The sequence below is a fragment of the Sneathiella sp. genome (genome assembly GCF_036844445.1).
Lineage (GTDB): Bacteria > Pseudomonadota > Alphaproteobacteria > Sneathiellales > Sneathiellaceae > Sneathiella.
The window spans coordinates 169,527-226,985 of the sequence record NZ_DAIUFV010000004.1 but is presented as its reverse complement, the minus strand read 5'-3'; the positions used below and the strand labels follow the sequence as shown (position 1 = coordinate 226,985).

Genomic DNA, 57,459 nt, shown 5'->3' with positions numbered 1-57,459 from the left:
TCTCATAGCGCAGATCCTCGCTCCGGTATTTGTCGCGAAGGCCGCAGCCGAGCGCCTGAACGAGATCCTGCAATTCCTGATTGGCGCGGATTTTATCGTGCGTGGCGGAGGCGACGTTCAGGATCTTGCCGCGAAGCGGCAGGATCGCCTGCGTCTGCCGGTCGCGTCCCTGCTTGGCGGAGCCGCCGGCGCTGTCGCCCTCGACAATAAAGAGCTCCGTCCCCTCGCGTCCGCTTTTGCTGCAATCGGCAAGCTTGCCGGGAAGGCGCAGGCGGCTTGTCGCCGTCTTGCGGCTGGTTTCCTTGTCCTGCCGGCGACGGAGACGCTCCTCGGCCTTGTCAATCACCCAGGCGAGCAGGTTGTTGGCCTGATCGGGCGCGCCGGCGAGCCAGTTGTCGAAATGATCCTTGATAGCGAGGTCGACAAGGCGCGTCGCCTCGCTGGTGGTCAGGCGCTCTTTCGTCTGGCCCTGGAACTGCGGATCGGGAATAAAGATCGAGAGGACCGCCGCGGCGCCCGAGAAAATATCTTCCCCCGTGATCTGCGCGGCTTTCTTGTTGTTGATCAGATCGCCGTAAGCTTTGAGACCGCGCAGAAGCGCGCCCCGCATCCCAAGCTCATGCGTGCCGCCTTCCGGCGTCGGCACGGTGTTGCAGTAGGAGTTGAGGAAGCTGGTGTTGTCCATCGGCCAGGCGACGGCCCATTCGACCCGTCCGCGCTGCCCCTCGACCTCGACGCGGCCCGAAAACGGTTCCTGCGTCACGCATTTGATGCCGTCGAGCGAGGCATCCAGAAAATCGCGAAGGCCGCCCGGGAAATGCAGCACCGCTTCGGCCGGCGTCTCGTCCTTGATCAGTTCCTCGGCACATTTCCAGCGGATTTCGACGCCACGGTAAAGATAGGCTTTCGAGCGCACCATCTTGTAAAGCCGCCCGGGTCGGAGAGCGGTGCCGGCGTCAAAAATCTGAGGATCAGGGTGGAACTGGATGGAGGTGCCGCGCCGGTTCGGCGCCGCGCCGATTTTCTCAAGCGCCGTGACGGGGACGCCGCGCGAATATTCCTGCCGCCACAGTTCGCGGTCGCGCGCGATCTCGACGATCATCCGGTCGGAGAGCGCATTGACCACCGACACCCCGACGCCGTGCAGGCCGCCCGATGTCTCATAGACCTTGTTCGAGAATTTGCCGCCCGAATGGAGCGTCGTCAGAATGACCTCAAGCGCCGATTTGTCGGTATATTTGGGGTGGCGGTCGATGGGGATGCCGCGCCCGTTATCGCGGATGAGCAGCGAGCCGTCGGCGAAGAGCTCCACTTCGATACGCGTTGCATGACCGGCGACGGCCTCGTCCATGGAGTTGTCAAGCACCTCTGCCGCGAGATGATGGCGCGCGCGTTCATCCGTGCCGCCGATATACATGCCGGGGCGCAGGCGGACAGGCTCCAGCCCCTCAAGGACTTCGATATCCTTGGCGGAATAATCAGAGCTGTCGGTTTTGGGCTGCTGGAAAAGATCGGACATAAAATCAGTTCACTAGAGATAAAAAGCTGCTGTTGAAATGGCAATTTCAGGTCGCCCGGCGGGCATAAACCGTATAGGTTATAGCCGAATAACACAGCGAGAAGGAAGTCCAAAGATCATGAAAACCCAATTCCGTGACGCCGTCATCCGGACGGCCCCGATGCCAAGCGACTGCAACAACAGCGGGGACATCTTCGGCGGTTGGGTGCTGGCCCAGATGGATATCGCCGGCGGGATCCTCGCGGCGCGGCGAACGAAGGGACGGGTGGTGACGGTGGCCGTGGAGGCGATGACATTTCACCAGCCGATCAAGGTTGGCGATATCGTCAGCATCTATGGCGAGATCGAGCGGGTCGGACGCACTTCGGTTGCCGTCAAGCTGACCACCATCGTCTCGCGCAAGCTGGATTCGGAAGAAATCAAGGTGACGGAAGGCACCTATATTTTCGTCGCCGTCGACAATGACGGCCGGCCGCGGCCGGTCGACGGCTGATTGCGGACTGGCGGTTGCGCCATAAAAAAGCCGCCCGGAAACGGGCGGCTTTCTCTTTGTCCGAGCAGCCTGATCAGACGCTGTAGTACATGTCGAACTCGATCGGGTGCGGCGCATGCTCGAAGCGGAAGACTTCTTCCCATTTCATGGCGATGTAGCCGTCGATCATATTGTCGGTAAAGACGCCGCCCTTCTTCAGGAAGTCGCGATCCGCATCGAGCGCTTCGAGTGCTTCACGCAGCGAGCCGCAGACGGTCGGGATGTCTTTCAGCTCTTCCGGCGGCAGATCGTAGAGATCCTTGTCCATCGCATCGCCCGGGTGGATCTTGTTCTGGATGCCGTCGAGACCGGCCATCATCATCGCCGAGAAGGCGAGGTAGGGGTTGGCGGTGCAGTCCGGGAAGCGGACTTCAACGCGCTTGCCCTTCGGGCTCGGCGTGTAGGGGATACGGCACGAAGCGGAGCGGTTACGCGCGGAGTAGGCGAGCAGGACCGGCGCTTCAAATCCCGGGATCAGGCGCTTGTAGGAGTTGGTGCTGGCGTTGGTGAAGGCATTGATCGCCTTGGCATGCTTGATGATGCCGCCGATGTAGTAAAGGGCGGTATCCGACAGATCCGCATAGCCCGAGCCCGCGAAGGTCGGCTTGCCGTCCTTCCAGATCGACATATGTGTATGCATACCCGATCCGTTGTCGCCGGATACGGGCTTGGGCATAAAGGTGACGGTCTTGCCATAGGCGTGGGCCACGTTATGCACGACATATTTCTGGATCTGCATCTCGTCGGCCGCGCTGACCAGCGTGTTGTACTTCATGCCGAGTTCGTGCTGGCTCGGGGCGACTTCGTGGTGATGCTTCTCAACCGAAAGGCCCATCTGCTTGCAGATATCGAGCATTTCGCTACGGATATCGGCGCCGCTGTCAACTGGCTGAACGGGGAAGTAGCCGCCCTTGACGCGTGGACGATGGGCGCTGTTGCCTCCTTCGATTTCCTCGCCGCTCATGAACGGGGATTCATGGTCGCTCAGCTTGTAGGAGGTCTCATACCCGCTGACCTTGAAGCGCACGTCGTCGAACATGAAAAACTCGGCTTCCGGTCCGAAGAAGGCGGTATCGCCGATGCCGGTGCTGGCAAGATAGGCTTCCGCCTTCTTGGCGACGGAGCGCGGGTCGCGTTCGTAGCTTTCGCCCGAGAGCGGATCGAGAATGTCACAGAAGACAATCAGGGTCGGGCGGGCGGCAAACGGATCCATGACGGCGGTCGAGGTGTCGGGCATCAACGTCATGTCCGACTCGTTGATTGCCTTCCAGCCGGTGATGGAGGAGCCATCGAACATCACGCCATCTTCGAACATGTCTTCATCAACGACATCGACATGCATGGCGAGATGCTGCCACTTGCCTTTCGGATCGGTAAAACGAAGGTCCACATACTCGACTTCGTTTTCCTTCATCAGTTTAAAAATATCAGCAGCCATTAGTGCGTCTCTCTGTTTACAATTCAGGGGTAGTATTCTGCCGGTCGCTGCCGGCCGACATGGTTTCAGATTGCGTCGGGACCGGTTTCGCCTGTCCGGATACGGATCACTTCTTCAACGGTGGAGACGAAAATCTTCCCGTCACCGATACGTCCGGTGCGGGCGGCCTGTTGGATGGCCTCAAGGGCACGCTCGACGAGCGAGTCCTCAAGGACGATTTCGATTTTTACCTTCGGCAGGAAATCCACAACATATTCCGCGCCGCGGTAAAGCTCGGTATGACCTTTCTGGCGGCCAAAACCTTTGGCTTCGGTTACGGTGATCCCCTGCAACCCGATTTCGTGAAGGGCTTCCTTTACTTCGTCGAGTTTGAACGGTTTGATAATTGCTTCGATTTTTTTCATAACACAGTTCTCAATCCAGATTTTATATCGCCAGAGGTACTGTCCTGACTGACCCGCTCATAGTATAGCACGAGACGTGCCAGAATCCGGTGACGCATTTGCACGGCCCGCAATCGGCGGAAAAGTGCGGTTTCAGGAGCGCGATGTCGAATGAAACGCTGTGTGTCTAAAAATGAGGCGCTTAAAAATTAGGCAACTGCTTAAAAATTAATCGGATTGGGCCTTGCGCAATTTATAGAGCCCCTTGAAGTCGTTCGGATCGGCGATCTCGCCCTTGCGAATAATGTGCAGCCGGCCGGCGCGGGCGAGGTGGATGGCCTGCTGGCGAACGGCGGTCATATATTTGCGCCACATATCCGTGGGCGAGCCGGGCTTGGCGCGATCGGCGGCAATCGCCTCGGCAACCTCGCGCGGCGCGACATCGCGGCCCGTGCTGACCGCCCGCAGAATATAGCCAACGACGGGATCGTCCGGGACTTTGGGTTTTTCGCTTTTGTCACTGCTGGTCATGGCTTGCCCCGGTCTGAATGGAGATGCGGCGGTTGTACGGCTGAAAACACGCAAATGCAAGCGCCAACCGCGCGCCGCGGGGTGCGCTTCTAATAATGGGGCGGCTTTTCCGGCCCGGCCGCGGCCGGCAGGCTTTCCTCGAGGCTGATGATGCGATCCTGTGCGCGGAGAAGGCGGCCTTTCAACCCTTCGATTTCCTGCCATTGCCGGTTGACCATGTCGCTCAGCTCGCTGAGCGCCTGTTCCTGCTCCATGAATTTGAGTTCAAGCTCCGTCAGCCGTCTGTCATCCATGTCCGCTCTCCTTAAACTGCCCGACCGCGCGCCGCGACAGGCGGCGGCAAACCAGAATTTGCGGCGGAATATCTCCGTCCGGGACTTCCCCTTTCGGATTGCTCCCCCATATTCTTCGCGTAGAGTTTCCTCCATAATGCAACAGATTGGAAAAGTCATGAAGTTCCTTGCACTCTCCACCGCTCTGGTCCTCTCCGGCCTCGCCTTGAGCGCGCCGGCCTTCGCCGACCGTGCGCCGAACGCCGACGAACTCGCCACGCTGACGGAGCGGCTCAACGAGCTTGGCTATCAAAGCTGGAAAGAGATCGAGCTTGATGAGGATGGCGACGACGGGCCGCACTGGGAAGTTGATGATGCCCGCAAAGAAGACGGAACAGTTTGGGATCTCAAGCTGAGCGTCGACAAGATGGAAGTTATCGAGCTTGACCGCGAAGACTGATCGTCTCGCCAACGCCAATAAAAAAAGCCCGGAAACGCGAGTTTCCGGGCTTTCGAATGTGGGGCGAACGAGGGGGCTCGAACCCCCGACCTCCTGAGTCACAGTCAGGCGCTCTAACCAGCTGAGCTACGTTCGCCACAGGAGCGGCTCTGTTTACCGAGACTGCCAGCGCCGGTCAAGTGAACTTTACCCTTATTTGGCAAAAAAATCCCGCAATTTCATAATCGCCGCTTCAAGCACTTCGGGGCGCTTGCAGAAACAGAAGCGCGCGAAGTTGCGCCGCGCGCCCTCGGACGGGTAAAAGGCGCTGACCGGTACGGCGGCAACGCCGGCCTCCGTCGTGATCAGGCGGCAGAATTCCTCATCCGTTCCATTAAAGCCGATCGAGCTGATATCGGCATTGATGAAATAGGTGCCGTCGCAGTCGGCCGTCGCAAAGCCGATGGAGCGGAGCCCGTCGCGGAGGAGATCGCGTTTCGACTGCATCGACTGCGCGAGATCGCTGTAAAAATCATCCCCCTTGGCGAGGCCGTAGGCGACGGCCTTCTGCAGGTCCGGCGGCGTCGTGAAGGTGAGAAACTGATGCGCCTTGGCGATCCGCGCCGTCATGGCGGCGGGCGCGGTGACATAGCCGACCTTCCAGCCGGTCAGCGAGAAGGTTTTCCCGGCCGAGGCGATACGCGCTGTCCGCTCTCCCATCCCCGGCAGGGTCATCAGCGGAATATGCCGGCTTCCCTGAAAGACGATATGCTCATAGACCTCATCACATACCGCGAAAGTATCGAACTCCCGCACCAGATCGGCGATGAGATTAAGCTCCTCCGCCGTGAACACCTTGCCCGTCGGGTTCATCGGGCTGTTCATCAGGATCATCTTGGTGCGCGGCGAGAAAGCGGCGCGAAGCGCGGCCGGGTCAATCTCCCAGCGCGGCGGATCGAGGCGGACGAATTTCGGGATGCCGCCCGCAAGCTGGATGATCGGGAGATAACAGTCATAAAGCGGCTCGAACAGCACCACCTCATCGCCCGGATTGACGAGACCGAGGATGCAGGCGGCAAGGGCCTCCGTCGCGCCGGAGGTGACCAGCACGTCGCTCTGCCAGTTAGCATCGATGCCGTAGAAGCGCTTGTCATGCGCCGCGACCGCCTGGCGAAGCTCCGGAATGCCCATCATCGAGGGATACTGGTTCGGCCCATCCAAAAGCGCCTTTGCGGCAACTTCGCGGATATCTCTCGGCCCGTCCTCATCGGGAAAACCCTGTCCGAGATTGATCGCCTGATGCTGCAGGGCAAGCTGCGACATCACTTCGAAGATGGTCGTGCCGTAGGCGCCGAGGATGCTACTGGTATTCTTCACGATGACCCCTGTCATAATCGGTAAGCGACCAACAGGGTATGCCCGGATTTTACCGGATTTCAAGTGAAACCATTCGCCGGGCTTATTCGATCTCGGGCGCGGGCGGCGGGGGCAGCTTGCCGAGCTGCCGGCGGGCGCGCCGCGCGCGCCGCTCCTTGCGCCGCTGCCACTGGCCGATCCAGATCTGCAGCCTGCGTCGCCAGCGGCGGGCGAAGGCATAGTCGACGGAGAGAATAAACAGGCCGAACGGCAGCATCCAGAAACCGAGTATGGGCAGGAAGCCGAAGATGCCGCCGATGACCAGCGCCCAGCCGAGAAAAAACCTGCCGAGGCGGGTCTTCGGATTAAGTATGCGAATGCGGGACATGGCCTGATTATGCCCCATGGACGCAGGGTTTCCTAGCGTTTAAAAAAATAACCGCGCCCGCCCGATTGGTGGCTTGTCTCGCATTTCATAAGCCCCTAATCTTTCTCATCTTTCATGGGGAGCGAAAGAAGGGAGGGTTGGATGCGCGAGGGTCCGGCGACGCGGAAGAAGGCAGGGCGCGGCGAGGGAGGGGGCAAATGAACGCATCAAAGGGAGAGGCGGGCATGAGCTATCCGTCCGAATTGCTGAGCGTCGCCGAGATGTATCAGGCCGACCGCCTCGCCATGGAGGGCGGCGTCTCCGGCCTCACCCTGATGGAAGCGGCGGGGGCGGGCATTGCGGAGATTATCATCGATCGCTGGCCGCGCGGGCGCTGCCTCATTCTGTGCGGACCTGGCAACAATGGCGGTGACGGCTATGTGATCGCCCGTCATCTCGATGCGGCGGGATGGGAGGTCGATCTGCTCTCGCTTGGCGATCCGGCGCATCTTCAGGGCGATGCCGCCGCCATGCGTGATCGCTGGGACGGGCCGATCCGGCGGCTCGAGGACGCCAATCTCGCCGATCTCGATCTGATCGTCGATGCGGTGTTTGGCGCGGGCTTCTCCCGCCCGCTCGAAGACGAGGTGGCCTCTCTGTTTGAGCGGGTCAGAAAGACGGGTCTCCCCGTCGTTGCCGTGGATATGCCGAGTGGCGTAAACGGGGATACCGGGGCCGCGGACGCGGCAGCTCTTCCCGCCAGCCTCACCGTCACCTTCTTTCGCGCCAAGCCCGGACATTTTCTCTATCCCGGGCGCGCGCTCGCGGGTGAGCTGCAGATCATCGACATCGGCATCGAGGCTGACTATCTGGAAGATCTCGATCCCGATACGCATCTGAACGGCCCCGACCTCTGGCGCGATGATCTGCCGGTTCTCTCGCCGCTTGGCCATAAATTCAGCCGCGGCCATGCGGCGGTAACGGGCGGCGGCGTCTCCTCAAGCGGCGCGGCGCGGCTGTCGGCGCGGGCGATGCTGAGAGGCGGCGCGGGCGCAGCGACACTCGTTGCGCCCCCATCCGCCCTCATGGTTTATGCGGTTGCGCTGGAGGCTGTGATGGTGAAAGCGCTGGAGGCGGCAGAGGAATTTGCAAGCTGGCTTGCCGAGCGGCGGATCAGTGCGGTTCTTATCGGCCCCGGAAACGGCGTCAGCGAGCGCACCCGCGCCTTCACCATCGCCGCCCTTGAAAGCGCGGCCGACGTGGTACTGGATGCGGATGCGCTGACGGTTTTCAAGGATGATCCCGATACCCTCTTTTCCCTCATTGGCGCGAAGCGGGCAGGGGAGGTGATCCTCACTCCGCATGAAGCCGAGTTTGAGCGGATCTTCTCTCTCAGCGGATCGAAGCTGCACCGGGCGCGGGAGGCGGCAGCCCTTTCGGGCGCGGTCATTCTCCTCAAAGGGGCGGATACGGTCATTGCAACGCCAGATGGCAAGGCGGTTATCAATTATAACGCGCCGCCCGATCTTGCAACGGCGGGATCGGGCGATGTGCTGGCGGGCCTGATCACCGGCTTTCTCGCAAGCGGGATGTCGGCCTTTTCCGCGGCGTCCGCGGCCGCGTGGATCCACGGCGAGGCGGGCGCGCGGCTCGGGGCGGGGCTTATTTCGGAGGATATCGAGACCGCTTTGCCGGCGATCCTGCGCGAACTCAGAGGAAAATCTTAGATGGGTAAAAATAGACGGATAATTCAACCGTTTATTTACACTTTACCGGTAATTCTTGCCTAATCTACGGGGACACCGACTTTATTGGATGAGAGAACATGTTGTTTTTCAGAAAACGCAATCTACGCGATCATATCGCTTCAGGGGATATTTTCTACCGGCGTATGAGCCTTAGCATGCAGGAGCAGGCGAAAGTCCTCCGGATTACGGAAGACGGCCAGGGCATTCCGCATGTGCATTATGAAAACACCCTGCTTTGTACCGGTCACCGCGAGCATGGCGGCAACAAGGTGCTGGCGCTCGATATGTTTGAGCGTCAGTTTCGCGCCGCCCAATAACCGCCCCGCCGGCGCGGGCGTGCCTGGCTGAGAGAGGCGCCTGAACGTACCGCGCATGTCTCGCGCCCTCGCGCCTGAGCCGGAATTTCGTCGTCCCCTTCCTTGCGCGGGCGCATGTGGCCGCCCGATTTGACTTTTCTCTGCCTTTTACCGGTAATTCTCCTAGTCAACGCGAGAAATCATATGCTATAGACAGCCGCTCCCTGTGGGAAGCGCCTGATTTAAGGCGCCCGGGGATCGAGATTTTGAACGCGGGTGTGGCGGAATTGGTAGACGCGCTGGTTTTAGGTACCAGTTTCTTACGAAGTGGGGGTTCGATTCCCTCCACCCGCACCATGATTGAACAGGCTTTCGGGCTGGCGCTTTCTGTCACATAAGGGGGCAGAATGCGTTTGTTGCTAAATAAAAGATGACGGACGATCCTTCATGCAAATTACACAGACTAATTCTGACGGCTTAAAGCGGGATTTCACCATCGTGGTCGAGGCCGCGGAAATTGACACCAAAGTAACGGAGCGGCTGACGACGGTCGGCGCGGATATCAAGCTTCCCGGTTTCCGCCCGGGCAAGGTGCCGCTCGCCATTTTGCGTCAGCGCTTTGGCAAATCCGTTATGGGCGAAGTGCTGGAGAACACCGTCAATGAGCTGAGCCAGAAAGCGCTCGAGGACAATGATCTCCGCCCGGCGCAGCAGCCGAAAATCGAAATCACCAGCTTCGACGAAGGCAAGGACCTCGAGTTCACGCTGCAGGTCGAGGTGATGCCTGATTTCAAGCCGATGGATTTCTCCAAGCTGAAGCTGGAAAAGCCGGTCGCCGAAGTCGAGGAGGCCAAGGTCGACGAAGCGCTCCAGGAAATCGCCGCGCAGCAGAAGAATTTCGTCAAGGTCGCGCGCAACCGCAAGTCCAAGGAAGGCGATGCCCTCCTTATCGATTTTGTCGGCAAGCTTGACGGCGAGCCCTTTGAGGGCGGCTCGGCCGAAGGCCATCAGCTCGAGCTCGGCTCCAACACTTTCATTCCGGGCTTTGAAGAGCAGCTTATCGGCGCCAAGGGCGGCGATGACGTGGAAGTGAAAGTCACCTTCCCGGAAAATTACGGCGCCGAGCATCTCGCCGGCAAGGAGGCCATCTTCGAGGTGAAGGTGCATGAGGTTCAGGAAGCGGCCGACGTTGAAATCAACGACGATTTTGCAACAAAGCTCGGCCTTGAGAACCTCGCGGCGCTGAAGGATGCCGTGCGCGGCCAGATCGAGCAGCAGTATGCCCAGCTCTCCCGTCAGGCGCTGAAACGCAACATGCTGGACGCCATGGCGGAGGCCCATGACTTCGAGGTTCCTCCCGGAATGAAGCAGGACGAGTTTGACAATATCTGGCAGCAGTTCGAGCGCGAGCTCGAACAGAACGGCCAGAAGCTCGAAGATCAGGATCAGTCCGAAGAGGAGCTGCGCGAAGAATATATGAATATCGCAGAGCGCCGGGTCCGTCTCGGCCTTCTGCTCGCCGAGGTTGGCCGCATCAACAACATCGAAGTCTCGCAGGAAGAAGTCAATCAGGCGATGATCGCTCAGGCCCGCAATTTCCCGGGCCAGGAGCAGATGATCTTTGAAATGTTCCAGCGGCGGCCCGAGATGCAGGCGCAGCTGCGCGCCCCGATCTTCGAAGACAAGGTCATCGACTTCATTGCCGAGCTGGCCTCGATCACGGAAAAGAAGGTGTCCATCGACGATCTGATGAAGGATCCGGACGAGGCGACAGAGGCGAAACCGAAGAAAAAGGCGGCCCCGAAGAAGGCGGCAGCCAAGAAATCGGATGACGCGGACGCTGACACAAAGAAGGCGGCGCCGAAGAAAGCCGCTGCCAAAAAACCGGCCGCCAAGAAGGCGGACGACAAGAAGGCGGACGACAAGAAATAATCAGCAAGACCGATTTACAGTTGCGTTCGTCGCGCCTATATGCTGACGTGGCGCAGCTGTAAATTTTGAGGAAGATCGAGAATGGTTGATGTCATTGACACCTACATGAACACCCTGGTCCCGATGGTGGTGGAGCAGACGGCGCGCGGCGAGCGGTCTTACGACATTTTCTCGCGTCTTCTGAAAGAACGCATCATTTTCGTGACCGGACAGGTTCATGATGCAATGGCGGGTCTGATCACGGCGCAGCTTCTGTTCCTGGAAGCCGAAAATCCGAAGAAGCCGATCAGCATGTATATCAATTCTCCGGGCGGCGTGGTGACATCGGGTCTCGCAATCTATGACACCATGCAATATATAAAGCCGGAGATCTCGACCGTTTGTATCGGTCAGGCGGCGTCGATGGGATCGTTCCTTTTGACGGCGGGAACCAAGGGCAAGCGCTACAGCCTGCCCAATTCCCGGATCATGATCCATCAGCCGTCCGGCGGTGCGCAGGGACAGGCCACCGATATCGAGATCCACGCGCGTGAGATCCTGAAAGTGCGGGCCCGTCTCAACAAGCTCTATGTGGAGCATACCGGACAGCCGCTCGACGTCATCGAGTCCTCGATGGAACGCGACAAATTTATGACGGCGGAAGAGGCGCGGGACTTCGGTCTGATCGACGAAGTTGTCACCAAGCGCCCGGCCGATGGGGCGGACGACGCCAAAAAGTCCAAGTAATCCGCGCCCAACGGGTATCACATTTTATTATTTCGTAAAACGGGAACAGAAGGCGTCCTGTTAACGAAAAGTTGAGCCAAAATGTCTATTTTGTGCTGTAGGCACAAATGTGACTGCAACCGCCACAGATTTCGGCCTGAAAAATATTATGGTTGTCGCCCGCAGAGACGATGGCTAATATGCAGAGTCGAACGGACAATTGGAGTTTCTATGACCAAGTTAAGCGGTGGAGATTCGAAGAATACCCTGTACTGCTCCTTCTGCGGCAAGAGCCAGCATGAAGTCAGAAAGCTTATCGCCGGACCGACCGTGTTTATCTGCGATGAGTGCGTTGAGCTGTGCATGGATATCATTCGGGAGGAACATAAGAGCACTCTGGTCAAGACGAGTGACGGCGTTCCCACTCCCCAGGAAATCTGCAAGGTTCTGGACGATTATGTGATCGGCCAGCAGCATGCGAAAAAGGTTCTTTCCGTCGCCGTGCACAACCATTACAAGCGTTTGCATCACGCCGGAAAATCGGATGATGTGGAACTTGCGAAATCGAACATCCTGCTGATCGGCCCGACGGGCTGCGGCAAGACCCTGCTGGCGCAGACGCTGGCGCGCATCCTCGACGTGCCCTTCACGATGGCCGATGCGACGACCCTGACCGAAGCGGGCTATGTCGGCGAGGACGTCGAGAATATTATCCTCAAGCTCTTGCAGGCTGCCGACTATAATGTCGAGCGGGCGCAGCGCGGCATCGTCTATATCGACGAGGTCGACAAGATCAGCCGCAAGTCCGACAATCCCTCCATCACCCGCGACGTGTCGGGCGAGGGGGTGCAGCAGGCGCTTCTCAAGATCATGGAAGGAACGGTCGCTTCGGTGCCGCCGCAGGGCGGGCGCAAGCATCCGCAGCAGGAATTCCTGCAGGTTGACACGACCAATATCCTGTTCATCTGCGGCGGCGCCTTCGCCGGGCTCGACAAGATCATCGGCTCGCGCGGCAAGGACACCTCCATCGGCTTCGGCGCGGCTGTCGAGGCGGAGGAAGATCGCAACGTCGGCGAGACGCTGAAGGATGTCGAGCCGGAAGATCTGCTGAAATTCGGCCTGATCCCGGAATTCGTCGGCCGTCTGCCGGTTGTCGCGACGCTCGAAAACCTCGATGAAGAGGCGCTGATTGAAATTCTGACGACGCCGAAGAACGCGCTCGTCAAGCAGTACCAGCGTCTGTTCGAGATGGAAAATGTCACGCTGACATTTTCCGAGGATGCGCTGTCTGCGATCGCCCGCAAAGCCATCGTCCGCAAGACGGGCGCGCGGGGCCTGCGTTCGATCATGGAAAACATCCTTCTTGAGTCCATGTACGACCTGCCATCCCTTGAAGGCGTTGAGGAAATCGTCATCAATGCCGAGGTGGTTGACGGGGGTAGCCAGCCTCTCCATATATATGCTGACCGGCAGGACGCGACGAGCAGTGCGTAGGTCCGGTCGCGGGATGAGGTCCTCTCTTTCCGCCGTTTTGTATTAGCAGAACCAGCGTATCTCTCCGGCTGTCTAGGCATGTCAGTGCGTGGTTCCAGAAGGCACGATGATGATTGATACACCCCGTACCCAGATATTCCCGGTTCTTCCGCTGCGCGATATCGTCGTTTTCCCGCATATGATCGTTCCGCTGTTTGTCGGTCGGGACAAATCGGTGCGCGCGCTCGAAGATGTGATGAAGGACGACAAGCAGATCCTGCTGGTCGCCCAGAAGAACGCGAGCCAGGACGATCCGGGCGAAGACGATATTCACCGCGTCGGCACAATCGCCTCCGTGTTGCAGCTTCTCAAGCTGCCCGACGGTACCGTGAAGGTTCTCGTCGAAGGCGGCGAGCGGGCCCGTATCGAGCGGTTTCTTGACAATCCCGAGTTTTTCCAGGCCCATGCCGAAGTCCTGCAGGAGCAGGATGCGGATGCGCCGGAGCTGGAAGCGCTTGCCCGCTCCGTGATTGCGCAGTTCGAGCAGTATGTGAAGCTGAACCGCAAGATCCCGCCCGAAGTGCTGGTCTCGCTCAACCAGATCGATGATCCCTCGAAGCTTGCCGACACCATGGCCTCGCACATGGCGCTTAAAATCGCCGAGAAGCAGGAGCTTCTCGAGATCGAGAGCGCGACGGAGCGGCTCGAGCGCGTCTATGCGCTGATGGAAGATGAAATCGGTGTCCTGCAGGTCGAGAAGAAGATCCGCAGCCGCGTCAAGCGCCAGATGGAGAAGACGCAGCGCGAATATTATCTCAACGAGCAGATGAAGGCGATCCAAAAGGAGCTTGGCGAAAGCGAGGAAGGTCGCGACGAACTCACCGAGCTTGAGGAAAAGATCGCGAGCACCAAGCTCAGCAAGGAAGCGCGCGAGAAATGTAATCAGGAGATGAAGAAGCTGCGCAGCATGAGCCCCATGTCTGCGGAAGCCTCGGTCGTGCGCAACTATCTTGACTGGATCACCAGCCTGCCGTGGAACAAGCGGACTCGGATCAAGAAGGATCTGGTTCAGGCCGAGAAAATCCTGAATGACGACCATTATGGCCTTGAGAAGGTCAAGGAACGCATTCTTGAATATCTCGCCGTGCAGCAGCGCATGAAGAAGATGCGCGGCTCCATCCTCTGCCTCGTCGGACCTCCGGGGGTCGGTAAAACCTCGCTCGGCCAGTCGGTTGCCAAGGCGACGGGCCGGAACTTCGTGCGGGTCGCCCTCGGCGGCGTGCGCGATGAAGCGGAAATCCGCGGTCACCGGCGCACCTACATCGGCTCCATGCCGGGCAAGGTCATCCAGTCGATGAAGAAGGCGAAATCGAGCAACCCGCTGTTCCTGTTCGACGAGATCGACAAGCTCGGCAATGACTTCCGCGGCGATCCGTCATCGGCGCTGCTCGAGGTGCTGGATCCGGAGCAGAACGCGACGTTCGCCGATCATTACCTGGAAGTCGAGTTCGACCTCTCGGAAGTGATGTTCATCTGCACGGCCAACTCGCTCAATATGCCGGGGCCGCTGCGCGACCGTATGGAGATCATTCATCTCTCCGGCTACACGGAAGATGAGAAGGTCGAAATCGTCAAGCGCCACCTCGTCGCCAAGCAGATGAAGGCGCATGGCCTTCGCAAGAACGAGTGGAGCATCACCGATGAGGCCATTCGCGATCTGGTCCGCTATTATACGCGGGAAGCCGGGGTGCGCAGCCTTGAGCGGGAAATCGCCAAGCTTTGCCGCAAGTCGGTGAAGGAAATCCTGACGAGCGACACGAAGTCGGTCGCGATCACCTCGGACAATCTCGCCGATTACGCGGGCGTGCGCCGCTATCGCTATGGCGAGGCTGAGGAGAAGGACCAGGTCGGCCTCACAACGGGCCTTGCCTGGACCGAGGTCGGCGGCGAGCTGCTGACTATCGAGGCCGTCAAGCTCTACGGCAAGGGACGGATGCAGATCACCGGCAAGCTCGGCGATGTCATGCAGGAATCCGTTCAGGCCGCGAAAAGCTACGTGCAGTCGCGCTGCCTCGAGATGGGCGTCAAGCCGACCGATTTCGAAAAGCATGACATTCACGTTCACGTTCCCGAAGGCGCGACGCCGAAGGACGGGCCGTCGGCCGGCGTTGCCATGGTCACCTCCATCATTTCCGTGCTGACCAATATTCCGGTCAGCAAGGATGTGGCGATGACCGGTGAGATCACGCTGCGTGGGCGGGTGCTGCCCATCGGCGGGCTGAAGGAGAAGCTCCTTGCCGCTCTTCGGGGCGGGATCAAGAAGGTGCTGATCCCCAAAGACAACGAGAAGGATCTCGCCGACATTCCGGACAATGTGAAGGAAGGTCTTGAGATCATCCCGGTCGCCAAAGTCTCGGAAGTTCTTGAGCATGCGCTCACCAAGCCCCTGACGCCGCTCAACTGGACCGAGGAGGAACTCGCGCGTGAACTCGCGGGTGCGGCGGCACAGCGCAAGATTGAAGATGGTGTAACCACCCACTGATTGTCGTCTCAAACCGGGTCAAAACCGCAGAAAAGTTGGGGATATCTTGATTTTTCTCTTTGACCCGGCAGGGCCGACAAATTAGTATGCCAGCGTCTTAAGCGAATTTCCGGATAAGATATGTTAAAGTCTAAATCGAAGGGGGCTTATAGTGAATAAGAATGATCTCATTGCCGCAGTCGCTGATATTTCCGGCCTTGGAAAAGCAGAAGCGGGGAAAAGTGTCGATGCAGTACTCGAAGCGGTTTCCAACGCTTTAAGCAGCGGCGATGAAGTACGCCTTGTTGGCTTTGGCACGTTCAGCGTTGCTGAGCGTAAAGCCTCCGAAGGGCGCAACCCTCGCACCGGAGATACCATCAAAATTCCGGCATCCAAGCAGCCGAAATTCAAACCGGGCAAGCAGCTGAAGGACTTGGTCAACAAGTAATCCGGCGATTGCAACGCAATCCGTGAGCCAGGTTCATGATTTTGGGCCTGGCTTCACTTTTTTGCTTTTCTTTGACGACCCGTATTGATATACACGGGCACGATTTGGAACGGGTGATTAGCTCAGCTGGTTAGAGCATCTCGTTTACACCGAGAGGGTCGGGAGTTCGAATCTCTCATCACCCACCATCCAGATCAATACATCATGAAAACGGCAGGAACGCGACCCGCAAACGGGGCCGCGTTTTTTTATGTCTGCCGCGCAAGTTCCTAAATTATAACATATTTTTCTAAACTTTCGGAAATGCGCGTGGCTTTGCGACACCGCCGCTCTTGGCCCGCCGGAATTTATCAGCGGTTTTCCGCCACTTAACGGGACGCGTAAAAAATTATTGGAGAAATGCATTTATGTTGCTTGACAGGAGCCTCCCTGTCTCCTACAAAGCAGCCGTCTTGCGGGGGTGTAGCTCAGTTGGTTAGAGCGTCGGCCTGTCACGCCGAAGGTCGCGGGTTCGAGTCCCGTCACTCTCGCCATTTTCCCGAAAAATGACTGAATTTCAGGCAATCCGGAAGGTTATCTTCCGGAATTGCCCGCTGTCGTTTAGGCAATTCAAACTATGGCGGAATTTTGTTGCCAATTCGGTTTTCTTCCTTATAACCCGTGACTATAATGTTTCATATGTGGTAGAGGAGTTGCTGCATATTTCGGCGCTTATGCCCTGCACAAAGCAGCAATTTATATAATGGAAGCCTTGCTCATAGAATACCTGCCGATTCTGATTTTTCTGGGTCTGGCAATTGCCCTTTCCGCCATCATCGTGATTGCGTCGATGATCGTAGCGGCACAGCATCCCGATGCCGAGAAACTCTCTGCATATGAATGCGGTTTCGAACCTTTCGACGATGCGCGCAATCAGTTTGATGTCCGCTTCTACCTGGTTGCCATCCTGTTCATTATTTTCGATCTGGAAGTGGCCTTCCTGTTCCCCTGGTCGATTTCGCTCGGCGGGGTAGGGATGTACGGCTTCTGGTCGATGATGGCGTTCCTCGGCATTCTCACCGTCGGCTTTATCTATGAATGGAAGAAGGGAGCCCTGGAATGGGAATGACTTCTGAAAAAGCCGTGATGGACACCCGTCCCGCCGTCCGCGATCAGGATGAATTTTTCCGCCACGTCGGTCAGGAACTCGAGGACAAGGGGTTCATCGTTACGCAGGTTGACAAGCTGGTCAACTGGGCGCGCACAGGCTCGCTCTGGCCGATGACTTTCGGTCTCGCCTGCTGCGCGGTCGAGATGATGCATGCCTGGCAGCCGCGCTACGATATGGAGCGGCTCGGCATCGTGCCGCGCGGCTCGCCCCGCCAGTCGGACGTGATGATCGTTGCGGGCACGCTGACCAACAAGATGGCGCCGGCGCTGCGCAAGGTCTATGACCAGATGGCGGAGCCGCGGTACGTGATCTCCATGGGATCCTGCGCCAACGGCGGCGGATACTATCACTATTCCTACTCCGTCGTCCGTGGCTGTGACCGGATCGTTCCGGTCGATGTCTATGTGCCCGGCTGTCCGCCGACAGCAGAGGCGCTGCTTTACGGTGTATTCCAGCTGCAAAAGAAGATTCGCCGCACCGGAACATTCGTGCGCTAACGGAAAGGGGCGACAATCATATGACTGAAGCGCTTAGAGAACTTGGCGAGTTGATCGCGGCCGAACTGCCCGATGATGTGATCGGCGCCCGGGTTGCCTTGGGCGAGCTGATCGTCGACGTGCGCGGCGAGACGGTGGACAAGGTTCTTGAATTCCTGCGCAATGACGCGAACTGCCGCTTCGAGGTATTGTGCGACGTTTGCGGGGTGGACTACCCGACGCGTGCAAAGCGCTTCGATGTTGTCTATAACCTGCTCAGCCTGCGCAACAACCAGCGCATCATCGTGAAGGCGCAGACTGATGCGCGCACGCCCGTTCCGTCCGTTGTGCGGCTTTTTCCCGTCGCCAACTGGTTCGAGCGTGAGGCATGGGATATGTATGGCATCATGTTCTCCGGCCATCCGGACCTTCGTCGCATCCTCACGGACTACGGCTTTGAAGGGCATCCGTTGCGCAAGGATTTCCCGCTCACGGGCTATGTGGAGCTGCGCTACAGCGAGGATGAGAAGCGGGTCATGTATGAACCTGTCAACCTGACCCAGGAATTCCGCCGGTTTGATTTCGAGAGCCCGTGGGAAGGGGCGAAATATGTTCTGCCGGGTGATGAAAAGGCAGAGGAGAAGGGCTGATGGCTGAAGTCCAGATCAAGAATTACACGCTCAATTTCGGCCCGCAGCATCCGGCGGCGCACGGCGTGCTGCGCCTCGTGATGGAGCTGGACGGCGAGGTGGTCGAGCGGGTTGATCCGCATATCGGCCTCCTCCATCGCGGCACCGAGAAGCTGATCGAATACAAGACCTATATGCAGGCGATGCCCTATTTCGACCGTCTCGATTATGTCGCGGCGATGAGTCAGGAGCATGCCTTCGTGCTCGCAGCCGAAAAGCTGCTGCAATGCGAGGTGCCGGAGCGTGCACAGTATATCCGCGTTCTCTTCAGCGAAATTTCCCGCATCCTCAACCACCTCATGAACGTCTGCGCGCAGGCCATGGACGTCGGCGCGACGACGCCGATGCTGTGGGGCTTTGTCGAGCGTGAGACGCTGATGGAATTTTACGAGCGGGCGAGTGGCGCGCGCATGCATGCGGCCTATTTCCGCGTCGGCGGTGTCCATCAGGATGTTCCGCAGAAGCTGCTCGACGATATTCGCGTCTTTATCGAAAACTTCCCGCCCATTCTTGACGATATCGAGGCACTGCTGACGGAGAACCGGATTTTCAAGCAGCGCAACGTCGATATCGGCGTGGTGACGGCGGAAGAGGCGATGGCGTGGGGCTTCTCGGGCGTTATGCTGCGTTCGACCGGTCTTGCCTGGGACCTCCGCAAGAGCCAGCCCTACGATGTTTACGACCGGATGGACTTCGACATCCCCGTTGGGCTGAACGGCGACTGCTTCGATCGTTACCTGCAGCGCATGGAAGAGATGCGCCAGTCGCTCCGCATCATGGAGCAGTGCCTCGATCAGATGAAACCGGGGCCGGTCCTTTGCGAGGATCCCAAGGTGGCGCCGCCGCGCCGCGCCGCCATGAAAACCTCCATGGAAGCGCTGATCAATCATTTCAAGCATTACACTGAAGGCGTTCGCGTCCCCGCAGGGGAAACCTACACGGCGGTCGAGGCGCCGAAAGGCGAGTTTGGGGTCTATCTTGTGTCGGACGAGTCGAACAAGCCCTATCGCTGCAAAATCAGGGCGCCGGGATTTGCCCATCTCCAGGGCATGGACTTCTTGACCAGAGGGCATATGCTGGCCGACGCATCGGCCATTCTCGGCAGTCTGGATATCGTATTTGGTGAGGTAGACCGGTGAGTCAGGCAATCAAAACAGGCAAGGCATTCGAATTCACCCCGGAGAATGTCGAAGCGGCAAAGACGTTTATCGCCAAATATCCGGAAGGCCGCCAGCAGAGCGCGGTTCTGCCGCTGCTCGATCTTGCGCAGCGCCAGAATGAGAACTGGCTGTCGCGCGAGGCGATCGAATATGTCGCCCGGTTCCTCGACATGCCCTACATCCGCGTGTTCGAGGTCGTCACCTTCTACACGATGTTCAATCTGAAGCCGGTCGGGAAATATTATCTGCAACTCTGCCGCACGACGCCCTGCTGGCTGCGCGGCAGCGACGATCTCGAGGCGGTGTGCCGCAACAAACTCGGCATCAGCAACGGCGAGACGACGGCGGACGGCATGTTCACGCTGCTTGAGGCCGAATGCCTCGGCGCTTGCGTCAATGCGCCGGTCATCCAGATCAATGATGATTACTACGAGGATCTGAACGCCGAGAATTTCGAAGCGCTGCTCGACAAGCTGGCGAAAGGCGAGGTGCCGCCGGCGGGACCGCAGATCGACCGCATCAATTCCGCGCCGGAGGGCGGGCCGACGACATTGCTCGAAAAGACGGAGGAGGCGTAATGCTGCAGGATAAAGATAGGATTTTCACCAATCTTTATGGCATCCACGACTGGAAGCTCGCCGGCGCGAAGTCGCGCGGTATCTGGGACAATACGAAAGCGCTGCTCGATATGGGGCAGGACGCCATCATCCAGGAAATCAAGGACAGCGGCCTGCGCGGTCGCGGCGGCGCGGGCTTCCCGACCGGCCTCAAATGGTCGTTCATGCCCAAAGAGTCCGATGGCCGTCCGAGCTATCTGGTGGTCAATGCGGATGAATCCGAACCCGGCACCTGCAAGGACCGGGAGATCATGCGCTTCGATCCGCACCGCCTGCTGGAGGGGTGTCTTGTCGCCGGTTTCGCGATGCGCGCGGTTGCTGCCTATATCTACATCCGCGGTGAGTTTGTGCTGGAAGCGCGTCACCTCAACGAAGCCATTCAGGAGGCCTATGACGCCGGGCTGATCGGCAAAAACGCCTGCGGCTCGGGCTATGATTTCGACATCTACGTGCACCGCGGCGCGGGCGCCTATATCTGCGGTGAGGAAACCGCGCTCATTGAAAGCCTTGAGGGCAACAAGGGCCAGCCGCGCCTGAAGCCGCCATTCCCGGCCAACGTCGGCGTCTGGGGCTGCCCCTCGACAGTCAACAACGTCGAGAGCATTGCCGTCGGGCCGGAGATCCTCCGCCGTGGCTCGGGCTGGTTCGCGAGCCTTGGCCGTCCCAATAACACGGGCACGAAACTTTTCTGCATCTCGGGCCATGTCAACAAGCCCTGCAACGTTGAAGAGGAGATGGGTATTCCGCTGCGTGAGCTGATCGACAAGCATGCGGGCGGCGTACGCGGCGGCTGGGACAACCTGCTCGCCGTCATTCCGGGCGGCTCCTCGGTGCCGCTGTTGCCGAAAAGCATCTGCGACGATATCCTGATGGATTTCGACAGCCTGCGCGACGTCCAGAGCGGACTCGGCACCGCGGCGGTCATCGTCATGGACAAATCGACCGACGTGATCCGCGCCATCGAGCGGCTGTCGCACTTCTACAAGCATGAAAGCTGCGGCCAGTGCACGCCGTGCCGCGAGGGTACCGGCTGGATGTGGCGGGTGATGCAGCGCTTCGTCGCAGGCGATGCGGAGCTGGAGGAGATCGACATGCTGATCAACGTCTCCAAACGGATTGAAGGCCATACCATCTGCGCCCTCGGGGACGCGGCGGCGTGGCCCATTCAGGGGCTGGTGCGGCATTTCCGCCCGGTCATCGAAGAGCGTATCAAATCACGGAAGGCTGCGCGCGCGGCATAAGGCCGGCGGCGCGGGGAGCGTAAAATGCCAACACTTACAGTAGATGGTGTAGAAGTCACGGTCGAGGCCGGCGCAACGGTTTTGCAGGCATGCGAGGTTGCGGGCGTGGAAATTCCGCGTTTCTGCTATCACGAACGCCTGTCGATCGCCGGCAACTGCCGGATGTGCCTGGTCGAGATGGAAAAATCTCCCAAGCTGATCGCCTCCTGCGCCATGCCTGCGGGCGATGGTATGGTTATTCACACCAACACCCAGAAAGTACGCGAAGGCCGTGAAGGCGCGATGGAGTTCCTGCTGATCAACCATCCGCTCGACTGTCCGATCTGCGATCAGGGCGGCGAGTGCGACCTGCAGGACCAGTCGATGGCCTACGGCTCGGGCAACAGCCGCTTTCTCGAGCACAAGCGCGCCGTGACGGAAAAATACATGGGGCCGCTGATCAAGACGATCATGACCCGCTGCATCCACTGCACCCGCTGCATCCGCTTTGCGAGCGAGGTTGCGGGCGTCGAAGAGCTCGGCGCGATTTATCGCGGCGAGAATATGCAGATTGTCACCTATCTCGAACAGGCGCTCGACAGCGAGCTTTCCGGCAACATCATCGATCTCTGCCCGGTTGGGGCGCTGACCTCGAAGCCTTACGCCTTCACGGCGCGGCCGTGGGAGCTCAGCAAGACCGAGAGCATCGACGCACTCGATGCGGTGGGCGCGAATATCCGCGTCGACAGCCGTGGGCGCGAGGTGATGCGCGTGCTGCCGCGTCTCAATGAGGACATCAATGAGGAGTGGCTGTCGGACCGCTCCCGCTTTTCCTATGACGGGCTGAAGGTCCAGCGTCTCGACACACCTTATGTCCGCCGGGACGGAACGCTGCAGCCGGCCGGCTGGGGCGAGGCGTTCGATGCCATCGCGGCCCGCCTTGACGGCCTTGCCGGGGACAAGATCGGCGCTATTGCCGGCGATCTCGCCTGTGCGGAAAGCATGAAGGCGCTGAAAGACCTGATGGACGCGCTCGGCTCCCCCAATATCGACTGCCGCCAGGACGGCGCAGCGCTCGGCGGCGGCAGCCGGGCCGGCTATCTCTTCAACTCGACCATCGCCGGGATCGAGGAGGCGGATGCGCTTCTCATCATCGGCAGCAATCCACGCCATGAAGCCGCGCTGATCAATGCACGGATCCGCAAACGCTGGAAGGCCGGCAATTTCCCGATCGCGCTGATCGGGGAAAAGACGGATCTGACCTATGCCTATGATTATCTCGGCGCCGGCCCGGCAACGCTTGCCGATCTTGCCGAGGGCAAGCATTCTTTCGCCGATGTTCTGAAAAATGCCGAGCGACCGATGCTCATCATCGGGCAGGGCGCGCTCGCCCGGCCTGACGGGGCGGCGGTGCTGGCCCTCGCAAAGAAGGTCGCCGACAGCTTCGGCCTTGTCCGCGACGGATGGAACGGCTTCAACGTCCTGCATACGGCCGCGGCGCGCGTTGCCGGTCTCGATCTCGGCCTGCTGCCGGGTGAGGGGGGCAAATCCGCCCTTGAGATGCTGGATGGATCGCTCGACATTCTCTTCCTGCTGGGGGCCGATGAGATTGACACGAGCCGGCTCAAGGACACCTTCGTAATCTATCAGGGCAGTCATGGCGATGTCGGGGCGAGCGCGGCGGATGTTATTCTTCCCGCCGCCGCCTATACGGAAAAGGATGCAATCTGGGTCAACACGGAAGGCCGCGTCCAGCTTGGCCGGCGCGCCGTATTCCCGCCGGGCGATGCGCGCGAGGACTGGACGATACTTCGCGCACTTTCGGAAAGACTTGGTAAAACATTGCCTTATAACACTCTTTTAGAGCTTCGTGAGAAGATGGTCGAGGCCGCACCGCATTTTGCGGAGGTCGATCAGGTCGTTGCGGCGGAATGGGGCGAGTTCGGCGCGGAAGGGCCGCTCACGGAGGCCGCTTTCGTCAATCCGATCACGGATTTCTACCTGACCAATCCGATTTCCCGTTCCAGCCGGATCATGGCAGAGTGCAGCGCAACCTTTTCGAAAGTAAAAACTGAGGGGACTGGTACAAATGGTTGATCTTTGGGATTTATACCTGCTGCCAGGCCTTACCATCGTCGGGCAGGTCCTCTTGATCGTTGTGCCGCTGCTGGTCGCGGTGGCGTATCTCACGCTCTATGAGCGCAAGATCATGGCCGTGATGCAGCTCCGCCGCGGGCCGAACGTGGTCGGTCCCTTCGGGCTGTTACAGCCCTTTGCCGACGGCGCGAAGCTCTTCTTCAAGGAAACGGTTGTCCCGACAGGCGCAAACAAGGTTCTGTTCCTTATCGCGCCGATGATCACCTTTATCCTCAGCCTGATCGCCTGGGCGGTGATCCCGTTTGACGCCGGTTGGGTGCTCGCGGACATCAACGTCGGCATCCTCTATCTCTTCGCGATCTCCTCGCTCGGCGTTTACGGCATCATTATTTCGGGCTGGGCGTCCAACTCGCGCTATCCCTTCCTCGGCGCGCTGCGCTCGGCGGCGCAGATGGTGTCTTACGAAGTCTCTATCGGCTTCGTGATGATCACCGTGCTGCTGTGCGCAGGCACGCTGAACCTTTCGGGCATCGTCGAATCCCAGCGTGGCTCGCTTGGGCTGCTGAACTGGTGGTTCGTGCCGCTGTTCCCGATGTTCATCATCTTCTTTATCTCGATCCTCGCGGAGACCAACCGGCATCCGTTCGACCTGCCGGAGGCGGAAGCGGAGCTGGTTGCGGGCTATCAGACGGAATATTCGTCGATGGCGTTCGCGCTCTTCTTCCTTGGCGAATATGCCAACATGATCCTGATGAGCAGCATCTGCACGGTGCTGTTCTTGGGCGGCTGGCTGCCGCCGGCGGATTGGGCGATCTTCACCTGGATCCCGGGCATCGTCTGGTTCGGCATCAAGGTGGCGATCCTGCTGTTCGTCTTCGTCTGGGTCCGGGCGACGCTGCCGCGCTATCGCTATGACCAGCTGATGCGTCTCGGCTGGAAGGTGTTTCTGCCCTTCTCGCTGTTCTGGGTGGTGCTGACGGCCGGGGTGCTGGTGTATTTTGATATCGCGCCGTAAGGCTTTGCGATCGTCGCTCGGGGCGCAACTCCCGGGCGGACTGAAATTTGAGAGTGAAAAGGCTGATTGAAAATGAGCTTTATCGACAAACAGGCACGCAGTCTGCTGCTGACGGAAATCGTCGTAGGTCTGGCGACGACCTTCCGTTACATGTTCAAGACGAAGGCGACCATCAACTATCCCTATGAGAAGGGACCGCTCAGCCCGCGGTTTCGCGGCGAGCATGCGCTGCGCCGTTATCCCAACGGGGAAGAGCGCTGCATTGCCTGCAAGCTCTGCGAGGCGGCCTGTCCGGCGCTTGCCATCACCATCGAGGCGGAACCGCGCGAAGACGGCAGCCGCCGCACCACGCGTTACGACATCGACATGACGAAATGCATCTACTGCGGCTTCTGTCAGGAAGCCTGTCCGGTCGATGCCATTGTTGAGGGGCCGAATTTCGAGTTTGCCACCGAAACCCGCGAGGAGCTGTTCTATGACAAGCAGAAGCTGCTCGATAACGGCGACCGGTGGGAACAGGAGATCGCCCAGAATCTGGTTGCCGATGCGCCCTACAGATAACATGAAGAAGTTTATGACAGCCATGCAGATGACGGATCTGAACACAACGGGAGGAGGGGCGCGATGATTATCACGGCACTTGCTTTCTATCTTTTCGCGGCCATGACCGTTGCCTCCGCCTTTATGGTGATCGCGGCACGAAACCCGGTCCATTCCGTGCTGTTTCTGATTCTCGCGTTCTTTAATTCGGCCGCGCTCTTCGTCCTGCTCGGGGCGGAGTTCATCGCAATGATCCTCGTTGTCGTCTATGTCGGCGCGGTCGCGGTGCTGTTCCTGTTCGTCGTGATGATGCTCGATATCAACTTCGCCGAACTCCGCCAGGGGTTCCTTCAATATCTGCCGATCGGTGCTCTGGTCGGCATTATTTTATTGATTGAGCTGATCCTTGTTGTGAGCGGCTGGGCATTGTCGCCGGAATCGGTTGAGATCGCGGCGCTGTCGGCGCCGGCGGCGTCGGAGCTCACCAATACGGAACAGCTTGGACATATTATCTACACGGATTACGCCTACCTCTTCCAGGCGGCCGGGCTGATCCTGCTGGTCGCGATGATCGGCGCCATCGTGCTGACGCATCGTCAGCGTCCCGGTGTGCGCAGACAGAGTATCGCCGAGCAGGTCTATCGTCCGACCGAAAAGTCGGTGGCGATCCGCAAAGTCGAGCCCGGACAGGGAGTGTAAGGGGGTATCATGGAAATCGGTCTTGCACATTACCTGACGGTGTCGGCAATCCTGCTGACGCTCGGCATCTTCGGCATTTTCCTGAACCGGAAAAATGTCATCGTCATCCTGATGTCGATCGAGCTGATCCTGCTCGCGGTGAATATCAACCTCGTCGCTTTTTCAGCTTTCCTCGGCAATCTGGTCGGGCAGGTGTTCTCGCTGTTCGTGTTGACGGTTGCCGCCGGTGAGGCGGCGATCGGGCTTGCCATTCTCGTTGTTTACTTCCGAAATCGTGGCACCATTGCGGTTGAGGACATCAATCACATGAAGGGTTAAGACAGAAACATGATGTATGTCCTCATTGTTTTCCTGCCGCTGATCGCGGCGTTGCTCGCGGGGTTATTCGGCCGCAGCCTCGGCGATCGCCCGAGCCAGATCATCACGTCGGGCGCGGTGATCGTGAGCGCCGTCCTCTCCTGGGTCGCGCTCTACCAAATCGCGTTTCAGCAGACGACGGAAACGATAGAACTGCTGAAATGGATCGATTCCGGCGACTTCGACGTGTCCTGGGCGCTCCGGATCGACAGCCTGACGGCCGTCATGCTGGTTGTGGTCAACACGGTCTCGGCGGTCGTCCATGTCTATTCCATCGGCTACATGTCGTATGATCCGCACAAGCCGCGCTTCATGGCCTATCTTTCCTTCTTCACCTTCGCCATGCTGATGCTGGTGACCGCCGACAACTTCGTGCAACTCTATTTCGGCTGGGAAGGCGTCGGTGTCGCGAGCTATCTGCTGATCGGCTTCTGGTACAACCGCCCCTCCGCCAATGCGGCGGCGATCAAGGCATTCGTTGTCAACCGCGTTGGCGACTTTGGTTTCGCGCTCGGCATTATGGCGATCTATTTCACCTTCGGCTCCGTGAGCTTTGGCGAGGTCTTCGCCGCCGCGCCGGAACAGGTGGGCCAGTCGTTCGAGTTTTTCGGCCTTGAAGTCGATGTGCTGACGACCATCTGCCTGCTGCTCTTCATCGGCGCGATGGGTAAATCGGCGCAGCTTGGCCTGCATACATGGCTGCCGGACGCCATGGAAGGCCCGACGCCGGTCTCCGCGCTCATCCACGCGGCGACGATGGTCACCGCCGGCGTCTTTATGGTGGCGCGCTGCTCGCCGATTTTCGAATATTCGCCGGACGCCCTTATGGTCGTTACCGTGATCGGCGCCTCGACAGCCTTCTTCGCGGCGACGGTCGGCCTTGTGCAGAATGACATCAAGCGCGTCATCGCCTATTCGACCTGTTCGCAGCTCGGCTACATGTTCTTCGCAATCGGCGTCGGCGCGTATCCGATCGCCATCTTCCACCTCTTTACGCACGCCTTCTTCAAGGCGCTCCTCTTCCTCGGCGCGGGTTCCGTCATTCACGCGGTCTCGGACGAGCAGGATATGCGCAACATGGGCGGCCTCTGGAAGCACATCAAGATAACTTACGTGATGATGTGGATCGGCTCGCTCGCCCTTGCCGGCGTGCCGTGGTTCGCAGGCTATTATTCGAAGGACGCGATCCTTGAAGCCGCCTTCGCTGCGGGCACCAATGTCGGCTACTATGCCTTCGCGCTCGGTATTGCCGCGGCTGTGCTGACCGCCTTCTATTCCTGGCGTCTGCTGTTCATGACCTTCCACGGCGAGCCGCGGGCAAGCAAGGAAGTCATGCACCACGTTCATGAAAGCGGCAATGTCATGCTGATCCCGCTCTATGTGCTGGCGGCGGGCGCAGTCCTCGCGGGCGCGCTCTTCTACGGCCCGATGGTCGGCGAGGGGCATGAGGCTTTCTGGGGTTCGGCGATCTTCATTCATCCCGAAAACCACATCCTGCATGATTTCCACAATGTGCCGGGCTGGGTGATTGCCGCGCCGCTCGTTGCTACCGCGCTCGGGATCCTCGTTGCCTACAACATGTATATCCGCCGGCGCGACATTCCGGGCGAGCTTGCGAAGACGCATTCGGGGCTCTACCAGTTCCTGCTGAACAAATGGTATTTTGACGAGCTTTATGATTTCCTGTTCGTCCGCTCGGCAAAAGCCATTGGCCGGTTCTTCTGGAATTTTGGCGATGTCAAAGTAATTGACGGCCTCGGCCCCGACGGCATCGCCGGGCGGGTGCTGGTGCTGGCGCAGCGCGCCTCGCAGCTTCAGAGCGGTTATGTCTATCACTATGCCTTTGCCATTCTGCTCGGCATCGTAGTCTTCGTTTCCTATTACTTCTTTTTCTTCGCGGGTGGACAGTAAGTCATGCTTGATTGGCCAATCTTATCAACAGTGACCTTCTTGCCACTGGTCGGGGTGGCACTTATCCTCCTGACCAGCGCCAAGTCGGAGTCTGCTGCCCGCAACGCCCGCTGGGTGACGCTCTGGACGACGCTGTTCACTTTTGTGATTTCGCTGTTTATCTGGATCAATTTCGATAACAGCACGGCAGACTTCCAGTTCGTCGAAAAGGCCGAGTGGCTGGGCGGCAACATCAACTATCATATGGGCGTCGACGGCATTTCGATGCTGTTCGTGATCCTGACCACCTTCCTGATGCCGCTTTGCATTCTGGCGAGCTGGGACGCGATCACGGTCCGGGTGCGCGAATATATGATCGCGTTCCTGTTCATGGAAACGCTAATGATCGGTGTTTTCTGCGCCCTCGACATGGTGCTGTTCTACCTGTTCTTCGAAGGCGGCCTGATCCCGATGTTCCTGATCATCGGCGTCTGGGGCGGCAATGACCGGGTCTACGCGAGCTTCAAGTTTTTCCTCTATACGCTGCTCGGATCGGTGCTGATGCTGGCGGCGATGATTGCGATGTATTTCATCGCCGGAACGACGGATATCCCGACGCTGATCGCCTATAACTTCGACAGCAACCTGCAGTTCTGGCTGTGGCTCGCCTTCTTCGCCTCTTTTGCGGTCAAGGTGCCGATGTGGCCAGTGCATACCTGGCTGCCCGATGCGCATGTTCAGGCGCCGACGGCGGGCTCGGTTATCCTGGCCGGCGTCCTCCTGAAGATGGGCGGCTACGGCTTCCTGCGGTTCTCGATCCCGATGTTCCCGGAAGCCTCGGTCTATTTCGCGCCGCTTGTCTTTGCGCTTAGCGCCATCGCCATCATCTACACCTCGCTGGTCGCGCTCGTGCAGAAGGATATGAAGAAGCTGATCGCCTATTCATCGGTCGCGCATATGGGCTTTATCACCATCGGTGTCTTCACCTTCACCCAGCAGGGGCTGGAGGGCGGCATCCTGCAGATGATCAGTCACGGTATTGTCTCGGGCGCGCTCTTCCTCTGCGTCGGCGTCATCTATGACCGCCTGCACACGCGCGAGATTGCGCGTTACGGCGGCCTTGTCCACCGGATGCCGAAATACGCGCTGATCTTCATGATCTTCACCATGGCCACCATCGGCCTGCCGGGCACGAGCGGATTCGTTGGCGAATTCCTGATCCTCGTCGGGACCTATCAGGTCAACACGACGGTTGCGGTTTTCGCGACCATCGGCGTGATCCTGAGCGCGACCTACAGCCTCTGGCTTTATCGCCGGGTCGTCTTTGGCGAACTGGTGAAGGAAGATCTCAAAAACATCATGGATGTCGGGCGGCGCGAGCTGCTGATATTCGCGCCGCTGGTGATCGTTGCATTCTGGATCGGCATCTATCCCGAGCCGTTCCTGGATGTCATGCATGCCTCCGTTCTCAATCTGATGGAACATCATGAGGCGGCGATCGAAGCCGGGCAATCAGTCATCAATGCGTCCAGGTAGATAGGTTTAAAGAAATGGTTTTGCCTGATTTTTCAATCGCACTTCCGGAAATCTTCCTCGCGTTGACGGCCCTTGCGCTGCTGATGATTGGAGCGTTTCGCGGAAATGGATCGACAACGCTGATCGGCTGGCTGTCGGTCATTGCGCTCGCGGTGACGGCGTTCCTCGTCCAGCTTGACGGGGAGAGCAGTGTCACGGCCTTCGGCGGGCTCTATCGCGACGACGCGTTCGGCATTTTCATGAAGATCCTCTGCCTCGGCTCCTCCGCTTTCGCGATCGTTATGGCGATCGACTATAACCGGCGCGAAAAAATCGAACGGTTCGAGTTTCCGATCCTGATCATCATTGCCACCATCGGCATGATGATGATCGTCTCGGCGAACGACCTGATGAGCCTTTATGTCGGCATCGAGCTGATGAGCCTCTCGCTCTATATCACCGCAGCCTACAAGCGCGACAGCATTCGCTCGACGGAAGCGGGCCTGAAGTATTTCGTGCTCGGCGCGCTATCGTCCGGCTTGCTGCTCTACGGCGTCTCGCTCATCTACGGCTTTACCGGCACGACGAATTTCGACCTGCTGGCGAACTCCTTCGCCCCGGGCGGCCCGGCTATCGAGGTCGGCCTGCTGATCGGCATCGTGTTCCTGATCGCCGGTCTTGCCTTCAAGGTCTCGGCGGTGCCCTTCCATATGTGGACGCCCGACGTCTATGAAGGGGTGCCGACGCCGGTCACCAACTTCTTTGCCGCCGCGCCGAAGGTTGCCGCCATTGCGCTGTTCCTTCGCGTCTTTATCTCGCCGTTTGGCGAGTTGGTCGACCAGTGGCAGCAGATCATCGTCTTTATCTCCATCGCCTCGATGATCCTCGGCGCCTTTGCCGCGATCAACCAGAAGAATATCAAGCGGCTAATGGCCTATTCCTCGATTGGTCATGTCGGCTACGCGCTGATCGGCCTTGCCGCCGGCACCGAAGAAGGGGTGCGGGGCGTTCTGATCTACATGGCGATCTATGTTGTCATGAATATCGGCACCTTCGCCTGCATTCTCTCGATGCGCCACCGTGACGGCATGGTCGAGGATATCTACCAGCTCGCCGGCCTCAGCAAGACGCGGCCCTATATGGCGCTCGCCTTCCTGCTGTTCATGTTCAGCCTTGCCGGCATTCCGCCGCTCGCCGGCTTCTTCGGCAAGTTTTATATCTTCGTTGCGGCGATCAATGCAGGGCTTGTTCCGCTCGCCGTGATCGGTCTGGTAACATCGGTGGTTGGCGCCTACTATTATCTCAGGATCGTCAAGATCATCTATTTCGATGACGCGGCGGAAGGCTTTGAGCCGAGCGGACGGATCCAGTCCTTTGTCATGACGGTCGCGGGGCTCTTCGTCGCGCTCTTCGTCGTGTTCCCGGGCCCGCTTCTTGACAGCGCCTCGGCCGCGGCGGCCGTGCTGTTCCCGTGACGCCAGCGGCCAGCGGTATTGTTGATCTGCCCCCGTTCTTCAGGCTTTTTGCCTTTGAAAGCGTGGGCAGCAGCAATGTCGAGGCGCGCAAGATGGCCGATGCAGGCATGGGAGAGGGGGCGCTCATCTGGGCTCGCCGGCAGGAGCAGGGGGTCGGCCGGCGCGGTCGCTCCTGGTCCAGTCCGGAGGGAAATCTCTACTGCTCGCTGATCCTCCGTCCTGACTGCGAACCGGCCGAGGCGGCGCGGCTCTCATTTCTCGTGGCATTGGCGATCCGCAAGGCAATTGCCGGCTTTCTGGCGCCGGATATTCCACTCGAGCTTAAATGGCCGAATGATATCCTGATCAACCGACGCAAATGCGCCGGCATCCTTCTGGAAAGCAAGATGCGCTCCGATGGCCGGATGGATTATGTTATCATCGGCACCGGGATCAATATCGCAAGCTACCCGGAAAAGACCGACGGCCTCGCCGCGACGTCACTTTTTGAGGCCGGCGCAAATTTGCGCGTTGAAGAGTTGCTGTCCGCCTATGCCCACGCCATTTTGGAACTCTATATGCAGTGGCGCCAGCACGGGTTCGACGCTGTGCGTCAGGAATGGCTGGCGCATGCGACAGGGATCGGAGAGCCGATCACGGTCCGTCTTGCGAGTGAGACCCTGCACGGGACGTTCGCCGGGCTTGACCGGACGGGAGCATTGATACTGGAACTCGGGCCGCAAGAAAAACGGCTGATAACGGCGGGAGAGGTGTTCCTCTCGCCCCGTGCCGATTAAACACAGGAGGAGTATATGTTACTGGCGGTGGATGTCGGAAATACCAATATCACCTGCGCGGCTTTTCAGGGGCGGGAAATGGTGCAGCAGTGGCGGATCGCCACGTCGGGCTCGCGCACGGCGGAGGAATATGGCGTTCTGATGAGCCAGGCGATGGCGCTCGACAATATGAAGCTCGCCGATATCACCGATGTAATCGTCGCCACCGTCGTTCCCGAGACGCTGTTCAACATCCGCGGCTTCTGTCGCCGCTATTTCGGCGTCTCGCCCCTGGTGATCGGCGAGGAAGGGGTCGATCTTGGCATGAAGCCGATGATCGACACGCCGGCGGAAGCGGGCGCGGACCGGCTCGTCGATGCGGTTGCGGCGCATATCCGCTATGGCGGCCCGCTGATCGTCGTCGATTTCGGCACCGGAACGACGCTCGATGTGGTGGATGCGGATGGCAACTATATCGGTGGCGTCATCGCGCCCGGCGTCAATCTCAGCCTCGATGCCTTGCACCGCGCCGCGGCGAAACTGCCGCGCATCGCCGTCGAGAAGCCCGGCCGGGTGATCGGCAAGAACACGCTCGAATGCATGCAGTCGGGGATTTACTGGGGCTATGTCGCGATGATCGAGGGGCTGGTCGCGCGCATCCGTGCCGAATATGGCGAAAATCTCAAAATCGTCGCGACCGGTGGCCTTGCCGTGCTTTTTGACAAGGGCACGGATATTTTCGATTTCGTCGATCCCGATCTCACCCTCGCCGGACTTGTCGAGATTTTCTATCTTAACAAGCCGATGGCAACATGACGAAACTCGACCAGAAGCTGAAGCAAGGCCTCTATTTCCTGCCCCTTGGCGGGAGCGGGGAAATCGGCATGAACCTCAACCTCTATTGCTGTAACGGCAAGTGGCTGATGATCGACTGCGGGATTTCCTTCGCCGATGACCGGGCGCCCGGAATTGATGTGATTGTTCCCGACGCCGGCTGGATTGCGGAGCGGCGCGAGGATCTGCTCGGCATCATCGTGACCCATGCGCATGAGGATCATGTGGGGGCGGTCGCAAGGCTCTGGCCACAGTTTCGCTGCCCCGTCTACACCAGCCCGTTCACGGCCGAGATCCTCACCCTCAAACTGGCGGAGGAGGGACTGGAGAATGAGGTCGAGGTGAATGTGGTTGCCGCCGGCAGCTCCATGGCGCTTGGCGAGTTCCGGATCGATTTTGTCGATCTCACCCACAGCATTCCGGAAATGCAGGCGCTGATGATCACGACGCCTTTCGGGCGGGTGCTGCACAGCGGCGACTGGAAGCTCGATCCCGATCCGGTGGTCGGCCCGGCGAGTAATCTTTCCAAGATGGCGCGGGTCTCCGAAGGCGGGGTCCTTGCAATGGTGTGCGATTCGACCAACGTGTTCAAGGAAGGCGTCTCCGGCTCCGAGCTTGCCGTGCAGAACAGCCTCGACAGCCTGCTGCAGGAGATCCCCTCAGGCCGCGTCGCAGTCACCACTTTTGCCTCGAATATTGCCCGCCTCAAGACGATCGCGAAGGTGGCAGAGCGCAACGACCGGCATGTCGTGCTTGTCGGCAGATCGCTGCACCGGATGACGGATGCTGCGAAAAAAGTCGGATATCTCAATGATTTGCCGCCTTTTATTGATGAAAGGGACGCGGAGCATATCCCGCGCGACAAGCTGCTGCTTCTCTGCACGGGCAGCCAGGGCGAGCCGCGCGGCGCGATGGCGCGCATTGCGCGCGGCGAGCATCCGCATATCACGCTCTCCGCCGGGGACACGGTTATTTTCTCCTCAAAAGTTATCCCGGGCAACGAGAAGCCGCTTTACGGGCTGCATAACCTGCTCACCGAAAGCGGGATTAACGTCATCACGGAAGCCGATGAATTTGTTCATGTTTCCGGCCATCCGGCGCGCGAGGAACTGACCGATATGTATGGCATTGTGAAGCCCGATATCGCGATTCCCGTACATGGAGAGGCGCGTCATATCCGCGCCCACTGCGAGCTTGCGCTGTCACTTGGCGTGCCGCAGGCGATCGAGATCACCAACGGCAACGTGCTGCGCCTTGCGCCGGCGCCGGCCGAAATCATCGCCGACGTTCCGTCCGGCCGGCTGGCGGTCGATGCGGGCGGGCTGACACCGCTCGACGGCGAATTTCTGACGACGCGGCGGCGGCTTGTCTATAACGGGTCGGTCAGCGCCGTGGTCCTCGTCAATGAAAAGGGCCAGATCACGGAAGATCCGATAATCCGCCAGCGCGGCGTCGTTGATGAAGACCATTTTCCGCAGTTGCAGCGGGAACTGATCGACCAGATCATGACAAGCCACAGCCAATTGGCGCGCAGCGACCGACTGGATGATGGAAAAGTTGAGGAAACAGCGCATAATGCCGTGCGCCGGGTTTTTCGAAGACTTGCCGGGCGGCGCCCGGTGACCGATATATATGTAATCAGATTTGACGATGAATAAGGAAGGTGGAAGATGATTGGACGTTTGAACCATGTCGCGATTGCGGTGCCGGATCTTGAGGCGGCGGCGGCGGTGTATCGCGATACCCTCGGCGCCAAGGTGAGTGCGCCGCAGGCGGAACCCGATCATGGCGTTACCGTGGTTTTTGTCGAGCTCGACAATACGAAGATCGAACTTCTGCATCCGCTTGGCGACAATTCGCCGATCGCCGGCTTTCTCGCCAAGAACAAATCTGGCGGCATGCATCACGTCTGCTATGAGGTCGAGGATATCATCGCCGCCCGCGATCATCTGAAGGCGCAGGGGGCAACGATCCTTGGCGATGGCGAGCCGAAAATCGGCGCCCACAAGAAGCCGGTTCTATTCCTCCACCCGAAGGATTTCAACGGAACCCTGGTTGAACTCGAACAGGTATAGCTCATGTCTATCATCGGCAGCGTCGTCGTCTTTCTGGTAACCTGGATGCTCGTTCTCTTCATGGTGCTGCCGTGGGGCGTCCGCCCGCAGGGCGAGGAGGACGAGCCGATTGTTCCGGGCACTGCGGAGAGCGCGCCGGTAAAGCCGAAAATCTGGACGAGGTTTGCGATCACCACTCTGGTGACCTGTATCATCTTCGCCGCCATCTGGGTTGCCGTCGATCTCGATGTGTTTGATCTGCGCGCCTATTTCCAGGCGAGGTGAGAGATGATCGCCCGCTCTCTTGCAGTGGCCTGTCTCGGGCTGCTCACTATTGAGAGCGCATGGGCTGCCGATGTCCGGCTGACGGTCTCGCGGAGCGACTGCGACAGGATCGCCCGGCATCTGGCGGCGCCCGACGTCGCCTACAAGGCCGGCATGGATGTTCACGGCCGCCCCGTCGCCCCGGCGGATGTCGGGGGCGACGAGATCGTGATACCGGAGCGGATATTTATTTATTTATCGATACCTCTCAATGACTTGCTGGTAAATCATAATCCGAAGCTTTCAAATGCAGATGCCTTTGTCGGCGCCATTCAATACGACATGGCGAGCGGGCGGATGTATTTTAATGATGAGGAGCTCGCCGATCCCGCGCTCAATGCGATTGCGGTTGAATGTCGCAAACGCTATCCATGAGCGGAGGCCTTGCAATCTCTGCAAATCCCGGTAAAAGTCGGGAAACTGAAATCACAATCCGATACGAACCGAGGCCCTGATGCGTCTATCCCGTTTTTTTCTCCCGACCCTCAAGGAAGACCCGAAAGAGGCACAGATCGTCTCGCACCGGCTGATGCTGCGGGCTGGAATGATCCAGCAATCCTCGGCCGGAATTTATAGCTGGCTGCCGCTCGGCTATCGCGTTTTGAAGAATATCGAACAGGTCGTGCGTGAGGAGCAGAACCGGGCGGGCGCGCTCGAAATCCTGATGCCGACGCTACAACCGGCGGATCTCTGGCGGGAATCGGGGCGGTATGATGATTACGGCAAGGAAATGCTGCGCATCACCGACCGCCATGAGCGCGATATGCTCTACGGGCCGACGAATGAGGAGCAGGTGACGGATATTTTCCGCTCGCATATCAAAAGCTACAAGAACCTGCCGCTCAATCTCTATCATATCCAGTGGAAATTCCGCGATGAGGTCCGGCCGCGTTTCGGGATCATGCGCGGGCGCGAATTCCTGATGAAGGACGCCTATTCGTTCGATCTGGATTATGAAGGCGCACGAACGGCTTACAATAATATGTTCGTGGCGTATCTCAAGACATTTGCGCGCCTCGGCCTCAAAGCCATTCCGCTCCGCGCGGATACCGGACCGATCGGCGGCGATCTCTCGCATGAGTTCATTGTCCTTGCCGATACGGGCGAGAGCGAGGTGTTCTATCACAAGGGCCTGCTAGATCTCGAGACGCCGCAGAAGGAGAGCTACAGCGCGGACGAGTTGCAGGCGGTCGTGGATGAGTGGACGCAGTTCTACGCGGCCGCCGATGATATGCATGATCCCGCAAACTGCGATGTGGCGCCGGAGGATCTCGTCTCCCGCCGCGGCATCGAGGTCGGGCATATCTTCCATTTCGGCGATAAATATTCAAAGCCCATGGGCGCGGTGGTCACCGGCCCGGACGGCAAGGAAGTGACCGTCTCCATGGGCTCCTACGGCATTGGCGTTTCGCGGCTGGTGGGCGGCATCATCGAGGCGAGCCATGACGAGGCGGGCATCATCTGGCCGGAAAGCGTTGCCCCCTTCAAGGTCGGGCTGATCAATCTCAAATCCGGGGATGGCGCGTGCGACGCGGCGTGCGAGGATTTCTACGCGAAGCTGACGGCCGCCGGCATCGAGCTGCTCTATGACGACACCGCCGGGCGCGGCGGCGAGAAATTCGCCAAGATGGATCTGATCGGCCTGCCCTGGCAGGCGGTGATCGGTCCGCGCGGCGTTGCGGCGGGCATGGTGGAGATCAAAAACCGCGCCAGCGGCGAGAAGCAGGAGCTTTCGTTTGAGGCCGCGCTCAACCTGCTGGCGGGCCGGGCCTAGTGTTTTCCCGCTTTGAATGGATGATGGCGCTCCGCTACCTTCGGGCCCGGCGGCAGGAAGGGTTTATTTCCGTCATCGCCATTTTCTCCTTTCTCGGGATCGGTCTTGGCGTCGCGACGCTGATTATCGTCATGTCGGTGATGAACGGCTTTCGCGCCGAACTGCTGGATCGCATTCTGGGTCTGAACGGTCATTACGAAGTGCGCGCCCCGGCCGAGGAAACGCTGACCGACTATCCACGCCTGATCACGCGGCTCTCGGCCATTCCGGAGGTGGTGCGTGTCACCCCGATCGTCGAGGGGCAGGTGATGGCGTCGGGCAAGGAGGCGAGCGGGGCGCTCGTGCGCGGCATCACGCCCGAAGATATCGCGGCGCTCACCGTGATATCGGAGGGGCTCATCGAGGGATCGCTCGAGACGTTCGGCGAGAATGAATCCGTCGTGCTCGGCTATCGACTGGCGCGCACGCTTGGCGTTGGCGCGGGCGACAAGGTGAAGCTGATCTCGGCGGCCGGGACGCCGACCGCCTTCGGCACTATGCCGCGGGTCAAGACCTATGACGTTGCGGCTCTTTTTGATACCGGTATGTATGAATATGACAGCGGCTATGTCTATATGTCGCTCGCGGCCGCGCAGAATTACTTTCGCACCGGGGAGGGGGTGACGGCGCTTGAAATCTTCGCCGAAGATCCCGAACAGGCGCTCCGGATCCGGAGCGCGGTCATCCAGGCGATTGATGTGCGCGCTTTCGTCTATGACTGGCAGCAGTCGCGCGCGAGTTTTTTCAACGCCCTGCAGGTTGAGCGCAACGTCATGTTCCTGATCCTGACGCTCATCATCCTTGTCGCTGCCTTCAATATTATCTCGAGCATGATCATGCTGGTGAAGGACAAGGGGCGGAGCATCGCCATCCTACGGACCATGGGCGCAACGCGGGGGATGATCATGCGTGTCTTCTTCATTTCCGGGGCGAGCGTCGGCGTCGTCGGCACCTTGTTCGGCTTCCTGCTCGGGCTTGGTTTCTGCGCCAATATTGACCGCATCAAAGAGTTGATCGAAGGGCTGACAGGCGCCGAGCTGTTCTCGGCGGAAATTTATTTCCTCTCGCATCTGCCGGCCAAGGTGGATCCCTCCGAAGTGACGGTCGTCGTGATCATGGCGCTTGTTCTCTCGCTGCTTGCGACGCTCTATCCGTCGTGGCGCGCGGCGCGGCTCGATCCGGTGGAGGCGCTCCGCTATGAGTGAGGCAGTCCTGCAGCTTGAAAATGTCAGCCGCGTCTATGTCCAGGGACAGGCGCGGCTGACGGTGCTGGAAAATGTCAATCTGACGCTTCGGCAAGGGGAAATCGTCGCACTGCTTGGTCCGTCCGGATCAGGGAAGTCGACGCTTCTGCATATCGCCGGGCTGCTTGAGCCGCCGAGCAGCGGCACCGTGCGTATCGACGGGATCGATTGCAGCCACGCGCGCGACAGCAAGCGGACCGCCGTCCGCCGCGACAGGATCGGTTTCGTCTACCAGTTTCATCATCTGCTGCCCGAATTTTCGGCGCTTGAGAATGTGATGATGCCGATGCTGATTGCCGGGATTGCAAAGGCGGAAGCGCGGACGTGGGCGCGTGCGCTTCTTGTCCAGATGGGGCTGGAGGCGCGGCTCTCGCACCGGCCCGCCAAACTCTCCGGCGGGGAGCAGCAGCGCGTCGCGATTGCGCGGGCACTTGCCAATAATCCGAAAGTCCTGCTGGCGGATGAACCGACGGGCAATCTCGATGAGCAGACGGCCGAAATGGTGTTTCGCCATTTCCTTGATATCACGCGCGAACGCGGGACGGCCGCACTCGTCGCCACCCACAACATCGATCTCGCCCGCCGTATGGACCGGATCATTCGTGTCCGGGATCATCAGCTGGTGGAAGAATAGCCGCACGGGGCCTCAGTTCCGGTCGTTGTTCCTGAATTTCCCCATTGTCATGCAGAGATATGAGACGCGCGCGTTTTGATGTAAATTTATGCACTTTTAAGTTGAACATTCTCAAATCATGCGCATCTAGAGGTCTCTTTTTATTCCTCTGGAGGCGATTATGTCTGGAAAACAACTTTCAGCATTTTCGGGCAGGACGGTAGCCCGTCAGTTCCGCAAAAACCTGTATTACCTCGCTAAACGCACTGTCTTTACGCAGGATGCGCTGTTTGGCATGGAGGACCGCTTCAACATCAAACGAATGCTCGATCTGGAGAAGTCCGGCGGGCCGTCGATGCTCATGAATGTGAAAAAATATGAGATTATGACGCCGTTTCTCGCCGGCTCCAAGGCCGTCGTGGATAACGATGATCTGACCCGTCTCTTTGAATTGAACACGACCACTCAACGTGAAACGGAAATTTACAAATTATTTCCACTCAGCGTCTTGAAATCCGTCCAGAAACGAAACGGACTATTCGAAATCAGTTTCCAATATTCCGATGATCGGGACCAGTGGTCGCCGGACAGTCTCCTGCGGGCGATTGTGAAGCACGGCAAGGCCAAGGTTCTCGGTGCGAGGACGGACGCGCTGTTCTGGAGCTATCTCAAGCGGTTGAAGTTGACACGCGATGATATCGACGAAATTTTCAGCGTCATCGATCCGGCGAGCGTTATTGTTTCAACCAAACGGCTGCCGAAAGACAAGGTCGACATGCACGTCGAATCTGTCGAGGCGGCGGACATTACGATGCCGTCCTATACCGATATTGAGTTCGGTACTTTCTTCCTCGGGGATGAGAAGGAGGAGGATCAGCTGCCGCGGATGCAGTACAATATGGCCTGCGTTGTGAACGGCGGGCATCTCATTCCGACGCGAACGATCTCGACCTGTCTCTCTGACATGCTTGATCTGTTAAAAAAGGAAGACGAGGAGGCGTATCGGGGCAAGCTCGCCGAGTTTTTGCTGATGACCAAAGGCGACACGTCGAAGAAATGCCGTTCGGAACTTATTTTCGACTATTTGCGCAAAATGCCGCTGTTTGACTGCATATTTTCGCAAGAGTCCGAATTTATGACCAATAACGTCGCGGCGCTCGCGGTCAAAGCCGACGCGTATTTACTTAATCTGGTCAAGCCTTCCGAAGCGCTTTTGGTGAATCTGCAACTGCCCTATGTGCTGGGCGAGGCACCGCTCATTGTGACATTGCTCGTGCGTCTTGATGAACGGGGTATGATCGATGTGAGTGAGCTGTTGACGAGCGAGGGCGACCCGCTTTCCCTGACGGCGGAGAAGCTGGACAAGCGGCTCGAGAATTCCGTTAAATATTGCGGGACGCCGGCCGCCAACATCTGCGTCCTCGAAAATCCGGAGGATATAACGGACATTATCACCGCGGTAAAGGAAGCGCTCGGGAAGAAAAATGCGAGCGAGAAGGATCCTTGCAAGATCTTTGAAAACCGTCTCGACGCGTTGTTCGAGCTGTTCAGTGACAAGCGCGTCAAGCTCCGCTACCTGAACGGTAATCGGCTCGCCTTGTCGGCGAAAAGTGACGGATGGCATGAGCGGCAGTGTGCCGTGGAGGCGACGTCACTTGTGAATTTCAAGCGTGTGTCAAAGAGTTATCCAGTTAAAACCATTACAATACCCGTAGGTGAGGGAGCCGGACTGTGGGAGGAGATTGATCCCGACGCGATCGAAAATTACGAATGGTTGCCCTGCTGGACGGTCCAGATCGATGAAAGGTTCGCGAAGGAAAGGGCGGTGAGCACGCTGCCTAAAGGCTTTCCGCTGCCGGCTTTTTATCCCGAACATATCGGCGCCGCATCTCCTCTCAACCCGATAAACACGACCTGGAAGCTGATGACCTACAACGAGTTTCTTGAGCTCACGAAAGAGGGCTGAAGCCTGAGATAGGCCTGCGGTCTCGCGTTTATTGCGCGGACCGCGGAACTTCGGAGCGTTCGGATATTGCGTATGGCGCGCAATCTCCAGCGCTCCTTTTCCTGATCTAAATCCATCTTCGCAATCCTCCTTGGTGTTCCTTAAAAAATCACGATTGACAAAAGAACATAATGAGAACATTATCGCTTCAGAACAAAAGGAGAACTCTGATGACGATCGAGCAAATCATTAAAGGCGGACTGGAAGGCGGCGCGTTTGCGGGCGCACTCTGGATGATGGTGTTCTGGGCGGATATCGTCGCAGGTCTTGCCGGCTGACTGACCGCGCGGGGGCGCGTCTGGGGCACGCTCCGCGCCCGGATCACAAAAAAAATAGCAGGAGAGGGAGTGTCAAGGCCTTACCTTTGCGAAAGGACATGTCATAGTGGGGCGGCTCAAATCAGTTTCCGGAGACCTGCTGTTGCCTGCCTCGCAAAATTTGCTTCGCTTTGTTCATTTGCGCGTTCATTCCGCCTACTCGCTCTCGGAAGGGGCGGTGTCGGTGAAGGAAATGCTCGCGCTCTGCAAGGCGGAAGGAATGCCGGCGGTGGCGATTACCGACACCAGCAATATGTTCGGCGCGCTGGAATTTTCGCTTGCCATGATGGGCGGCGGGGTGCAGCCGATTATCGGATGCCAGCTTGCCATTTCGCGCGAGAAGGATGTCGACAGAAGCGGCCGGCGGCCGGAGCCCGATCCGCTGGTGCTGCTGGCGCAGAACGAGACGGGCTATAACAACCTTCTGAAGCTGACGTCGGAGGCGTTCCTCAAGACCGATGCGGGCGAGACGGCGCAGGTGCCGCTCGCCTCTCTTGCCCGCCATTCGGACGGAGTCCTCTGCCTCACCGGCGGTGTCGGCGGGCCGCTCGGGCGGCTTGTCGCGGCGGATCAGGAGGCGGCGGCGAAAAGCTATGCGCGCGCGCTGATGGAGATTTTCCCAAGCCGCCTCTATATGGAGATCCAGCGGCACGGGCTCGCCATTGAAAAGCGCACCGAGCCCGGTTTTCTCAAGCTCGCCTATGATCTCGATATTCCGCTCGTCGCGACCAATGAGGTGTTTTTTGCGCGCCGCGACATGTATGAGGCGCATGATGCGCTGCTCTGTATCGCGGCGGGAAAATATGTCGGCGATCAGGACCGGCCAAAACGCACGCCTGAGCATTACTTCAAATCGCAAGCGGAGATGGTCGAGCTTTTCTCCGATCTGCCGGAAGCGATTGATAATACGCTGGTGATCGCCCGGCGCTGCGCCGTCGCCGCGCCGAAGCGCGATCCGATCCTGCCGGCCTTCAATTCGGCCGAGGGGCGCGATGAGGCGGGCGAGCTTGCCGCCATGGCGACGAAGGGGCTCGAGGCGCGGCTCGCCAACGAGGTCTTCACGCCCGAAATGGGCGAGGCGGAGCGGGCGGCGAAGCGGGCGGAATATACCGAACGGCTCGATTACGAGATCGGCGTCATCAACCAGATGGGCTTTCCCGGCTACTTCCTGATCGTTTCCGACTTCATCCAGTGGTCGAAGGAAAATGACGTGCCGGTGGGGCCGGGGCGTGGTTCGGGCGCGGGCTCGCTGGTCGCCTGGGCGCTCACCATCACCGATCTCGATCCGATCCGCTTCGGCCTGCTGTTCGAGCGCTTCCTGAACCCCGAGCGCGTCTCGATGCCGGACTTCGATATCGACTTCTGCCAGGACAAGCGCGAGCAGGTGATCCATTACGTGCAGCAGAAATATGGCCACGACCAGGTGGCGCAGATCATCACCTTCGGAAAGCTGCAGGCAAAGGCGGCGGTGCGCGACGTCGGGCGTGTGCTGCAGATGCCCTATGGGCAGGTCGACCGGATCAGCAAGATGATCCCGGCCAACCCGGCCAATCCTGTCACCTTGAGCCAAGCGCTCGAGATGGAGCCGCGCCTGCGCGAGGAGCGGGCGAACAGCCCCGAGGTCGCCAAGCTGCTCGAGATCGCGTTGCAGCTCGAAGGTCTCTATCGCCACGCCTCGACCCATGCGGCCGGCGTCGTGATCGGAGACCGGCCGCTCGATGAGCTGGTGCCGCTGTACCGTGATCCGCGCTCCGATATGCCGGTGACGCAGTTCTCGATGAAATATGCGGAGACGGCGGGGCTGGTGAAATTCGACTTTCTCGGCCTCAAGACGCTGACCGTGCTCGACCGGGCGAAGGACCTTCTCGCGCGCCGCGGCATCGAGGTGGACTACGCTCGCGTGCCGCTCGATGACCCGGCGGTTTTCAAGCTCCTCTCGAGCGGCGATACCATCGGCATATTCCAGCTTGAAAGTTCGGGCATGCGCGACATGCTGCGCAAGATGCGCCCCGACGCCTTTGAGGATATCATCGCCATCGTCGCCCTCTACCGGCCGGGACCAATGGAGAACATCCCGACCTATATCCGCCGCAAGCATGGCGAGGAGGAGCCGGACTATCTCCATCCGAAACTCGAGCCGGTGCTGAAAGAGACCTATGGCGTCATCATCTATCAGGAGCAGGTGATGGAAATCGCCCGCACGCTCGCGGGCTACAGCCTTGGCGATGCCGATCTCCTGCGCCGCGCCATGGGCAAGAAAATCAAGTCGGAGATGGATGAGCAGCGCGCTATCTTCGCGGCGGGCGCAAAGAAAAAAGGCATCCCAACCAAAGACGCGACGCATATCTTCGAGCTGGTCGCGAAATTCGCCAACTATGGCTTCAACAAGTCGCATGCGGCGGCCTACGCGCTTGTCTCCTATCACACCGCATGGCTGAAGGCGAATTACCCGGTCGAATTCATGGCCGCCTCCATGAGCCTCGATATGAACAATACCGACAAGCTCAATATCTTCCGCCAGGATCTGGAGCGCATGAAAATTCCCGTCCTGCCGCCCTGTCTCAACAAGTCGGAGGTGGAGTTCTCGGTCGAGTTCGAGGGCGATCAGGGCGCGGTGCGTTACGCGCTTGCCGCCATCAAGAACGTCGGGCGCGAAGCCATGGCCGGCATTGTCCGCGAGCGCGAGGTAAACGGGCCCTATAAGGATCTCTATGATTTCGCGGGCCGGCTCAACCCGCGTCACATGAATAAACGGCAGGCGGAAAATCTGGTCCGTGCCGGCGCGTTCGATGCGCTACTCGATCACCGCGCCCAGGTGTTTGCTGCGATCGAGACGCTGCTTCGCTATGCCCATCAGGCGGAGGAAGAGCGCGATTCCGGTCAGGTCAACCTGTTCGGGGCGGCGACGGAAGCGGTCGTGACGCGCCCCGCGCTGCCAAACGTTGCCCGCTGGACCGCGATGGACCAGCTGAAGCAGGAGTTTGATGCCATCGGCTTCTATCTCTCCGGCCATCCGCTCGATTCGTGGGAGAGCACGCTCGACAAGGCGGGGGTGCGAAGCTCGGCGGGCTATCTCGCCAATCTCGGCCTTAGCGAAAGCGCCGGGCTGCTTGCCGGCACGGTGATGGGCAAGCGCGAGCTCAGAACGCGCAAGGGCAAGCCGCTCGCCTTCGTGCAGCTCTCCGACAGCAGCGGCGCGTTTGAGGTGACGATGTTCGCCGAGACGCTTGATAAATATCGCGACCTGCTCGTGGTCGGGCAATCGCTCGTGCTCCGCGTTGTCGGCAATCTCGATGGCGATCAGCCGCGCCTGACGGTGCAGAGCGTGCAGCGGCTCGAGAGCCTCGCCGCCAATATCGCCGATGGGGTGCGGCTGTTTGCAAATGATGATACGCCGCTCAATGATATTGCCGCCATCCTCAAGCAGGGCGGGCGCGGGCGGGGACGGGTCGCGCTCGTCCTCAATCTGGAGACGGAGGGGCGGGAGATCGAGTTTGATCTCTCCGATCAGGTGAATATCACGCCTGCGGTCCGTCAGGCGCTGAAATCGACGCCCGGCATCATCGATGTGCATGATATCTAGGAGGCGGCCGTGCGAACGGACGCGGTCCTGCCCGAATGGCGCTGAAATCTGCGTCTTTCGATATTTTTTCCTTGCATCGCGCCGCCGTCCGGCATATCAACCGGACTGTTAATTTCACACGCGGGCTTTGGGCGGGGTTGTGTTGATCCCGGCCTTCCGGTGTTCGTTGGATAGTCCGGCGAACCACGGCCTGCGGAGGATCAACCGGAAAAGGAGATTGCAGATATGGCTCTGCCAACTTTTACTATGCGTCAGCTGCTGGAAGCAGGCGTTCACTTTGGTCACCAGTCCCGCCGCTGGAACCCGAAAATGGGTCCCTATATTTTCGGCGCCCGTAACAAGATTCACATTCTCGACCTGCAGCAGACCGTGCCGATGCTCTATCAGGCGCTGAAAGCCGTGCGCGACACTGTTGCCGGGGGCGGCCGTGTCCTCTTCGTCGGCACCAAGCGTCAGGCATCTGACGTGGTTGCGGAAAGCGCCAAGCAGTGCGCGCAGTTCTATGTCAACCACCGCTGGCTCGGCGGCATGCTGACCAACTGGAAGACGGTCTCTGAGTCCATCAAGCAGCTCCGCAAGCTCGAAGAACAGCTCGCCGGCGAGCATACGGGCCTGACCAAGAAGGAAGTCCTCAAAATGACCCGTCAGCGCGACAAGCTTGAGCGCGCGCTCGGCGGCATCAAGGACATGGGCGGCCTGCCGAACATCATCGTCGTCATCGACACCAACAAGGAAGAGCTTGCCGTTCAGGAAGCAAACAAGCTGGGTATCCCGGTTGTTGCCATCCTCGACAGCAACTCCGATCCCGACGGAATCGCATATCCGGTTCCGGGCAACGACGATGCGCTGCGCGCGATCAGCCTTTACTGCGACCTCTTCAAGCAGGCCGTGATCGACGGTATCTCCATGGAAATGTCGAGCCAGGGCACCGACCTCGGCGCGGCGGAGACGCCTCTTCTGGAAGAAGAGCTGCCGGAGGAGGAGAGCGGCGAGGCAGCTTCGTCTGCTGATGAAGAAGGCGCCGGCGCGTCCGCCTCTTAAATCTGAGCGAAACGCCCCTATATATCGGCGAGAGCCGGGGGCGCTTTCCCGTTTAAGCAACAGAATGTGAGGATAGGTTATGACTGCGATTACAGCGGCACTTGTGAAGGAATTGCGCACCGTTTCCGGTGCCGGCATGATGGATTGTAAGAAAGCGCTGACGGAAACCAACGGCGACATGGAAGCTGCGATCGACTGGCTGCGGACCAAGGGTCTTGCAACGGCCGCCAAGAAATCGGGCCGCGTTGCGGCCGAAGGCCTCGTTGCGGTGGTCGTCAGCGGCACGAGCGGCGCGATGGTCGAGGTGAACGCCGAGACCGACTTCGTCGGCCGCAATGATGAGTTTCAGGCACTGGTCAGCGGTATTGCCGCGGTTGCCCTTGAAAAGGGCGATGACCTTGACGCGATCAAGGCAAGCGCCTTCCCGGGCGGCGCCATTTCGGTCGAGGAAAAGCTGACCGAGTCGATTGCCACCATTGGTGAGAATATGGCGCTTCGCCGCGCCGTGAAGCTGGGTGTCGCAAAGGGCGCGGTTGCCTCTTACGTCCATAACTCGGTGGCCGAGGGCCTTGGCAAGATCGGCATTCTCGTCGCACTCGAGAGTGAGGGCGATGCGGAGAAGCTGGCCGCACTTGGCAAGCAGATCGCCATGCATATTGCGGCGACCAACCCGCAGTCCATCAGCGTCGCGGATCTCGATCCGGCGGCCGTTGAGCGGGAGCGGGCGGTTCTCTCGCAGCAGGCGCGGGAATCCGGCAAGCCGGAGGCGATTATCGCCAAGATGGTCGAAGGCCGTCTCAGCAAATTCTACCAGGACGTCGTCCTGCTCGAGCAGACCTTCGTGATCGACGGCGAAAGCACCGTGAAGGCCGCCATTGACGCGGTCGCCAAGGAGATCGGCAAGCCGATCACGGTGTCCGGCATGGCCCGCTTCGCGGTTGGCGAGGGGATCGAGAAGGAAGAGAGCGATTTTGCGGCGGAAGTTGCGGCTGCAGCACGCTGATAATCGCATGTGAGGAAGGGATATGGCGGTTCCGCGCGGGGCCGCCATATTTTTATGCCCGCATCGCGGCTTTTCAAATCATACTTTTTATGTATGCTGTCAGCCACACGCCCTTACCCTTAGGTCTTTGTTTTAAGGAAAAACATGTCCACTACGCCTCGCTACAAGAGGGTGCTTCTGAAATGTTCGGGGGAGGCTCTCCTCGGAAGCCAGCAATATGGTATTGATGTTGAAACGGTTTCCCGAATAGCCCAGGATATCGGTGAGGCCCATGCAATGGGCGTTGAGGTGTGTGTCGTCGTCGGCGGCGGGAACATCTTCCGCGGCGTTTCCGGCTCGGCCAAGGGCATGGATCGCTCCAGCGCCGACTATATGGGGATGCTGGCGACGGTGATGAATTCCCTCGCGCTCCAGAACGCGATCGAGGCCCTCGGCATGACGAGCCGGGTGCTTTCCGCCATCCCGATGTCAGCGGTCTGCGAGCCCTATATCCGCCGCCGCGCCGAGCGGCATCTGGAGAAGGGGCGGATCGTGATCTTTGCGGCCGGCACCGGTAATCCCTATTTCACGACGGACACGGCCGCGGCCCTTCGGGCGGCGGAAATGAAATGCGATGCGCTCCTTAAAGGCACCAATGTGGACGGCGTCTATGACAAGGACCCGCGCGAGCATCAGGACGCAACGCGCTATCAGACGCTGAGCCACCTTGATGTCCTGGCGAAGGATCTTAAAGTCATGGATGCTGCGGCGATTTCTCTCGCCCGGGAAAACGGTATTCCGATCCTCGTCTTCTCCATTCAGGAGGATGGCGAGTTCGCCCGCGTCCTTCGAAAAGAAGGGCGCTTCACAGAAGTTGTCTAGCGATTTTAACAGGTCGGACGTAAGTTAAGAACATGAAGGCCGGCGTTTGGTACCGGCGATGGAGGAGATGAAGATGGCGGCGCCAGATATGAAGGATCTTGAAAAACGCATGCAGGGGGCACTTGAAGCGCTCAAGCATGAATTTTCAGGGCTGCGCACCGGCCGGGCCCATGTCAGCCTGCTGGATACGATCATGGTGGAGAGTTACGGCGCAATGATGCCGATCAACCAGATCGGGACCGTCAGCGCGCCGGAACCGCGCATGCTGAATGTTCAGGTCTGGGACAAGGCCAATCTCAAAGCCGTGGAAAAGGCGATCCGCAACTCCGGCCTCGGCCTCAATCCGATGGTGGATGGCATGACTGTGCGCGTGCCGATCCCCGAACTGACGGAGGAGCGCCGTGCGGAACTTGCCAAGGTTGCCGCAAGCTACGGCGAGAATGCCAAGGTGGCGATCCGCAACGTGCGCCGTCACGGCATGGACCAGGCGAAAGCCGCCGAGAAGGATGGCGATTTCTCCGAAGACGCGCGCAAGAAATGCGAAGACGCCATCCAGAAACTGACCGACAGCTACGTCGGAAAAGTCGACGAGCAACTGGCGGAGAAGCAACAGGAAATCATGCAGGTCTGACATATGGAGGTTGTTCCGCAGCGCGATTCCGGGCATGAGCCAATCCCCGAACATGTCGCGATCATCATGGACGGGAATGGCCGTTGGGCATCGAAGCGATCTCTCCAGCGTCTGCGCGGACATGAGCAGGGGGCCGAGGCGGTGCGCGAGGCCGTGCGCGGCTGCGGCGATCTCGGCATCCGCTACCTGACGCTGTTCGCCTTCTCGTCGGAGAACTGGAGCCGTCCGGTTGAAGAGATCAATCATCTGATGGGTCTTTTTCGCTATTTTTTTAACAAAGAGATCAACGCCCTTTCCGAAGCCGGCGTCAAAGTCAATTTTATCGGTAACATCAATAGATTGCCGGAAGATATCCAGTCTTTGGTTGAGGAAATAAAGCTGCGCACGCAGCATAACAGCAAGCTGATTTTGACGATTGCGCTGAGCTACGGCAGTCAGTCGGAGATTGCGGGCGCGATGCGTCAGATCGCCGAGAAGGTGGAGGCGGGCGAGCTCGCCGCCCGGGATATCTGCGAGGAGGTGATCGCCCGCCATCTTGAGACGGCGGATCTTCCCGATCCCGATCTCCTCATCCGCACGAGCGGCGAGAAGCGGCTCAGCAATTTCCTGCTCTGGCAGTGCGCCTATACCGAATTCGTCTTTCTCGATACGCTCTGGCCGGATTTTCGCAAAGACGATCTCATCGCGGCGGTCAGGGAGTACGGGAGCCGGAACCGCCGCTTCGGGGCAGTGTGACGTGGCGATCTCGTCGCTTTCCTCCCTGCAGCAGCGCGTAATTTCAGCGCTTGTGCTGGCGCCGCTTGCGATTGCGGCGCTGTATTTCGGCGATATCTGGTTTTTGCTGTTTCTCGCGGGCGCCGCGGCGATTATGTCCTATGAATGGTGCCACGCCTCGCTCGAGACGCGCCCGGGGCTGATCACGCTCATCATGGCGGCATCGATTATTGCCGCACTGGTCTTCGCGCGGGAGATGGCATTTCGTCATCTTTTCGCGATCCTTTTATCGGGGGCGGTGCTGATGGGCATGGTCGCGTTCGCCAGCAAAAAGCGCGATCATCTTCTTGCGGCCTTCGCCGGGCCGTTCGTGATCGGCGTACCCGTGCTTTCCCTGCTGCTACTTCGCGATGTGCCGGGCAGTGGTTTTGCGCTCACCTTCAGCCTGTTTCTGGTGATCTGGGCGACCGATATCGGCGCTTATTTCAGCGGCAAGACGATCGGCGGGCCGAAGATTGTGCCCAAAATCAGCCCCAACAAGACATGGGCCGGGCTGATCGGCGGGATGATTTCGGCGGCGATTGTCGCGCTTCTCGCCAATTATTTTCTGGTGAATGCGGCGATTTCGCCGATCGCTATGCTGGGTTTGGGCGCAATCTGTGCTATTCTGGCGCAGGTCGGGGATTTTTCCGAATCCGCCTGGAAGCGATATTACGGCATCAAGGATGCCAGCAACCTGATCCCCGGCCACGGGGGCGTAATGGACCGGCTTGACGGCGTGTTTCTGACAGCCCCGCTGCTGACAGCCCTTGTGTTGATCAACAATGGAATGATGATGTAATGAGTGTGAGTTCCCTCGCAACCGGCATGTCCCGACGGCCGCATCCCGCCGTGCGGCGCGTCAGTATCTTCGGCTCCACCGGCTCTATCGGGGTCAACACGCTGGATCTGATTGCGGGCGCGGCGGATAAATTCGCCGTCGAGGTGCTGAGCGCCAACGAAAATGTCGCGCTGCTCGCGGAGCAGGCGCTGAAATTCGGCGCCCGTCTTGCGGTAATCGGTAATCCTTCAAAATATGCGGAGCTGAAGGCGCTTCTCGCCGGCAGCACGGTCGTGGCCGCGGCGGGGACGGAGGCGCTCGTTGAGGCCGCGGGCCGTCCGGTTGACTGGGTGATGCTCGGCATCGTCGGGGCGGCGGGGCTGGCGCCAACGCTGGCCGCCGTCAGAACCGGTGCGGTGGTCGCCATCGCCAACAAGGAAGCGCTCGTCTGCGGCGGCGATCTGCTGCTTGCGGATGTGAAAAAGTACGGCGCGACGCTGCTTCCCGTCGACAGCGAACATAACGCCATTTTCCAGGTGTTCGATTTCGACCAGGTCGATCGCGTCCGGCGCCTCATCCTCACGGCATCGGGCGGGCCGTTCCTCGGCTTCACCCTTGAGGAGATGCGGCACGTCACCTGCGATCAGGCGCTCAATCATCCCAACTGGGACATGGGGGCGAAAATCTCGATCGACAGCGCCACCATGATGAACAAGGGGCTGGAGTTTATCGAGGCTGTCCGCCTGTTCCCGGTTCCGGCGCGGAATATTGATATTTTGGTCCATCCGCAGTCGGTTATCCACAGTATGGTGGAATATGAAGATGGCTCCGTGCTCGCGCAGATGGGAGCGCCCGATATGCGGACGCCGATTTCCTACACCCTCGGCTGGCCGGAGCGGCACAGCTTCCCGGCGGAACGGCTCGACTTGGCGCGTATCGCAACCCTCAGCTTCGAAGCCCCCGATCCGGTGCGCTTTCCCGCGCTCCGTCTTGCCCGCGAGGCGCTCGGGGCTGGAAAATCGGCCCCAACCGTCCTAAATGCAGCTAATGAAGTTGCCGTCCACGGCTTTCTGACCGGACGGATCGGTTTTCTCGATATTGCTGCCGTGGTCGAGGAATGTCTGCAACGATCAGATTTTGTTGAACAAATCTCGATTGAAGATATCTTCGAATGTGACCGGAAAAGTCGCGAGCTGGCGCATTCCTGCATGGCGAAATTTTAACTGCGAATGAAACGGTGCGGTAAAAATGGGATTCTTGGCAGATAACTGGATTTATATCCCCGCCTTCATTGTTGTGATCACCGTTCTCGTGTTCATTCACGAATATGGTCACTATAAGGTGGCGCGGCTCTGTAATGTGAAGGTTGACGCCTTCGCCATCGGCTTTGGGCCCGAGATCTGGGGGCGCAATGACCGCAACGGATGCCGCTGGAAAATCTGTGCGGTGCCGTTCGGCGGCTATGTGAAATTCCACGGCGATGCCGGGGTCGCGAGCGATGCTGCGGAAGGCATCGACGAGATGCCGGAAGAGGAGAAGAAAGTCAGCTTCCACCACAAGCCGCTCTGGCAGCGGGCCGCGGTTGTTTTTGCGGGACCGGCTGCCAACTTTATTTTTGCGATTGCCGCGCTTGCCGTTCTTTTTATGGCCTATGGCCAGGCGCAGACCCCGGCGGTCGCCGGCGACATCGTTCCCGAGAGCGCGGCGGCCGAAGCCGGGATGATGACGGGCGATCGGGTCGTCGCGATCAACGGCAAAAGCATCTCGAGCTTCGAGGAAATGCGCCGCATGGTGCTGATCGGCCTTGATGAGCCGCTGATCATGAAGATCGAGCGGGGCGCGTCCGTCCTTGAGCTGCCGGTTCGCCCGCATGTGGTCGAAGAGGTGGATGACGAGGGGAATGTTCACCGCATCGGCCGGCTGGGGGTTACCTCGCCCGGGCGGGAGTTTGTAAAGCACGGGCCGGTGAGCGCGGTCACGAGCGCCGTCGATCAGACCTGGTTCGTGACAACCGCGACGCTTAAAGGCGTCTGGCAGATGGTTGTCGGCAGCCGTGATGCGTCCGAATTGAGCGGCCCGCTCGGTATTCTCAAAATGTCGGGCGATGCGGCAAAACGCGGCGACACCTTCGCCGATAATGCGCTCTCTCTCTTCAATTTCATGATCTTTGTGTCCATCAGCCTCGGCCTGATCAATCTCTTTCCGGTACCGATGCTGGACGGCGGACATCTTGCCTTCTATGCCTATGAGGCAGTGCGCGGAAAACCGCCGTCGGCGCGGGCGATGGAGTACAGTTTCCGCGTTGGACTATCGCTGGTTCTGATGCTAATGATATTCGCGACCTGGAATGATATAAACAAGCCTTGGGTACAGGATTTTTTCACTGGGTTGTTTTCGTGACGGGAGAGGTCTGATAGAACAGGCTATCGATAACTGAGGCTGTCCGCTCAGGAGGGGAAGGGTTTGCGCGTTTTTGTAATTATTGCCCTGTTCGCAATGACATCTCTTGCGGCATTCCTGCCGCATGCAACACCGGCTTACGCACAGTCTTCCACGATCATTTCAGAAATTCGTGTCAGCGGGAATCAGCGGATCGAAAGTGATACCATCCGCTCCTATATGCTGATCGCGCCGGGCGCGCCCTATGACAGCGGGCGCGTCGACCGCTCCCTGAAGGCGCTTTTCGATACCGGCCTTTTCTCGGACGTCACCATCCGCCAGGAGGGAACGGCGCTCGTTGTCAATGTGGTCGAGAATCCGATCATCAACCAGATCGCATTTGAGGGAAACCGTCGCATCGAGGATGAGACGCTGCTCGCTGAAATCCAGCTTCGACCCCGCATCGTCTACACACGGGCGCGCGTGCAAAATGACGTGCAGCGGATCGTGACGGTCTACCGGCGGAGCGGACGGTTTGCGGCGACGGTCGAGCCTAAAGTGATTCTGCTGCCTGAGAACCGCGTTGATCTCGTGTTCGAGATCAATGAAGGGGAACAGACGGGGATCAAGAAAATCCGCTTTTTCGGCAATCGCAACTACAGCGACCGTCAACTGCGCGGCGCGATCTCAACGGAAGAAACCCGCTGGTACAACTTCCTGTCTGATTCGGACACCTATGATCCCGACCGGCTGACTTTTGATCGGGAGTTGCTTCGCAAATTCTATCTCTCCAAAGGCTATGCCGATTTTCGCGTGGTCTCCGCCATTGCCGAACTGACGCCGGATCGCGACGGATTTTTCATCACCTTCGCCGTTGAGGAGGGGCCGAAATACGAGTTCGGCGCCATCGATGTGAAGAGCGAAATCCGTGAAATGCCGACCGAGGCGCTGCTCGCACAGGCGACCACGATCGAGGGCGAAACCTACAATGCTGACAAGATAGAGGGCACGATCCAGAAGCTCACCTTCGAGCTCGGCAAGCTCGGCTATGCCTTCGTCAATGTTCGCCCGCAGATCAAGCGCGACCGTGAGGCGCTGACGATCGATGTGACCTATGAGATCAACAAGGGTCCGCGCGTCTATGTCGAGCAGATCAACATCACCGGCAACGTGCGCACGCTCGATTATGTAATCCGCCGCGAAATGAAACTGGCGGAAGGAGACGCGTTCAATACCGCGCTGCTTCGCGATTCCCAGTCCCGTATTCGCGGCCTCAACTTCTTCGAGCGGGTCGAGGTGTCGCAGGAAGAGGGGACGGCGCCTGACAGGACGGTTATCAATGTCGATGTTCAGGAAAAATCGACCGGCGAGCTCAGCGTCGGTGCCGGCTTCTCGACGACGGAAAGCGTATCGGCAGACCTGCAGATCCGCGAGCGTAACCTGCTCGGCCGCGGCCAGGATCTTCGCTTCGGCGTCTCCATCGGGTCGCGAGCGCAGACCATCGATATCGGGTTTACTGAACCCTATTTCCTCGACCGGGACCTTGCGGCCGGGTTTGATATCTTCCGCACCGTTCGCGACTATCAGGATGAGAGTGGATACGACCTTGAACGGACCGGTTTCGTGCTTCGCACCGGTTTCCCGATCAAGGAGTTTGTCCGCGGCGATGTGTTCTATAGTCTCGTCAATGAAAAGATCGACAATCTGTCGGCGCGCGCGCCGGTCAGCATACAGAAGGCAGAGGGTGATTATCTGATCTCCTCTGTCGGGTATGAAATCACGGTCAGCCATCTCGATGACACGCTGTTCCCGACCACGGGCAATAAATATACTTTCGGCCAGACGATCTCGGGGCTTGGCGGCGATGTCCGTTCGCTGGCGACGAGCGCGAGCTACATTCATTTCTGGCCGCTGTTTGAAGATGACGTGGTGTTGAGCCTCGGCACCAAGGCCGCGTATATTTTTGGCCTTGGCGAAGATGTGATCCTTGCGCAGCGCTATAATATCGGTGGGCGCACCTTCCGTGGCTTTGCAAACCGGGGTATCGGCCCGCGCGATATTGCCTCGGGCGATTCGCTTGGCGGTAATGCCTACATCGTCGGCACGGCGGAACTGCGCTTCCCGCTCGGGCTGCCCGATGAATATGGCATTCTCGGCCGGAGCTTCGTCGACGTCGGGACGCTGACGAAGATCGACGATAATGATCCGGGGATTGCGGACGATGCGTCGATGCGTGTCTCCGTCGGCGTCGGCCTTAACTGGGTTTCGCCGTTCGGGCCGATCCAGATCAACGTTGCCACGCCGCTCTTGAAGGAGGATTATGATAAGCGTGAAGTCTTCCAGCTTGAGTTCGGCACCCGCTTCTAGGATTGGGACAATGAAATCGACACTGGCAAAACTGATAGTTTCTGCGTTTGTGATGCTTCCACTCGCTTTCCAGCCCGCGCAGGCAGAGAAGTTCGAGAAAGCAAGCATCGCCGTCGTGGATATGCAGTATATCATGAACGAGCTCGCCGTCGTTCGCGACGTCAATGCGCAGATCAAACAGCTGGAAGACAAGGCCGTCGCCGAGTTGGACGCGCAGGAGAACAAGTTGAAGGAAGAGCGGGGGCAGATCGAGCGCCAGAAGTCGCTCATTTCCGCCGAGGCCTATTCGGACAAGCAGGCCGCCTTCAACAAAAAGATCGCCGAATTTCGTACCCTGACCAACGACAAGGCCATGCAGATCCAACATACCCGCGTCAGCTCGCTTAACAAGGTGCGCGAGCAGATGCTGCCGGTCATGCGCGAGGTAATCGATGAGTATGGCGCGACGATCGTTCTCGATGTGAATGAAATCCTCTTCGCTGAAAAGCCGCTCAACCTCACCGATGCCGTGGTCGAGCGACTGAACAAGCGGCTCACAAAGATTAAGGTGGAACTTGTTCCGCTCAAGAAAAGCTGATGCCTGATCCGCATTTTTATCACCGGGCGGGTCCGTTCACGCTTCGCGAGCTGGGCGAGCTGCCGGATATCGAACTTGCCGAAAATGTCGATCCCGACCTTCTCATATCGGACGTCAAGCCGCTCGATCAGGCCGGGGAGGGGGATATCACCTTTCTCAGCAATCCGAAATATGCCGACGCCTTCCAGATCACGCGGGCGAGCGCCTGTATCGCGAGCCGCAAGGTGCTGGACAAGCTCCCCAAGGGGCTCTCCATCCTGATTGCGACAGACCCCTACAAGGCCTATGCGCGCGTTGCAACCAAGTTCTATCCGCCGGCCTCCTCCAGCGGCAGGATTCATCCGACAGCGATTATTGCCCCTTCCGCCCGGCTTGGCGCCGATGTCGCCATCGGCCCCTACGCGGTGATCGGGGAGCGGGTCGAGATCGGCGAGGGGACGGTGATCGGGCCGCACACCGTGATCAACGACGGCGTGCAGCTTGGCGCGCGCTGCCGGATCGGCGCGAGCGCGGTGCTGAGCTACTGCATTGTCGGGGATGAGGTTGCCATCTATTCCGGCGCCAAGATCGGCGAGGACGGCTTCGGCTTCGCTCCCGATCCGGTGGGACATGTGAAGATTCCACAGCTTGGCCGGGTGATTATCGGCTCCAAGGTCGAGATCGGGGCGAATACCACGATCGACCGCGGCGCCGGCCCCGACACACGTATCGGCGATAATACCTGGATCGACAATCTTGTGCAGGTCGGGCATAACGTCAATATCGGCAAGGGGGTTATCATCGCCGCCCAGACCGGCGTCTCGGGGAGCACGGTCATTGAGGACTATGCCGTAATCGGCGGGCAGGTCGGCCTTGCAGGTCATATCCGGATCGGCACGGCGGCGCAGATTACCGCGAAATCGGGTGTGATATCGGACATTCCCGCGGGGCAGATTTATGCCGGATATCCGGCCCGCCCGCGCAAGCAGTTTTTCCGCCAGATGGCGATACTTGGTAAATTAGCAAAGAATAAGGGATCCGAAAATGACTGACAGTCCCACGAACGACACAGCCGATACGCTCGATATCCTGAAGATCATGGAAATGATCCCGCACCGCTATCCGCTGCTGCTTGTCGATCGTCTCGTGGATATTGTGCCCGGCGTCTCGGCGACGGGGATCAAGAATGTCACGATTAACGAGCCGCAGTTCACTGGGCATTTCCCGACCCGGCCGATTATGCCGGGCGTCATGATCGTCGAATCCATGGCGCAGACCGCAGGCGTGCTGGTGATCCGCACGCTCGGTGCACAATCGGAAGGCAAGCATGTTCTCTTCATGTCAATCGACAATGCCAGGTTCCGCCGCCCGGTGACGCCGGGAGACACCCTTCACATCCATGTCAAGGTCAAGCAGAACCGTGGCGCCGTCTGGCGCTTCACCGGGGAAGTGCTGGTTGACGGACAGAAAGTCGCCGAGGCCGAGTTTGCGGCCATGATCGTTGACTGAGATACAGTAACCACTTGTAACACAGCTTGATTTGTGGTTCAGGTCCGACTGCGATAGCTATAGCGCAGAAATTCAGAGAGACAGCCGGGAAACGAGTGGACATGGGCAATATTCATCACAGCGCGATTGTCGAAGAGGGCGCATCGGTCGATCCGAGCGCCGTTGTCGGCCCCTTTTGCGTGGTCGGCAGCGAGGTGACGCTTGACGCAGGTGTGACGCTCAAGTCCCATGTCGCGGTTGCCGGGCGTACCACGATCGGCAAGGGGACAACCATCTTTCCCTTCGCCTCCATCGGTCATGCGCCGCAGGATCTGAAATATTACGGCGAGAAGTCGGAGCTTGTTATCGGCGACGACTGTGTCATCCGCGAGCATGTGACCATCAATCCCGGCACCGAAGGCGGTGGCATGCGGACCGTGATCGGGAACAGCTGCCTTCTGATGGTCGGCGCGCATGTTGCGCATGACTGCCTGGTTGGTGACCATGTGATCCTTGTCAACAATGCGACCCTCGGCGGTCACGTCTCGCTGGGTGACTATGCCATTATCGGCGGGCTTTCGGCGGTGCATCAGTTCGTTCGCATCGGTGAACATGCCATGATCGGCGGCGCCTCCGGCGTCGAGACGGATATCATTCCCTTTGGCTCGGCGATGGGCAACCGGGCGACGCTCGGCGGCCTCAACATCACCGGCATGAAACGGCGCAACTTCACTCGCGAGGATATCCATGCGCTCCGGAGCGCCTATAAACATCTGTTCTCCGATGAGGGCACTTTCGCCGAGCGGGTCAAGACGCTGCCGGCCGAGCTTGCCGAGTTTCCGTCCGTCAGGAAGGTGCTGAAATTTGTCAATGAAGAGTCGAAGCGTGGATTCTGTCAGCCCGTATAAGGCGGACAGCCCGTATCGTCTTGGCATCATCGCCGGCAGCGGCAGCCTGCCGCTCGCGCTCGCGGAAACGCTGCGGGCACGGGGCGAAAGCCCCTATCTCCTGCTGATCGAAAATGAGGCCGACCCGGCCGAATTTGCGGGCTTTCCCCATGAGGTGATCCGCATCACCAAAGTTGGGGCATTCCTGAAAGCGCTGAAACGCGAAGGCTGCACGGCAGTAACGCTCGCCGGCCCGGTGCGGCGGCCCGACTTCAAAAGCCTGCGCCCGGATATGGACGGGGTGAAGCTG

General features: G+C 59.1%; 55 protein-coding genes and 4 tRNA genes (2 of these 59 running past the window's edge). 51 read left to right on the top strand and 8 right to left on the bottom strand.

What is annotated here, in order from left to right; all coding sequences use genetic code 11:
* Nucleotides 1–1,519, bottom strand: partial view of a DNA topoisomerase IV subunit B gene (gene parE / locus V7Z56_RS10000; RefSeq protein ID WP_334129279.1) — the 5' portion only. Its footprint begins 443 nt before the window's first position; the window shows 1,519 of its 1,962 coding nt (coding positions 1–1,519); it begins with the start codon at nt 1,517–1,519; its stop codon lies beyond the left edge, outside the window.
* A gap of 118 nt (nt 1,520–1,637) precedes the next feature.
* Here parE and V7Z56_RS09995 point away from each other — a divergent pair, with 118 nt between their 5' ends.
* Nucleotides 1,638–2,012 carry an acyl-CoA thioesterase gene (locus tag V7Z56_RS09995; protein ID WP_334129278.1) on the top strand — a complete coding sequence of 125 codons (375 nt, stop codon included), beginning with the start codon at nt 1,638–1,640 and terminating at the stop codon, nt 2,010–2,012.
* Nucleotides 2,013–2,085: 73 nt separating this feature from the next.
* Here the strand turns inward: V7Z56_RS09995 and glnA are convergent, their stop codons facing one another.
* From glnA to V7Z56_RS09975, 4 genes are all read right to left on the bottom strand, one after another.
* Nucleotides 2,086–3,489 (bottom strand): type I glutamate--ammonia ligase, encoded by a 1,404-nt coding sequence (gene glnA, locus V7Z56_RS09990; RefSeq protein WP_334129277.1) that lies wholly within the window; start codon nt 3,487–3,489, stop codon nt 2,086–2,088.
* Nucleotides 3,490–3,554: 65 nt separating this feature from the next.
* Nucleotides 3,555–3,893, bottom strand: a complete 339-nt coding sequence (locus V7Z56_RS09985; RefSeq protein ID WP_334129276.1) for a P-II family nitrogen regulator — start codon at nt 3,891–3,893, stop codon at nt 3,555–3,557.
* 207 nt (nt 3,894–4,100) lie between these two features.
* Complete coding sequence (locus V7Z56_RS09980; protein WP_334129275.1) at nt 4,101–4,403, bottom strand: DUF3253 domain-containing protein; 303 nt, start codon at nt 4,401–4,403, stop codon at nt 4,101–4,103.
* Between the two features lie 89 nt (nt 4,404–4,492).
* Nucleotides 4,493–4,696, bottom strand: a complete 204-nt coding sequence (locus tag V7Z56_RS09975) for a SlyX family protein (RefSeq protein WP_334129273.1) — start codon at nt 4,694–4,696, stop codon at nt 4,493–4,495.
* 157 nt (nt 4,697–4,853) lie between these two features.
* Between V7Z56_RS09975 and V7Z56_RS09970 the strand changes: the two genes are divergently transcribed.
* A complete protein-coding gene (locus V7Z56_RS09970) occupies nt 4,854–5,135 on the top strand; it encodes a PepSY domain-containing protein (RefSeq protein ID WP_334129272.1) in 282 nt (93 codons plus the stop codon).
* 59 nt (nt 5,136–5,194) lie between these two features.
* Here the strand turns inward: V7Z56_RS09970 and V7Z56_RS09965 are convergent.
* From V7Z56_RS09965 to V7Z56_RS09955, 3 genes are all read right to left on the bottom strand, one after another.
* Nucleotides 5,195–5,271: transfer RNA gene (locus tag V7Z56_RS09965), tRNA-His, on the bottom strand.
* Nucleotides 5,272–5,327: 56 nt separating this feature from the next.
* Nucleotides 5,328–6,491 carry an aminotransferase gene (locus tag V7Z56_RS09960; protein ID WP_334129271.1) on the bottom strand — a complete coding sequence of 388 codons (1,164 nt, stop codon included), beginning with the start codon at nt 6,489–6,491 and terminating at the stop codon, nt 5,328–5,330.
* Between the two features lie 82 nt (nt 6,492–6,573).
* Entirely contained in the window at nt 6,574–6,876 is a 303-nt protein-coding gene (locus V7Z56_RS09955) for a PGPGW domain-containing protein (protein ID WP_334129270.1), read from the bottom strand.
* 179 nt (nt 6,877–7,055) lie between these two features.
* On the opposite strand from V7Z56_RS09955, the gene V7Z56_RS09950 reads away from it, so the two are divergent.
* From V7Z56_RS09950 to V7Z56_RS09710, 49 genes are all read left to right on the top strand, one after another.
* Complete coding sequence (locus tag V7Z56_RS09950; protein ID WP_334129269.1) at nt 7,056–8,564, top strand: NAD(P)H-hydrate dehydratase; 1,509 nt, start codon at nt 7,056–7,058, stop codon at nt 8,562–8,564.
* 98 nt (nt 8,565–8,662) lie between these two features.
* Complete coding sequence (locus V7Z56_RS09945; protein ID WP_334129268.1) at nt 8,663–8,902, top strand: hypothetical protein; 240 nt, start codon at nt 8,663–8,665, stop codon at nt 8,900–8,902.
* Between the two features lie 251 nt (nt 8,903–9,153).
* A tRNA-Leu gene (locus V7Z56_RS09940) sits at nt 9,154–9,238 on the top strand.
* A gap of 90 nt (nt 9,239–9,328) precedes the next feature.
* A complete protein-coding gene (tig, locus tag V7Z56_RS09935) occupies nt 9,329–10,813 on the top strand; it encodes a trigger factor (RefSeq protein ID WP_334129267.1) in 1,485 nt (494 codons plus the stop codon).
* An 81-nt stretch (nt 10,814–10,894) separates the two neighbouring features.
* The gene (gene clpP / locus V7Z56_RS09930) at nt 10,895–11,539 is read left to right on the top strand and encodes an ATP-dependent Clp endopeptidase proteolytic subunit ClpP (RefSeq protein WP_334129266.1); all 645 of its coding nucleotides are present in this window, start codon (nt 10,895–10,897) and stop codon (nt 11,537–11,539) included.
* A gap of 210 nt (nt 11,540–11,749) precedes the next feature.
* Nucleotides 11,750–13,012: an ATP-dependent Clp protease ATP-binding subunit ClpX gene (clpX, locus tag V7Z56_RS09925; RefSeq protein WP_334129265.1), complete on the top strand. Its 1,263-nt coding sequence runs from the start codon at nt 11,750–11,752 to the stop codon at nt 13,010–13,012.
* A gap of 109 nt (nt 13,013–13,121) precedes the next feature.
* Nucleotides 13,122–15,533, top strand: a complete 2,412-nt coding sequence (gene lon / locus V7Z56_RS09920) for an endopeptidase La (protein WP_443023789.1) — start codon at nt 13,122–13,124, stop codon at nt 15,531–15,533.
* A 151-nt stretch (nt 15,534–15,684) separates the two neighbouring features.
* A complete protein-coding gene (locus V7Z56_RS09915; protein ID WP_334129263.1) occupies nt 15,685–15,960 on the top strand; it encodes an HU family DNA-binding protein in 276 nt (91 codons plus the stop codon).
* Between the two features lie 111 nt (nt 15,961–16,071).
* Nucleotides 16,072–16,148, top strand: a tRNA-Val gene (locus tag V7Z56_RS09910).
* Between the two features lie 268 nt (nt 16,149–16,416).
* A tRNA-Asp gene (locus V7Z56_RS09905) sits at nt 16,417–16,493 on the top strand.
* A gap of 209 nt (nt 16,494–16,702) precedes the next feature.
* The gene (locus V7Z56_RS09900) at nt 16,703–17,068 is read left to right on the top strand and encodes an NADH-quinone oxidoreductase subunit A (RefSeq protein WP_334129262.1); all 366 of its coding nucleotides are present in this window, start codon (nt 16,703–16,705) and stop codon (nt 17,066–17,068) included.
* A 17-nt stretch (nt 17,069–17,085) separates the two neighbouring features.
* Nucleotides 17,086–17,607, top strand: a complete 522-nt coding sequence (locus V7Z56_RS09895) for a NuoB/complex I 20 kDa subunit family protein (protein ID WP_443023788.1) — start codon at nt 17,086–17,088, stop codon at nt 17,605–17,607.
* 20 nt (nt 17,608–17,627) lie between these two features.
* A complete protein-coding gene (locus V7Z56_RS09890) occupies nt 17,628–18,236 on the top strand; it encodes an NADH-quinone oxidoreductase subunit C (RefSeq protein WP_334129260.1) in 609 nt (202 codons plus the stop codon).
* Nucleotides 18,236–19,414, top strand: a complete 1,179-nt coding sequence (locus tag V7Z56_RS09885) for an NADH-quinone oxidoreductase subunit D (protein ID WP_334129259.1) — start codon at nt 18,236–18,238, stop codon at nt 19,412–19,414. Before V7Z56_RS09890 ends, V7Z56_RS09885 begins: the two co-directional genes overlap by 1 nt.
* The gene (gene nuoE / locus V7Z56_RS09880) at nt 19,411–20,013 is read left to right on the top strand and encodes an NADH-quinone oxidoreductase subunit NuoE (protein ID WP_334129258.1); all 603 of its coding nucleotides are present in this window, start codon (nt 19,411–19,413) and stop codon (nt 20,011–20,013) included. The genes V7Z56_RS09885 and nuoE overlap by 4 nt, the downstream gene beginning before the upstream one ends.
* Nucleotides 20,013–21,293, top strand: a complete 1,281-nt coding sequence (gene nuoF / locus V7Z56_RS09875) for an NADH-quinone oxidoreductase subunit NuoF (protein WP_334129257.1) — start codon at nt 20,013–20,015, stop codon at nt 21,291–21,293. The genes nuoE and nuoF overlap by 1 nt, the downstream gene beginning before the upstream one ends.
* Nucleotides 21,294–21,317: 24 nt before the next feature.
* The gene (gene nuoG, locus V7Z56_RS09870) at nt 21,318–23,369 is read left to right on the top strand and encodes an NADH-quinone oxidoreductase subunit NuoG (RefSeq protein WP_334129255.1); all 2,052 of its coding nucleotides are present in this window, start codon (nt 21,318–21,320) and stop codon (nt 23,367–23,369) included.
* Nucleotides 23,362–24,384: an NADH-quinone oxidoreductase subunit NuoH gene (gene nuoH, locus V7Z56_RS09865; RefSeq protein ID WP_334129254.1), complete on the top strand. Its 1,023-nt coding sequence runs from the start codon at nt 23,362–23,364 to the stop codon at nt 24,382–24,384. Before nuoG ends, nuoH begins: the two co-directional genes overlap by 8 nt.
* Before the next feature lie 72 nt (nt 24,385–24,456).
* Nucleotides 24,457–24,945, top strand: a complete 489-nt coding sequence (gene nuoI / locus V7Z56_RS09860) for an NADH-quinone oxidoreductase subunit NuoI (protein ID WP_334129253.1) — start codon at nt 24,457–24,459, stop codon at nt 24,943–24,945.
* 63 nt (nt 24,946–25,008) lie between these two features.
* A complete protein-coding gene (locus V7Z56_RS09855; protein WP_334129252.1) occupies nt 25,009–25,623 on the top strand; it encodes an NADH-quinone oxidoreductase subunit J in 615 nt (204 codons plus the stop codon).
* 9 nt (nt 25,624–25,632) lie between these two features.
* A complete protein-coding gene (nuoK, locus tag V7Z56_RS09850) occupies nt 25,633–25,941 on the top strand; it encodes an NADH-quinone oxidoreductase subunit NuoK (RefSeq protein WP_334129251.1) in 309 nt (102 codons plus the stop codon).
* A gap of 12 nt (nt 25,942–25,953) precedes the next feature.
* Nucleotides 25,954–27,891 carry an NADH-quinone oxidoreductase subunit L gene (gene nuoL / locus V7Z56_RS09845; RefSeq protein WP_443023787.1) on the top strand — a complete coding sequence of 646 codons (1,938 nt, stop codon included), beginning with the start codon at nt 25,954–25,956 and terminating at the stop codon, nt 27,889–27,891.
* Between the two features lie 3 nt (nt 27,892–27,894).
* A complete protein-coding gene (locus V7Z56_RS09840) occupies nt 27,895–29,406 on the top strand; it encodes an NADH-quinone oxidoreductase subunit M (protein WP_334129249.1) in 1,512 nt (503 codons plus the stop codon).
* Between the two features lie 14 nt (nt 29,407–29,420).
* Entirely contained in the window at nt 29,421–30,860 is a 1,440-nt protein-coding gene (gene nuoN, locus V7Z56_RS09835; RefSeq protein ID WP_443023776.1) for an NADH-quinone oxidoreductase subunit NuoN, read from the top strand.
* On the top strand, nt 30,857–31,636 hold the full coding sequence (locus V7Z56_RS09830) for a biotin--[acetyl-CoA-carboxylase] ligase (RefSeq protein ID WP_334129247.1): 780 nt from the start codon (nt 30,857–30,859) through the stop codon (nt 31,634–31,636). The genes nuoN and V7Z56_RS09830 overlap by 4 nt, the downstream gene beginning before the upstream one ends.
* 15 nt (nt 31,637–31,651) lie before the next feature.
* Entirely contained in the window at nt 31,652–32,431 is a 780-nt protein-coding gene (locus tag V7Z56_RS09825; protein WP_334129246.1) for a type III pantothenate kinase, read from the top strand.
* Nucleotides 32,428–34,107: a ribonuclease J gene (locus tag V7Z56_RS09820; protein WP_334129245.1), complete on the top strand. Its 1,680-nt coding sequence runs from the start codon at nt 32,428–32,430 to the stop codon at nt 34,105–34,107. Before V7Z56_RS09825 ends, V7Z56_RS09820 begins: the two co-directional genes overlap by 4 nt.
* 12 nt (nt 34,108–34,119) lie before the next feature.
* Nucleotides 34,120–34,524, top strand: coding sequence for a methylmalonyl-CoA epimerase (gene mce, locus V7Z56_RS09815; RefSeq protein ID WP_334129244.1), 405 nt, complete (start codon nt 34,120–34,122; stop codon nt 34,522–34,524).
* 3 nt (nt 34,525–34,527) lie between these two features.
* On the top strand, nt 34,528–34,788 hold the full coding sequence (locus V7Z56_RS09810; protein WP_334129243.1) for a DUF1467 family protein: 261 nt from the start codon (nt 34,528–34,530) through the stop codon (nt 34,786–34,788).
* A 3-nt stretch (nt 34,789–34,791) separates the two neighbouring features.
* Nucleotides 34,792–35,202, top strand: a complete 411-nt coding sequence (locus V7Z56_RS09805) for a hypothetical protein (RefSeq protein ID WP_334129242.1) — start codon at nt 34,792–34,794, stop codon at nt 35,200–35,202.
* Between the two features lie 79 nt (nt 35,203–35,281).
* Nucleotides 35,282–36,601: a proline--tRNA ligase gene (proS, locus tag V7Z56_RS09800; protein WP_334129241.1), complete on the top strand. Its 1,320-nt coding sequence runs from the start codon at nt 35,282–35,284 to the stop codon at nt 36,599–36,601.
* Between the two features lie 20 nt (nt 36,602–36,621).
* Complete coding sequence (locus V7Z56_RS09795) at nt 36,622–37,845, top strand: lipoprotein-releasing ABC transporter permease subunit (protein WP_443023786.1); 1,224 nt, start codon at nt 36,622–36,624, stop codon at nt 37,843–37,845.
* Nucleotides 37,838–38,518: an ABC transporter ATP-binding protein gene (locus V7Z56_RS09790; protein WP_334129239.1), complete on the top strand. Its 681-nt coding sequence runs from the start codon at nt 37,838–37,840 to the stop codon at nt 38,516–38,518. The genes V7Z56_RS09795 and V7Z56_RS09790 overlap by 8 nt, the downstream gene beginning before the upstream one ends.
* A 160-nt stretch (nt 38,519–38,678) precedes the next feature.
* On the top strand, nt 38,679–40,463 hold the full coding sequence (locus V7Z56_RS09785; protein WP_334129238.1) for a hypothetical protein: 1,785 nt from the start codon (nt 38,679–38,681) through the stop codon (nt 40,461–40,463).
* A 459-nt stretch (nt 40,464–40,922) separates the two neighbouring features.
* Entirely contained in the window at nt 40,923–44,402 is a 3,480-nt protein-coding gene (gene dnaE / locus V7Z56_RS09780; RefSeq protein WP_334129237.1) for a DNA polymerase III subunit alpha, read from the top strand.
* Nucleotides 44,403–44,627: 225 nt separating this feature from the next.
* On the top strand, nt 44,628–45,443 hold the full coding sequence (gene rpsB / locus V7Z56_RS09775) for a 30S ribosomal protein S2 (protein WP_334129236.1): 816 nt from the start codon (nt 44,628–44,630) through the stop codon (nt 45,441–45,443).
* A gap of 79 nt (nt 45,444–45,522) precedes the next feature.
* Complete coding sequence (tsf, locus tag V7Z56_RS09770) at nt 45,523–46,446, top strand: translation elongation factor Ts (protein ID WP_334129235.1); 924 nt, start codon at nt 45,523–45,525, stop codon at nt 46,444–46,446.
* 144 nt (nt 46,447–46,590) lie between these two features.
* Complete coding sequence (gene pyrH / locus V7Z56_RS09765; RefSeq protein WP_334129234.1) at nt 46,591–47,307, top strand: UMP kinase; 717 nt, start codon at nt 46,591–46,593, stop codon at nt 47,305–47,307.
* Nucleotides 47,308–47,380: 73 nt separating this feature from the next.
* Nucleotides 47,381–47,938 (top strand): ribosome recycling factor, encoded by a 558-nt coding sequence (gene frr / locus V7Z56_RS09760; protein ID WP_334129233.1) that lies wholly within the window; start codon nt 47,381–47,383, stop codon nt 47,936–47,938.
* 3 nt (nt 47,939–47,941) lie between these two features.
* Nucleotides 47,942–48,673, top strand: a complete 732-nt coding sequence (locus V7Z56_RS09755) for an isoprenyl transferase (RefSeq protein ID WP_334129232.1) — start codon at nt 47,942–47,944, stop codon at nt 48,671–48,673.
* 1 nt (nt 48,674) lies between these two features.
* Nucleotides 48,675–49,493, top strand: a complete 819-nt coding sequence (locus V7Z56_RS09750) for a phosphatidate cytidylyltransferase (protein ID WP_334129231.1) — start codon at nt 48,675–48,677, stop codon at nt 49,491–49,493.
* A complete protein-coding gene (gene dxr, locus V7Z56_RS09745) occupies nt 49,493–50,695 on the top strand; it encodes a 1-deoxy-D-xylulose-5-phosphate reductoisomerase (protein ID WP_334129230.1) in 1,203 nt (400 codons plus the stop codon). The genes V7Z56_RS09750 and dxr overlap by 1 nt, the downstream gene beginning before the upstream one ends.
* A gap of 25 nt (nt 50,696–50,720) precedes the next feature.
* On the top strand, nt 50,721–51,872 hold the full coding sequence (gene rseP / locus V7Z56_RS09740) for an RIP metalloprotease RseP (protein WP_334129229.1): 1,152 nt from the start codon (nt 50,721–50,723) through the stop codon (nt 51,870–51,872).
* Between the two features lie 63 nt (nt 51,873–51,935).
* Entirely contained in the window at nt 51,936–54,218 is a 2,283-nt protein-coding gene (bamA, locus tag V7Z56_RS09735; protein WP_334129228.1) for an outer membrane protein assembly factor BamA, read from the top strand.
* A 10-nt stretch (nt 54,219–54,228) separates the two neighbouring features.
* Complete coding sequence (locus V7Z56_RS09730) at nt 54,229–54,795, top strand: OmpH family outer membrane protein (protein WP_334129227.1); 567 nt, start codon at nt 54,229–54,231, stop codon at nt 54,793–54,795.
* On the top strand, nt 54,795–55,826 hold the full coding sequence (gene lpxD, locus V7Z56_RS09725) for a UDP-3-O-(3-hydroxymyristoyl)glucosamine N-acyltransferase (RefSeq protein WP_334129226.1): 1,032 nt from the start codon (nt 54,795–54,797) through the stop codon (nt 55,824–55,826). Before V7Z56_RS09730 ends, lpxD begins: the two co-directional genes overlap by 1 nt.
* Entirely contained in the window at nt 55,819–56,283 is a 465-nt protein-coding gene (fabZ, locus tag V7Z56_RS09720; RefSeq protein ID WP_334129225.1) for a 3-hydroxyacyl-ACP dehydratase FabZ, read from the top strand. Before lpxD ends, fabZ begins: the two co-directional genes overlap by 8 nt.
* Before the next feature lie 101 nt (nt 56,284–56,384).
* A complete protein-coding gene (gene lpxA / locus V7Z56_RS09715) occupies nt 56,385–57,170 on the top strand; it encodes an acyl-ACP--UDP-N-acetylglucosamine O-acyltransferase (RefSeq protein ID WP_334129224.1) in 786 nt (261 codons plus the stop codon).
* Nucleotides 57,133–57,459: the beginning of an LpxI family protein gene (locus tag V7Z56_RS09710; protein WP_334129223.1), read on the top strand. The gene runs 549 nt beyond the window's last position; the window shows 327 of its 876 coding nt (coding positions 1–327); the start codon lies at nt 57,133–57,135; its stop codon lies beyond the right edge, outside the window. The genes lpxA and V7Z56_RS09710 overlap by 38 nt, the downstream gene beginning before the upstream one ends.

Excerpts from the sequence above, each read along its gene's own strand:
- V7Z56_RS09995 (WP_334129278.1), top strand. The coding sequence starts at position 1,638 with ATGAAAACCCAATTCCGTGACGCCGTCATCCGGACGGCCCCGATGCCA.
- glnA (WP_334129277.1), bottom strand. The coding sequence starts at position 3,489 with ATGGCTGCTGATATTTTTAAACTGATGAAGGAAAACGAAGTCGAGTAT.
- V7Z56_RS09985 (WP_334129276.1), bottom strand. The coding sequence starts at position 3,893 with ATGAAAAAAATCGAAGCAATTATCAAACCGTTCAAACTCGACGAAGTA.
- V7Z56_RS09980 (WP_334129275.1), bottom strand. The coding sequence starts at position 4,403 with ATGACCAGCAGTGACAAAAGCGAAAAACCCAAAGTCCCGGACGATCCC.
- V7Z56_RS09975 (WP_334129273.1), bottom strand. The coding sequence starts at position 4,696 with ATGGATGACAGACGGCTGACGGAGCTTGAACTCAAATTCATGGAGCAG.
- V7Z56_RS09970 (WP_334129272.1), top strand. The coding sequence starts at position 4,854 with ATGAAGTTCCTTGCACTCTCCACCGCTCTGGTCCTCTCCGGCCTCGCC.
- V7Z56_RS09955 (WP_334129270.1), bottom strand. The coding sequence starts at position 6,876 with ATGGGGCATAATCAGGCCATGTCCCGCATTCGCATACTTAATCCGAAG.
- V7Z56_RS09950 (WP_334129269.1), top strand. The coding sequence starts at position 7,056 with ATGAACGCATCAAAGGGAGAGGCGGGCATGAGCTATCCGTCCGAATTG.
- V7Z56_RS09945 (WP_334129268.1), top strand. The coding sequence starts at position 8,663 with ATGTTGTTTTTCAGAAAACGCAATCTACGCGATCATATCGCTTCAGGG.
- tig (WP_334129267.1), top strand. The coding sequence starts at position 9,329 with ATGCAAATTACACAGACTAATTCTGACGGCTTAAAGCGGGATTTCACC.
- clpP (WP_334129266.1), top strand. The coding sequence starts at position 10,895 with ATGGTTGATGTCATTGACACCTACATGAACACCCTGGTCCCGATGGTG.
- clpX (WP_334129265.1), top strand. The coding sequence starts at position 11,750 with ATGACCAAGTTAAGCGGTGGAGATTCGAAGAATACCCTGTACTGCTCC.
- lon (WP_443023789.1), top strand. The coding sequence starts at position 13,122 with ATGATTGATACACCCCGTACCCAGATATTCCCGGTTCTTCCGCTGCGC.
- V7Z56_RS09900 (WP_334129262.1), top strand. The coding sequence starts at position 16,703 with ATGGAAGCCTTGCTCATAGAATACCTGCCGATTCTGATTTTTCTGGGT.
- V7Z56_RS09895 (WP_443023788.1), top strand. The coding sequence starts at position 17,086 with ATGGACACCCGTCCCGCCGTCCGCGATCAGGATGAATTTTTCCGCCAC.
- V7Z56_RS09890 (WP_334129260.1), top strand. The coding sequence starts at position 17,628 with ATGACTGAAGCGCTTAGAGAACTTGGCGAGTTGATCGCGGCCGAACTG.
- V7Z56_RS09885 (WP_334129259.1), top strand. The coding sequence starts at position 18,236 with ATGGCTGAAGTCCAGATCAAGAATTACACGCTCAATTTCGGCCCGCAG.
- nuoF (WP_334129257.1), top strand. The coding sequence starts at position 20,013 with ATGCTGCAGGATAAAGATAGGATTTTCACCAATCTTTATGGCATCCAC.
- nuoG (WP_334129255.1), top strand. The coding sequence starts at position 21,318 with ATGCCAACACTTACAGTAGATGGTGTAGAAGTCACGGTCGAGGCCGGC.
- nuoH (WP_334129254.1), top strand. The coding sequence starts at position 23,362 with ATGGTTGATCTTTGGGATTTATACCTGCTGCCAGGCCTTACCATCGTC.
- nuoI (WP_334129253.1), top strand. The coding sequence starts at position 24,457 with ATGAGCTTTATCGACAAACAGGCACGCAGTCTGCTGCTGACGGAAATC.
- V7Z56_RS09855 (WP_334129252.1), top strand. The coding sequence starts at position 25,009 with ATGATTATCACGGCACTTGCTTTCTATCTTTTCGCGGCCATGACCGTT.
- nuoK (WP_334129251.1), top strand. The coding sequence starts at position 25,633 with ATGGAAATCGGTCTTGCACATTACCTGACGGTGTCGGCAATCCTGCTG.
- nuoL (WP_443023787.1), top strand. The coding sequence starts at position 25,954 with ATGTATGTCCTCATTGTTTTCCTGCCGCTGATCGCGGCGTTGCTCGCG.
- V7Z56_RS09840 (WP_334129249.1), top strand. The coding sequence starts at position 27,895 with ATGCTTGATTGGCCAATCTTATCAACAGTGACCTTCTTGCCACTGGTC.
- nuoN (WP_443023776.1), top strand. The coding sequence starts at position 29,421 with ATGGTTTTGCCTGATTTTTCAATCGCACTTCCGGAAATCTTCCTCGCG.
- V7Z56_RS09825 (WP_334129246.1), top strand. The coding sequence starts at position 31,652 with ATGTTACTGGCGGTGGATGTCGGAAATACCAATATCACCTGCGCGGCT.
- V7Z56_RS09820 (WP_334129245.1), top strand. The coding sequence starts at position 32,428 with ATGACGAAACTCGACCAGAAGCTGAAGCAAGGCCTCTATTTCCTGCCC.
- mce (WP_334129244.1), top strand. The coding sequence starts at position 34,120 with ATGATTGGACGTTTGAACCATGTCGCGATTGCGGTGCCGGATCTTGAG.
- V7Z56_RS09810 (WP_334129243.1), top strand. The coding sequence starts at position 34,528 with ATGTCTATCATCGGCAGCGTCGTCGTCTTTCTGGTAACCTGGATGCTC.
- V7Z56_RS09805 (WP_334129242.1), top strand. The coding sequence starts at position 34,792 with ATGATCGCCCGCTCTCTTGCAGTGGCCTGTCTCGGGCTGCTCACTATT.
- proS (WP_334129241.1), top strand. The coding sequence starts at position 35,282 with ATGCGTCTATCCCGTTTTTTTCTCCCGACCCTCAAGGAAGACCCGAAA.
- V7Z56_RS09795 (WP_443023786.1), top strand. The coding sequence starts at position 36,622 with ATGATGGCGCTCCGCTACCTTCGGGCCCGGCGGCAGGAAGGGTTTATT.
- V7Z56_RS09790 (WP_334129239.1), top strand. The coding sequence starts at position 37,838 with ATGAGTGAGGCAGTCCTGCAGCTTGAAAATGTCAGCCGCGTCTATGTC.
- V7Z56_RS09785 (WP_334129238.1), top strand. The coding sequence starts at position 38,679 with ATGTCTGGAAAACAACTTTCAGCATTTTCGGGCAGGACGGTAGCCCGT.
- rpsB (WP_334129236.1), top strand. The coding sequence starts at position 44,628 with ATGGCTCTGCCAACTTTTACTATGCGTCAGCTGCTGGAAGCAGGCGTT.
- tsf (WP_334129235.1), top strand. The coding sequence starts at position 45,523 with ATGACTGCGATTACAGCGGCACTTGTGAAGGAATTGCGCACCGTTTCC.
- pyrH (WP_334129234.1), top strand. The coding sequence starts at position 46,591 with ATGTCCACTACGCCTCGCTACAAGAGGGTGCTTCTGAAATGTTCGGGG.
- frr (WP_334129233.1), top strand. The coding sequence starts at position 47,381 with ATGGCGGCGCCAGATATGAAGGATCTTGAAAAACGCATGCAGGGGGCA.
- V7Z56_RS09755 (WP_334129232.1), top strand. The coding sequence starts at position 47,942 with ATGGAGGTTGTTCCGCAGCGCGATTCCGGGCATGAGCCAATCCCCGAA.
- dxr (WP_334129230.1), top strand. The coding sequence starts at position 49,493 with ATGAGTGTGAGTTCCCTCGCAACCGGCATGTCCCGACGGCCGCATCCC.
- rseP (WP_334129229.1), top strand. The coding sequence starts at position 50,721 with ATGGGATTCTTGGCAGATAACTGGATTTATATCCCCGCCTTCATTGTT.
- V7Z56_RS09730 (WP_334129227.1), top strand. The coding sequence starts at position 54,229 with ATGAAATCGACACTGGCAAAACTGATAGTTTCTGCGTTTGTGATGCTT.
- lpxD (WP_334129226.1), top strand. The coding sequence starts at position 54,795 with ATGCCTGATCCGCATTTTTATCACCGGGCGGGTCCGTTCACGCTTCGC.
- fabZ (WP_334129225.1), top strand. The coding sequence starts at position 55,819 with ATGACTGACAGTCCCACGAACGACACAGCCGATACGCTCGATATCCTG.
- lpxA (WP_334129224.1), top strand. The coding sequence starts at position 56,385 with ATGGGCAATATTCATCACAGCGCGATTGTCGAAGAGGGCGCATCGGTC.